The organism is Salinivibrio sp. MA351 (assembly GCF_001996065.1).
Lineage (GTDB): Bacteria > Pseudomonadota > Gammaproteobacteria > Enterobacterales > Vibrionaceae > Salinivibrio > Salinivibrio costicola.
Genome location: NZ_MUFG01000022.1, coordinates 1 through 55,885 on the forward strand (window position 1 = coordinate 1; position 55,885 = coordinate 55,885).

45 protein-coding genes are annotated in these 55,885 nt (G+C 47.9%); 19 read left to right on the top strand and 26 right to left on the bottom strand.

All coding sequences use genetic code 11. The annotated features are described in order from the left end of the window. Window positions 1–18: 18 nt before the first annotated feature. The 9 genes from BZG78_RS11670 to BZG78_RS15505 form a co-directional block, all read right to left on the bottom strand. A complete protein-coding gene (locus tag BZG78_RS11670; RefSeq protein ID WP_077460953.1) occupies window positions 19–186 on the bottom strand; it encodes a YoaH family protein in 168 nt (55 codons plus the stop codon). A 97-nt stretch (window positions 187–283) separates the two neighbouring features. Beyond that, on the bottom strand, window positions 284–1,414 hold the full coding sequence (traF, locus tag BZG78_RS11675) for a conjugal transfer protein TraF (protein WP_077661294.1): 1,131 nt from the start codon (window positions 1,412–1,414) through the stop codon (window positions 284–286). A gap of 124 nt (window positions 1,415–1,538) precedes the next feature. Then, a complete protein-coding gene (locus tag BZG78_RS11680; RefSeq protein WP_242413018.1) occupies window positions 1,539–2,453 on the bottom strand; it encodes a DUF2861 family protein in 915 nt (304 codons plus the stop codon). After that, window positions 2,453–3,118, bottom strand: a complete 666-nt coding sequence (locus BZG78_RS11685; RefSeq protein ID WP_077661296.1) for a response regulator transcription factor — start codon at window positions 3,116–3,118, stop codon at window positions 2,453–2,455. Before BZG78_RS11685 ends, BZG78_RS11680 begins: the two co-directional genes overlap by 1 nt. After that, window positions 3,090–4,529: a DUF3404 domain-containing protein gene (locus BZG78_RS11690; RefSeq protein WP_077661297.1), complete on the bottom strand. Its 1,440-nt coding sequence runs from the start codon at window positions 4,527–4,529 to the stop codon at window positions 3,090–3,092. Before BZG78_RS11690 ends, BZG78_RS11685 begins: the two co-directional genes overlap by 29 nt. Window positions 4,530–4,763: 234 nt before the next feature. Then, window positions 4,764–6,140: a Re/Si-specific NAD(P)(+) transhydrogenase subunit beta gene (pntB, locus tag BZG78_RS11695; RefSeq protein WP_077661298.1), complete on the bottom strand. Its 1,377-nt coding sequence runs from the start codon at window positions 6,138–6,140 to the stop codon at window positions 4,764–4,766. 9 nt (window positions 6,141–6,149) lie between these two features. Next, on the bottom strand, window positions 6,150–7,703 hold the full coding sequence (locus BZG78_RS11700) for a Re/Si-specific NAD(P)(+) transhydrogenase subunit alpha (RefSeq protein WP_077460771.1): 1,554 nt from the start codon (window positions 7,701–7,703) through the stop codon (window positions 6,150–6,152). Between the two features lie 294 nt (window positions 7,704–7,997). Beyond that, entirely contained in the window at window positions 7,998–8,291 is a 294-nt protein-coding gene (locus tag BZG78_RS11705) for an HlyU family transcriptional regulator (protein WP_077661299.1), read from the bottom strand. Between the two features lie 145 nt (window positions 8,292–8,436). Next, window positions 8,437–8,610, bottom strand: a complete 174-nt coding sequence (locus BZG78_RS15505; RefSeq protein ID WP_021023852.1) for a hypothetical protein — start codon at window positions 8,608–8,610, stop codon at window positions 8,437–8,439. 349 nt (window positions 8,611–8,959) lie between these two features. Here BZG78_RS15505 and BZG78_RS11710 point away from each other — a divergent pair, with 349 nt between their 5' ends. After that, complete coding sequence (locus BZG78_RS11710) at window positions 8,960–9,889, top strand: hypothetical protein (RefSeq protein WP_028569720.1); 930 nt, start codon at window positions 8,960–8,962, stop codon at window positions 9,887–9,889. A 237-nt stretch (window positions 9,890–10,126) separates the two neighbouring features. On the opposite strand, the gene BZG78_RS11715 is transcribed toward BZG78_RS11710, so the two are convergent. Further along, window positions 10,127–11,875: a bifunctional UDP-sugar hydrolase/5'-nucleotidase gene (locus BZG78_RS11715; RefSeq protein WP_077661300.1), complete on the bottom strand. Its 1,749-nt coding sequence runs from the start codon at window positions 11,873–11,875 to the stop codon at window positions 10,127–10,129. Between the two features lie 121 nt (window positions 11,876–11,996). Here BZG78_RS11715 and BZG78_RS11720 point away from each other — a divergent pair, with 121 nt between their 5' ends. Together BZG78_RS11720 and dgt are read left to right on the top strand one after the other, a co-directional pair. Beyond that, complete coding sequence (locus BZG78_RS11720) at window positions 11,997–12,893, top strand: NAD(P)-dependent oxidoreductase (RefSeq protein ID WP_077661324.1); 897 nt, start codon at window positions 11,997–11,999, stop codon at window positions 12,891–12,893. A gap of 606 nt (window positions 12,894–13,499) precedes the next feature. Then, window positions 13,500–15,029, top strand: a complete 1,530-nt coding sequence (gene dgt / locus BZG78_RS11725; RefSeq protein ID WP_077661301.1) for a dGTPase — start codon at window positions 13,500–13,502, stop codon at window positions 15,027–15,029. Window positions 15,030–15,180: 151 nt separating this feature from the next. On the opposite strand, the gene BZG78_RS11730 is transcribed toward dgt, so the two are convergent. The 4 genes from BZG78_RS11730 to BZG78_RS11745 are packed head-to-tail and all read right to left on the bottom strand — an operon-like array spanning window position 15,181 to window position 20,684. Further along, complete coding sequence (locus BZG78_RS11730) at window positions 15,181–16,059, bottom strand: Wadjet anti-phage system protein JetD domain-containing protein (protein WP_077661302.1); 879 nt, start codon at window positions 16,057–16,059, stop codon at window positions 15,181–15,183. After that, entirely contained in the window at window positions 16,056–18,848 is a 2,793-nt protein-coding gene (locus BZG78_RS11735; protein ID WP_077661303.1) for a hypothetical protein, read from the bottom strand. The genes BZG78_RS11730 and BZG78_RS11735 overlap by 4 nt, the downstream gene beginning before the upstream one ends. Next, entirely contained in the window at window positions 18,842–19,417 is a 576-nt protein-coding gene (locus BZG78_RS11740; RefSeq protein WP_077661304.1) for a hypothetical protein, read from the bottom strand. Before BZG78_RS11740 ends, BZG78_RS11735 begins: the two co-directional genes overlap by 7 nt. Beyond that, a complete protein-coding gene (locus tag BZG78_RS11745; RefSeq protein WP_077661305.1) occupies window positions 19,407–20,684 on the bottom strand; it encodes a hypothetical protein in 1,278 nt (425 codons plus the stop codon). Before BZG78_RS11745 ends, BZG78_RS11740 begins: the two co-directional genes overlap by 11 nt. Before the next feature lie 317 nt (window positions 20,685–21,001). On the opposite strand from BZG78_RS11745, the gene ylqF reads away from it, so the two are divergent. Further along, the gene (ylqF, locus tag BZG78_RS11750) at window positions 21,002–21,946 is read left to right on the top strand and encodes a ribosome biogenesis GTPase YlqF (protein WP_025744796.1); all 945 of its coding nucleotides are present in this window, start codon (window positions 21,002–21,004) and stop codon (window positions 21,944–21,946) included. Between the two features lie 67 nt (window positions 21,947–22,013). Here ylqF and BZG78_RS11755 read toward each other — a convergent pair whose 3' ends face one another. The 4 genes from BZG78_RS11755 to nrdD form a co-directional block, all read right to left on the bottom strand. Then, window positions 22,014–24,005: a methyl-accepting chemotaxis protein gene (locus BZG78_RS11755; protein WP_021023861.1), complete on the bottom strand. Its 1,992-nt coding sequence runs from the start codon at window positions 24,003–24,005 to the stop codon at window positions 22,014–22,016. Window positions 24,006–24,170: 165 nt separating this feature from the next. After that, window positions 24,171–25,355 (bottom strand): amino acid aminotransferase, encoded by a 1,185-nt coding sequence (locus BZG78_RS11760; protein ID WP_077661306.1) that lies wholly within the window; start codon window positions 25,353–25,355, stop codon window positions 24,171–24,173. Between the two features lie 74 nt (window positions 25,356–25,429). Further along, on the bottom strand, window positions 25,430–25,927 hold the full coding sequence (gene nrdG / locus BZG78_RS11765) for an anaerobic ribonucleoside-triphosphate reductase-activating protein (protein WP_077661307.1): 498 nt from the start codon (window positions 25,925–25,927) through the stop codon (window positions 25,430–25,432). Window positions 25,928–25,937: 10 nt separating this feature from the next. Continuing rightward, a complete protein-coding gene (gene nrdD, locus BZG78_RS11770; RefSeq protein ID WP_077661308.1) occupies window positions 25,938–28,079 on the bottom strand; it encodes an anaerobic ribonucleoside-triphosphate reductase in 2,142 nt (713 codons plus the stop codon). Window positions 28,080–28,363: 284 nt separating this feature from the next. Here nrdD and BZG78_RS11775 point away from each other — a divergent pair, with 284 nt between their 5' ends. The 4 genes from BZG78_RS11775 (at window position 28,364) to BZG78_RS11785 (ending at window position 30,891) form a co-directional block, all read left to right on the top strand. After that, window positions 28,364–29,287: an endonuclease/exonuclease/phosphatase family protein gene (locus tag BZG78_RS11775; protein ID WP_158011800.1), complete on the top strand. Its 924-nt coding sequence runs from the start codon at window positions 28,364–28,366 to the stop codon at window positions 29,285–29,287. A 120-nt stretch (window positions 29,288–29,407) separates the two neighbouring features. After that, window positions 29,408–29,551 (top strand): hypothetical protein, encoded by a 144-nt coding sequence (locus BZG78_RS15425; protein WP_158011801.1) that lies wholly within the window; start codon window positions 29,408–29,410, stop codon window positions 29,549–29,551. Between the two features lie 95 nt (window positions 29,552–29,646). Then, window positions 29,647–29,964: a hypothetical protein gene (locus tag BZG78_RS11780; RefSeq protein ID WP_077661310.1), complete on the top strand. Its 318-nt coding sequence runs from the start codon at window positions 29,647–29,649 to the stop codon at window positions 29,962–29,964. A 132-nt stretch (window positions 29,965–30,096) separates the two neighbouring features. After that, entirely contained in the window at window positions 30,097–30,891 is a 795-nt protein-coding gene (locus tag BZG78_RS11785) for a DUF2797 domain-containing protein (protein ID WP_033379290.1), read from the top strand. Between the two features lie 63 nt (window positions 30,892–30,954). Here the strand turns inward: BZG78_RS11785 and BZG78_RS11790 are convergent, their stop codons facing one another. Together BZG78_RS11790 and BZG78_RS11795 are read right to left on the bottom strand one after the other, a co-directional pair. Next, window positions 30,955–31,386: a hotdog fold thioesterase gene (locus BZG78_RS11790; RefSeq protein ID WP_025744795.1), complete on the bottom strand. Its 432-nt coding sequence runs from the start codon at window positions 31,384–31,386 to the stop codon at window positions 30,955–30,957. Between the two features lie 141 nt (window positions 31,387–31,527). Beyond that, window positions 31,528–32,742 (bottom strand): RNA-guided endonuclease TnpB family protein, encoded by a 1,215-nt coding sequence (locus BZG78_RS11795; RefSeq protein WP_077661311.1) that lies wholly within the window; start codon window positions 32,740–32,742, stop codon window positions 31,528–31,530. A gap of 634 nt (window positions 32,743–33,376) precedes the next feature. Here BZG78_RS11795 and BZG78_RS11805 point away from each other — a divergent pair. Next, window positions 33,377–34,177, top strand: coding sequence for a M48 family metallopeptidase (locus BZG78_RS11805; RefSeq protein WP_077661313.1), 801 nt, complete (start codon window positions 33,377–33,379; stop codon window positions 34,175–34,177). A gap of 158 nt (window positions 34,178–34,335) precedes the next feature. Next, the gene (locus BZG78_RS11810) at window positions 34,336–35,859 is read left to right on the top strand and encodes a sensor domain-containing diguanylate cyclase (protein ID WP_077661314.1); all 1,524 of its coding nucleotides are present in this window, start codon (window positions 34,336–34,338) and stop codon (window positions 35,857–35,859) included. Window positions 35,860–35,957: 98 nt separating this feature from the next. Here the strand turns inward: BZG78_RS11810 and BZG78_RS11815 are convergent, their stop codons facing one another. From BZG78_RS11815 to BZG78_RS11825, 3 genes are all read right to left on the bottom strand, one after another. Beyond that, on the bottom strand, window positions 35,958–36,407 hold the full coding sequence (locus BZG78_RS11815; RefSeq protein ID WP_021023812.1) for a PAS domain-containing protein: 450 nt from the start codon (window positions 36,405–36,407) through the stop codon (window positions 35,958–35,960). Between the two features lie 4 nt (window positions 36,408–36,411). Further along, window positions 36,412–37,413 carry a response regulator gene (locus tag BZG78_RS11820; RefSeq protein ID WP_108743383.1) on the bottom strand — a complete coding sequence of 334 codons (1,002 nt, stop codon included), beginning with the start codon at window positions 37,411–37,413 and terminating at the stop codon, window positions 36,412–36,414. Between the two features lie 119 nt (window positions 37,414–37,532). After that, window positions 37,533–39,119 carry a hypothetical protein gene (locus tag BZG78_RS11825; RefSeq protein ID WP_077661315.1) on the bottom strand — a complete coding sequence of 529 codons (1,587 nt, stop codon included), beginning with the start codon at window positions 39,117–39,119 and terminating at the stop codon, window positions 37,533–37,535. Window positions 39,120–39,406: 287 nt separating this feature from the next. Here BZG78_RS11825 and BZG78_RS11830 point away from each other — a divergent pair, with 287 nt between their 5' ends. Then, window positions 39,407–40,555, top strand: a complete 1,149-nt coding sequence (locus BZG78_RS11830; protein WP_077576955.1) for a fatty acid desaturase — start codon at window positions 39,407–39,409, stop codon at window positions 40,553–40,555. An 80-nt stretch (window positions 40,556–40,635) separates the two neighbouring features. Here BZG78_RS11830 and BZG78_RS11835 read toward each other — a convergent pair whose 3' ends face one another. Further along, entirely contained in the window at window positions 40,636–41,613 is a 978-nt protein-coding gene (locus BZG78_RS11835; protein WP_077661326.1) for a GTP-binding protein, read from the bottom strand. 214 nt (window positions 41,614–41,827) lie between these two features. Between BZG78_RS11835 and BZG78_RS11840 the strand changes: the two genes are divergently transcribed. Next, a complete protein-coding gene (locus BZG78_RS11840; protein WP_077661316.1) occupies window positions 41,828–43,216 on the top strand; it encodes a TldD/PmbA family protein in 1,389 nt (462 codons plus the stop codon). Beyond that, window positions 43,213–44,565, top strand: a complete 1,353-nt coding sequence (locus BZG78_RS11845; protein ID WP_077661317.1) for a TldD/PmbA family protein — start codon at window positions 43,213–43,215, stop codon at window positions 44,563–44,565. Before BZG78_RS11840 ends, BZG78_RS11845 begins: the two co-directional genes overlap by 4 nt. Before the next feature lie 97 nt (window positions 44,566–44,662). On the opposite strand, the gene BZG78_RS11850 is transcribed toward BZG78_RS11845, so the two are convergent. After that, on the bottom strand, window positions 44,663–45,619 hold the full coding sequence (locus tag BZG78_RS11850) for an alpha/beta hydrolase (protein ID WP_077661318.1): 957 nt from the start codon (window positions 45,617–45,619) through the stop codon (window positions 44,663–44,665). A gap of 370 nt (window positions 45,620–45,989) precedes the next feature. On the opposite strand from BZG78_RS11850, the gene BZG78_RS11855 reads away from it, so the two are divergent. From BZG78_RS11855 to BZG78_RS11880, 6 genes are all read left to right on the top strand, one after another. After that, window positions 45,990–47,381, top strand: a complete 1,392-nt coding sequence (locus BZG78_RS11855) for an L-cystine transporter (protein WP_021023917.1) — start codon at window positions 45,990–45,992, stop codon at window positions 47,379–47,381. 174 nt (window positions 47,382–47,555) lie between these two features. Continuing rightward, window positions 47,556–48,119 carry a PhnA domain-containing protein gene (locus BZG78_RS11860; RefSeq protein ID WP_077460788.1) on the top strand — a complete coding sequence of 188 codons (564 nt, stop codon included), beginning with the start codon at window positions 47,556–47,558 and terminating at the stop codon, window positions 48,117–48,119. A gap of 71 nt (window positions 48,120–48,190) precedes the next feature. Then, on the top strand, window positions 48,191–49,861 hold the full coding sequence (locus BZG78_RS11865) for a LytS/YhcK type 5TM receptor domain-containing protein (protein ID WP_077661319.1): 1,671 nt from the start codon (window positions 48,191–48,193) through the stop codon (window positions 49,859–49,861). Continuing rightward, window positions 49,825–50,538 carry a LytTR family DNA-binding domain-containing protein gene (locus BZG78_RS11870; protein WP_077661320.1) on the top strand — a complete coding sequence of 238 codons (714 nt, stop codon included), beginning with the start codon at window positions 49,825–49,827 and terminating at the stop codon, window positions 50,536–50,538. The genes BZG78_RS11865 and BZG78_RS11870 overlap by 37 nt, the downstream gene beginning before the upstream one ends. A gap of 131 nt (window positions 50,539–50,669) precedes the next feature. After that, entirely contained in the window at window positions 50,670–51,896 is a 1,227-nt protein-coding gene (locus tag BZG78_RS11875; protein WP_077661321.1) for an OFA family MFS transporter, read from the top strand. A 265-nt stretch (window positions 51,897–52,161) separates the two neighbouring features. Continuing rightward, on the top strand, window positions 52,162–54,840 hold the full coding sequence (locus tag BZG78_RS11880) for an EAL domain-containing protein (protein WP_077661322.1): 2,679 nt from the start codon (window positions 52,162–52,164) through the stop codon (window positions 54,838–54,840). A gap of 37 nt (window positions 54,841–54,877) precedes the next feature. Here BZG78_RS11880 and BZG78_RS11885 read toward each other — a convergent pair whose 3' ends face one another. Continuing rightward, a complete protein-coding gene (locus BZG78_RS11885) occupies window positions 54,878–55,612 on the bottom strand; it encodes a hypothetical protein (RefSeq protein ID WP_077661323.1) in 735 nt (244 codons plus the stop codon). Window positions 55,613–55,885: the final 273 nt, after the last annotated feature.

Here is a 55,885-nt window from a genome sequence, read left to right on the forward strand (position 1 = left end):
ATATGTTTGCAGTGTGTCTCACTCTTCAGACGAAGAGGCTTGAGCCGCTTGCGCTGCTTGCGAACGTATTTCATTGGCAACCTGCATAATCGCCTCACCGCTGCTCATGCCTTTTGCCATCAGCGCGTGAATGCGCTCTGCCGCTTCTTGTTGTTGCTCGTGGTTTAGCGTAACGCCGTCAAACATTCGGTTACTCTCTTGGTGATCAATGATTGGTAAGTGATGATTAAAAAAGGCAGGCCATTTTAGGGCCTGCCCAATCATTTGTCATGCAGTAACTGATTTAAAACGTAAAGGCCAGCTGAGCGGAACCACCATAGCTGTTGCTATCGATGATACTCGCGGCGATATCAAGATTGGCGACACCAAAGGGGGATAAACCAAGACCGAGGGTAAAGGCATTATCGACATTGTCTTCTAGATCCGCACGATAGCCGGTGCGTAGTTGCGCATGGCCAAAGGCGTCAAACTCTGCCCCGACTCGGAAAAACTGTGTGTCATCATCCACATTAAGCGTACCTTTAAAGCCGCTTTTCTTGTTGAGATCTAAATCGGCAGCAACGGTCACAAAGTCAGACACAAACGCCGAGCCCAAGGTAAATTGCGGCTCAAGCTCATAGGTGAAACGGTTACCCGTTCTTGGAATGTAAACCGTATCGACATCTTGGCTAATCAAATTCTTGCCGGCAAGGCCAACCCGGTAAGAGCCCGATTGCCACACGGCGCCCAAATCAAGATTGAAAGCATTTTCTTCTTCGCGGTAGCGGCTGTCATCCCAATCATCCGTATCGTAGTCGTCGACCGCGACGCCGTAATTATAGGTGGTAATTCTCTGTAGTTTCGGCGTCACGCCCACCGCAACGCGCTGGCCGGCAATATCAAGGTTGGTTGCCAGTGCGACCCCTAATTCACCGATACCGGCGGCAAGAATGGTTGCATTTGAATTGGGATCGGAGGTGACGTTAAAGTCATTGGTGTCGATATCAGGTAACACCGCGCCTTCAATCAATCCCGATGTATAAAGGGTGGCCGAGATAGAGCCTGTGGGAATCCCCACCGCAGCACCAACACCGGCATTGACGTAGGCTTTATCGCCTTGCACCGCTCTCAGTGAAGATTCAATTTTTGTTGCATCTTGTTGGTCAAACGCATCGGCGACATCATCGAGGCCGTCAATAAGCTCATCGGGATCTCGCGCTTCGGCACCAATATACGGGATAAGCACCCCAAAGGCGCTATCAGGATCAAGTGCAGCCAAAGCTGGGTTATGAAAGCCTGCGGAAAGATAATCCCCCGATGCCACGCCTACCCCACCCATCGCATTGGCACGGGCATCGGTTGGGTTAGTCGCCGCCAACGCACTGGTTGAGCATGCGGCCAGTGCCACCACAAGCGCTTTTGTTTTAAAGGTCATTGCGTTACCCCTATGTTTTGATTTGCTATTTAAAAGGCAAGCATAGAGGTAAAAGTGAAAAATTGGACCGATCTCACTAAAAAGGTGTGAACTTTATCAAATTGACCATAACGCAAATGTCTATTTATTCGTCACTTTGTTTGTCCGAGCGGCTCGGCGCTATCCTATTTAAAGCGTCAGGATCCAAATCCGGTAAATCAATCGCCCGGCCGATACGCTGAACTTCTTCAATTGACAGCGCGCCCTGCCAGCGCCGTTCAATCAGGGCAACACTAAACCAGTATTGACCATTAGGCACATCTAACATTGGCAGCTGGGTAGGAAGCCGCTTATGCTTTTCAGCAGACCAGATCGGGGCACCATCCGGTTGATTGTGCGGATACAGGTTGAGGCTCAGAAAGGGCCGTTGACAGGTTGAGTTAAAATCATCAAAAGGGGTAATGTGCCAGCTTCGGGTATCTTTCCAGCTCAATGTTTGACGTGGCTGAGGCTGGGTCAGAAGCAACCAACTCGACCACGTATGACCTGATACTGACTCTACAGTGAGTTGATAAAGACCTTGGGAAATAGGATCGGAAAGGCCATCTTTGATCAAACGCCAACCGTGTTGCTGCGCCGGAGAGAACTCACCACGCATCACCGTTTGATCCGGCCATTTTTTTAACGTGAGTGCATCCACCCCCGTTTGCGACTCCCCTGACACTTGGAGCCGATAATACACCCGACTCGTGGTTTGGACCGTTTCGCGACGCACAGATATATTGCTCAACCAATCAGGCAATGTCTTTTGGCTTAAACTGCGCCCACAGTCTTCCGTGATCGCGAGCGCAAGCAGCTGAGCGAGATGATCCTGCTTGGCAGCAGAAAGATTGGGTTGCTGCCAGGCTTCAATCATGGCCTCTACACTGGCTGCGGTTTGTCCATTTAATAGGCGCTGATGGGCACTGGTTAATGCGTCATTGCCGTTAAACCACGCGGCCTGCGCGCCACCAGCACCCAGCATAGTTGCTAATAGTCCAAAGAGAGCGCGCTTTTTCATCATGCCTTCATGCGATAGCCGACGCCACGTAGCGTCTCGATATTCACCGAGGGCAACTTCTGGCGTAGTTGTAATATATGGGTGTCAACCRTACGCGTGGTAGGATAATGGTTATACCCCCACACTTGATCGAGCAATTCATCACGCGTAAATACACGCCCTGCGTTTTTGGCGAGGAAATGCAACAAGTCAAACTCGGTACGTGTCAATGTCATCTCTTGGTCACCACAAAAGACTGCACGACTCGCGGTATCGATTCTCACCTCATTGATCACGAGATCGTCACTCGATATTTCCGCTTCTCCGACAGGGTGACGAAGATGGACACGCACGCGCGCGAGCAGCTCTGCTTCGGCAAAGGGTTTAGTGATATAATCGGTAGCGCCCGAGTCTAACCCGCCAACGCGATCACGCACGGACACCATGGCTGTCAACAAGATCACTGGCACGGTTTTGAGTTTATTCCAATCCGCGAGCCATTCGATTGAGTCGCCTTCAGGCAGTTGGCGGTCCAAGATGACAAGATCCGCATCACGCCATAACTCAGCAACTTTCGTCGCACTATCAGCATATAAACACTGGTAGCCCGCTTGCTCCAAACTTGCCAATAAGCCGTCTGCTAGATTGGCATCATCTTCAACCAGAAGTAACGTCGGTTGCGTCACAATGAATCTCCAAAGTAAATGTGGTGGGTGGACCAGAAAGGATTAACTTGCCCCCCATTCTCTCAATCATCGATTCTACGATCGTCAGCCCGAGCCCAAGACCGCTTTGGCTGACAAAGGGTTTACGTATGTGCTTCCAATCCTTGGCGGTCAGATCGCCTTGGTCGCATATTGCAATGGTGAAACGATCCGCTGATACCTTTGCATGCACTTCAACCGGGGCGACACCATATTTGACCGCATTGGCAATCAAATTGTTCAATGATGTCGTCAACCAATAGACATTGGCCCGCACCGCGCCATCTTGACTCACCTGAAGCGTCACTTGATGTTCTTCACAAATGTATCCTAACCATTCTTCGATAGACGGAATCGTTTCTTTGCCCAATGGCTTTTGATTCGACTGCAAGTAATCCTTACTCGCTTCCGCCAGCTGTTTTAGACGCCTTGAATCTTCACACAAACGACGAAACTCATCATAAAAGGGCTCTGGTAACGTATCGAATTTACGCCGAAACCCCTCAACCGTCATCGACAAGCTGGCAATGGGGGTACGTAACTCGTGCGTCAATATTTGTAATACCAGCATACGCTCTTGCATCAACCGACGCTGTACCGTCCATCGGTTAAATCCCCAACCACCGAGGGCAACCAGGTTGATGATAATCAGCGCGCCGACAAGATAAGGCCAATAGCTAGGCGCTTTTTCTTCATTCCAACAAATGTTCCCCACACGGGCCAAACAAAAATCTTGCTCCCCCCGAGGCGTAAGGTGTAAATCAAATTCAGCAACAAGAGGTTGCCATTGCTGCGCGGCATACAAATGGTAATAGCTGCCCACACGGATCCACATTTCATTTTGACTGACCAAGGTTTTGGCGCCGCTATTCAATGCCTCGACGGCTGATGAATCCATTCTTTGCAGTCGACCGAGTAAACTGTCAGGTTCGGCTTTGGGTCGCTCTTGGATATGAAAAAAGCGCACAAGCTCGCTGCGTCGCGCTGGATATTTCTCCGCGTATTTGGCCGCATAGCTCCCGCCACCTGGATGAATAAACCCAGAGCGAGAAAACCAAGCAACCGGAAGCTGGGTGTTATTACACATGGCACGAGTAAACACCAAAGGCTCTGTCACTTGCGGATTCACTGGCCAAGGTCCTTGACACTTTTGCGCAGCCTGATACAGCCGGCGAATATCTTTTAGTGGGTAGCGCGCCGTCTGTGGCAATAGGCTATCTGGACTGAGCAACACACGTGGAAAAGCACGGTTAATACCGATGAGGTTATAACGAGCAACAGGATCCGCCAACAGTAACTGAGCACGGAACGCAGTCATTTGCTCTGAAAATGTACTCGCCGCCATCGCTGGCCAAGCTGTCAACGTAAAAATAATTAGCAGCAGAATTCGCATAGTGACAGCTTACCACCAAACCTATAAATAATGTCAGTGCATTGTAAGTTCAGACTGTCAGGATGCAAGATAGCTTTTACGCAAGATAGCTATTAGGCAAGATAGCTTTTACTCACGTCCAGCGCCGGCGATCGTGCACAAAAAAAGAGCCAGCTGAATCACTGGCTCTTTTGAAGAACGGGCTCTTTAAAATAATAGCGTCCCAGAGTTCAACTATAGTGCCTTTGAATTTAACTATAGCGCTTTAGAAATAGCCTCGACACTTTGTTTCGCATCGCCAAAGAGCATGGTGCTGTTGTCTTTAAAGAACAATGGGTTTTGCACCCCAGCATAGCCGGTATTCATTGAGCGTTTAAAGACCACTACATTTTTAGCATTCCAGACTTCAAGTACGGGCATGCCCGCAATGGGACTAGACGGGTCATCCATTGCGGCGGGGTTAACCGTATCGTTGGCTCCGATCACCAGTACCGTATCCGTATCTGGGAAATCATCATTAATTTCATCCATCTCTAATACGATGTCATAGGGGACTTTCGCTTCTGCGAGCAACACATTCATATGCCCAGGCAAACGCCCTGCAACGGGGTGAATCGCGAATCGCACGTCAATGCCCATATTACGCAGTTTTTCTGTTACTTCGTAAACAGGATATTGCGCTTGCGCAACGGCCATACCATAGCCGGGTGCGATCACAACACTGTTGGAGTCTTTTAGCATTTCTGCGACTTCTTCAGCGGTACTCTCGCGGTATTCACCGACCTCTTCATCACCCGATGACGCGGTGCCATCTGAACCAAAGCCACCAGCAATCACACTAATGAATGAGCGGTTCATGGCCTTACACATGATGTAAGACAAAATGGCACCCGATGAGCCAACCAATGCCCCCGTGACGATCAGTAGATCGTTCGCCAGCATAAAGCCTGCCGCTGCCGCTGCCCAACCGGAATACGAGTTCAGCATAGACACCACAACCGGCATGTCTGCGCCGCCAATCGAGGCAACAAGGTGATAACCAAAGGCCAGCGCGATGAGCGTCACTACAATGAGTGCGAACGTGGAGCCTTCGGCATTGACGAAGTTAATCAACAGTAAAAAGGAAACCACGACGGCTGCAAGGTTAAGCTTATGACGATGCGGTAACGCCAGCGCTTTCGACGAGATCACGCCACGCAGTTTACCAAAGGCGACAATCGACCCGGTGAAAGTCACTGCACCGATAAACACGCCTAAGAAGATCTCAACTAAATGAATATTAAGCATCGCACCGGTCAGCGGTGGATGATCAATATAGGTGTTMAAACCGACTAATACCGCCGCCAGGCCGACAAAACTGTGCAGCATCGCCACCAGCTCCGGCATTTCGGTCATCTCAACCCGTTTGGCGTAGTAAATACCAATCGCGCCCCCAATGATCATCGCGAGTATAATCCAACCAACGCCTTGAACATCGGGACCCCAAATCGTCGCCACCAGCGCGATGGCCATCCCGGTCATCCCGTAGTAGTTGCCGGCACGCGCAGACTCTTGCTTTGAGAGCCCAGCCAAACTCAGAATGAAACAGAGTGCGGCAACAATATACGCAGCTTGTACCAATCCTTCAGACATTCTTTCTCCTTACCCTTTACGGAACATTTCAAGCATGCGCTTTGTAACAGTAAAGCCGCCAAAAATATTGATACTGGCGATCAACACGGCAATGAAGGAGAGGAAGGTAACAAAACCGATCCCTTGTCCTACTTGCAATAGCGCCCCGACGATAATGATGCCTGAAATCGCATTGGTGACGGACATCAGTGGCGTGTGTAGCGCATGGGTTACATTCCAGACCACGTAGTAGCCCACAACACAGGCAAGCACAAACACGGTCAAATGAGAAAGGAACTCACTTGGGGCGTAGTTGGCTACCCAGCCAAACGCCCCCAACCCGGCGGCCATTAAACCATACTTGGTTGCCCGTGACGTTTTTTTCGCCTCTGCTTTCGGTGCAGGTTCGGGTTTAGGTTCCGCTTTCGGTTGTGCCGACACTTGAATCGGCGGTGCAGGCCACGTCACTTCGCCTTCTTTAATAACGGTGACGCCACGTACGACTACATCGTCAAAATCAATGGCAATATTGCCGTCTTTTTCTTTGCAAAGCAGTTTGGTGAGGTTAACCAAGTTAGTGGCATACAGTTGTGATGACTGAGTCGGCAAGCGCCCTACCATATCGGTGTAGCCAATCACTTTGACCCCATTTGGCGTGGTGATAACTTGGTCTTTTTCGGTGTACTCACAGTTGCCACCATTGGCGGCTGCCAAATCAACAATCACACTCCCGGATTTCATGCTGTCTACCATCTCTTTGGTAATCAGCGTTGGCGCAGGTTTACCAGGGATCAGCGCCGTGGTGACGATAATATCGACATCTTCTGCTTGTTGCGCATAGAGCTTTTGCGCAGCCTGATTGAATTCATCCGACATCTCTTTGGCATAGCCATCACTGCTACCTGCACTGTCTTGTTTGAAGTCCACTTCAAGAAAGTCAGCGCCCATGCTTTCAACTTGTTCTTTCACCTCTGGGCGAACATCAAAGGCACGAACAATGGCACCTAGGCTCCCGGCAGCGCCAATCGCAGCCAGACCTGCCACCCCCGCACCGGCAACAAATACCTTGGCAGGCGGTACTTTACCGGCCGCGGTGATTTGCCCGGTAAAGAAACGGCCAAATTCGTGGGCCGCTTCGACAATAGCGCGATAGCCCGCAATGTTTGCCATCGAGCTTAGCGCGTCTAAAGATTGTGCACGAGAAATCCGCGGCACGGCATCCATCGCCATCACATTAACATTGCGCGCCGATAATCGCTCAAGCAGCTCTTCGTTTTGGGCAGGCCAGATAAAGCTGACAAGCGTGGTGCCTGCTTGTAGTCGTTCCACTTCATCTTGACCGGTTTGTTCAATCACACCCGGTGCGTTGACTTTAAAAATGACCTCAGACTGCCAAACGGCATCCGTATCAACAATGGTCGCCCCGGCAAGTTCGTACGCAGTATCTTCGAAGCTTGCTTTTTCGCCCGCTCCCTTTTCTACCACCACGTCAAAACCGAGTTTGATAAGCTGTTCCACCGACTTTGGCGTCGCAGCTACCCTCGTTTCATTAACGAGCCTCTCTTTTGGAACACCAATCTGCATAGCTATTCCCTGAATGTTGGCTTATAAGAAATTTTTTAATGGTCACAGGTGAGTACCACCTGAGAGACATTCACTGACTAAATTCGTATTGAAAACGGTTTTACCCATTATTCACTCAGTTGCGGGTGTCAGTAATTTTGTGCTTAGCAACGCAACAGCCTTAACTTAACGAGTTTATTCCTTAATCACCACAGGGCGAGGATCGCCATTAGGGTATAAATGTGATCCAATCGACACTTTATCTGTTTTTATTGTTCATAGTTATGCATTAATTTTGGTATCACTCAGCATCGCCTAACCGCCACGCGCAAAAATCTTGTCGCCATTCTGGTCAATCATCATTTTGGCCTTTGTGATCATCAAGCTATTTGCATCATCTTGATTTCCCAATAGATCAGAACGGATAAAGTGATGGGTCATCACCTGTTCATCGATTTCTTTGCAAATACGCCCGCATACACGGTACTGGCCGCTTTCTGCGGTCGCTTCGGGGTAAATCAAATAGCCTTTGTAATCTGTTGGGATCACAGATGCTTTATTAGCTTGTTTCGATTGACCACCAGAAAAAAGTGCGGAAAACCATCCCATCTTTCTTTACTCCTTTTTATCTTTCAGCTCGGACAAATCAGGCAATATATGATTGGTTAATGCCAAGAGTGATTAAACCACAAATAAAAAAACGCCACATCTCGATGATGTGGCGTTTCGCGTTCTGTCTACGTTTTTTGTCGTCTTATCGGTTTATGCCGATATCACGCTGCAAATGCGCCGGTAAACGGCTTGCATCATAAGCAGGTGCTTGCGTGCTGCGGGTAAACAACACATCCATGGCATGAGCGATCAGTCCTTTGATAGTTACCGCGTAAGATCGACGTGAACGTGTCATATTAACCGTTGCAGTCGTCATACGATCCTCGCTTTATTTTCTGAATCACTCGGCGCGTAGTATAGGTGGCTAACCCACAATGATAAATTGATGAAAATTAAAGCATAGGATTAGTTTTTATAATCCGAAAAGCAAGCAATCGCTAATCAGAAAACTATGTTAACTTACGGTTAAAAAAGCGCCTATTTGCTTTTATGTGCCCTTGAGCTGTCATTATATTTATTTTGTTTGAAAGCCGTCTCCACACCTATGCGATACCTTGTCACTTGCACATGGCCGTGTCTTACTTATTAAAAATGGCGATTTATCGCTCGATTATCGATTAAAACCTGATAACATCAATGTTACACATGTCACTAAGGTGTTGACCATGCTTGCGTTTCTAGCCCGACACTCTGCGATCTTTCTTTTTATTGCTGCGCTGATTGGCTTTGCATTTCCAGCGGTATCGCTAGCGTTGTTTCCTTTTCTTCCCTATGTTTTGTTTGCGCTGATGCTATTTACACTGCTTGGAATCCACCAAGGTTTACTGGTAAAAGCACTGGGCCAGTGGCAAGTGTGGGTATATGCATTTATTCATGCGGTGGTATTAACGCTGATAACCTGTTCGATCGCTTGGTTATTGGGTGCATCGACAGGGTTATTACTCGCGATTAGTGGGATCTGCGCAACCGGCTCCTTGTTTGCCACACCCGCCATTATCCGTTCGTTAGGCATGGACGCGCTGATCGCCATGGCCTACACCATCGCTTCAACGTTGCTGATGCCAGTTGTCTTATTCGTCAATTTAACAATATTCAGTGGTGATGCTTTTTCACTGGATTTACAAAGCTACGTGATTCGATTAGTGGTATTTATTTTCGGGCCCATGGCGTTCGCCGCGATTTTTCACGCGCTGGTCAAGCCCGAAAAACTCAAACGCATTCACGGCAAGCTCGCACAGTTTACTATTGTGCTGGTGTTTAGCTTTCCTTTGGGGCTGGTGGGGCCATTTGGAGAAACCTGGCAAAACGATCAAGCGTATGCCCTAGAACTGTTAGCAATTTCAGTCGCAATTTGCATGCTTTTTTTTACCATTGCCTTCGGTTTATACCGGCGACAAGGACAAGCAGCCAGTATGATCGCCGCGGTGACCGCCGTAAATCGCAATGTATTACTGACCTATACCGTTGCCGGCGTCGCACTTGGCCCGGTATTTTTACCCTTAATCGGTGCCATTCAGTTACCCATTTACCTACAGCCTCTTTTGGTTCGCTGGGCCATACGTCACGCGCATCGCGCTGACACGCAGGTACCCTAGCGCGGCTCGTTTATACAACCGGTACAAAATAAACCAAAGATGCCCAAGCTATCAGCCAAAAGCTAATCAACCCCACATCAAACCAATCACGTTTTTCCATCACCTTCACCTTTCGATAGTATGGCTACATTCAGAGCACCTATTACTGTTATCGACAATAACGATCCAAACTTAATCTAACGGCAACGTTATGCCGAACGTGCAACCTATCGATGAATAAGCAAAGGATGGGCCAAGTTATTGACCCCAACAGGTTTGTGTCTGATCGGGTGTACTCAAATAACACACTAAAGGCTGGCTCGGGAGCGCGAGTGCGTTTTGCTGCCGTGCATACCGAATAAAACACTCCGCCATTGATAAACCAATTGAGCGACGGCGACCTGTCTGCAGTGCGTCATAGCCCTCTTTACCTTGTGCCGTATAAGATGAGGACACACCGGTATATCGGTGCGCATCGTCCATCGCCACCCAATGCTCACCCCGTTTGATTTCTAATTGGGTGATGCGCTGCCCCATTGGGCGCCACGCTTCATAACGATAACGGATAGCGGCACAATACGGGAAACTGCCGGTCCCAAGGCCAGCAACGCCATTGTTGGTCGCGTTGTTGATTGCCCCTTCTAACGCGCTGCGGATTTGTTCGCCTGTCACTCGATACGCGATCACGTCGATCGCAAACGGCAGCAGTGTACCGGCAATTAATGCAGCAGAAAGCGGGCCAGCGTTCAATCCAACTCGAACCCCTCCCGCATTATGTATCGCAAACTCCGCATCAATCCCTTGCTCACGCGCCGCCCAAAGAAAACTCTCGGTGACCAAAGGGGCCACGTCGCTACTGCCTTCGCCGTCAGGGACGCGAACATGGCGTAAACGCTCAGGCACATGCGTGACAATATCACGCTCTAATTGTGCCACTTGTGGACGATACGTCTGTTGCAAGTGGTGTTTTAGATCTAAATCACTCGGCAAAATGAGTACATTCGACTGACTATTCAGATAGTCGCGCGCCGCTTGATAAGAGGTGTCGGTTAATTGCTGCTCGCGCGACGCATCCATCGCCAAACTGCGTCCAAGCAGCACGTAATTTTGACCATTAAAGGCTGTTGGCCGACCTTTTTCATCGATGGATAACGTAAAACGGCCAATAGATTGCGCATGGCACCCGGCTTGCACAATCCAAGTATCATTAACTTGATACCCGTATGGATCTTGGGCCTCGAGACCAATATTTTGAAAATCGCCTTGTAAGACATGTGTGTGCCCTCCCACAATCACATCAATGCCTTTGACTGCTGCTGCGAGTGCCTTGTCTTTGTCATAACCAAGGTGGCTTAACAAAATAATGGTGTTGACCCCTTGAGCACGCAAATACGCCACCGTATTTTTAGCTATCTGGGTGGCAGGCAAAAACGGCGTATCGTGATCGGGATGTGCCAGTGCCGCCATTTGCTCAACCGCCAAGCTAAACAGACCAACCTGATGGCCCGCGTAGGTTTTGATCAGGGTGCTCGCACGTGCGTGCTCTGGCAGGTATGGCATCAAGCTAGGCTTATCGCTTACCCGTTTTTGCTTGTCTTTTGCTTCATCATCCACATGCCAATTACCGGCAAGTAAAGGAAACTTAATATCATCGAGAAAATCGGCAACGGGCCCATTGCCTTGATCCAGTTCATGATTACCGATGGCCATCGCGTCGATCCCAAGGCGATTAAGCATGTCGGCATTTGCTTTTCCTTTAAACAAGGAATAATACAGCGTGCCCTGGAAGCAATCACCGGCGTGCAGAAACAGAAAGCCGTGCTGATTTTGTTCAGCCTGATGACGAAAGTGCTTCACCGCCGATGCAATGCGTGCGAATCCACCGCAATTGGCATATACCCGTGTGTCTTCGCTAWCTAAGCTGAGCGAGACAGGCGTAGACTCAAAGTGTGAGTGCGTATCGTTAATATGCGCGATGGTTAATGAGAATGGTTGTCGTGCTGTCATAATAATCCGTGCCACAACACAAAAGAAGATGATACAAGCTTAACATTGACATATACAAGAAAGGTTAAGTTTTTGATAGATTACTACCTAATCCACAACAGGGAAGCGTGACGATATGCAAGTGAACAAGACCAAAGTGGCTTTTATTGGCCTCGGCGTGATGGGATTTTCGATGGCCGGCCACCTGCAACGTAACGGCTACCCAACCCGGGTTTACAACCGAACCCCCGGCAAGGCCGAAAGCTGGTGTACAACCTATCAAGGACAGAGTGGATGTACCCCTGCTGAGGCAGTCACTGACGCTGACATTGTCTTTATGTGCGTAGGTAACGATGATGACGTACGCAGTGTGGTCTATGGCGACATTGGTGTGCTGGCCAATATGAAAAAAGGCAGTACCTTGGTGGATCACACTACCACCTCTGCAGAGCTGGCGACTGAACTTGCCGACGTGTGTAACCGACAAGGTATTCACTTTTTGGATGCGCCTGTCTCCGGTGGTCAAGCGGGCGCCGAAAACGGCAAACTTACTATTATGGCGGGTGGCGATCCTGCTGTATTTCGTCATGCTGAACCTGTGATGACTGTTTACGCCAGTGCGATTGAGCATATTGGCCCAAATGGTAGCGGCCAGCGCTGTAAAATGGCCAACCAAATATGTATTGCCGGCGTCTTACAAGGCTTATCCGAGGCACTCACCTTCGCGCAATCCGCTGATCTCGATATCGAAAAAATGATCAATGCCATTAAGCATGGCGCCGCAGGCTCTTGGCAAATGGAAAATCGTGCTTTGACCATGGCGGAAGACAGTTTTGACTTTGGCTTTGCGATTGATTGGATGCGTAAAGATCTGGGCTTTTGTTTAGAAGAAGCCGCCAAATTAGGCGTGAACCTTCCCTTAACCGAGCAAGTGGATCAACAGTACAGGCAGCTGCAACAGCGCGGATACGGCCGAAGTGATACCTCAGTCCTGATCAAGCAGTTTGATACGGATACTAAACCATCTTCATCAACCTAACCTAAAAATATGGCAATCCTCGGCACTTGAGGCTGAGGAAAGGCTAAACAAGGTGTGTACAAAAGTTAACCAATAAGGAGGGGTGTAATGACAGCTATCTATGTAATCTGCGCCATCGCCATGATCATTGGCCTGTTCACCTTATACGCACCCTCTATTGAAAAATGGTGTGATAAGCAGTTGAGCACGAGCAAGAAAGATAAGTAGTTATTCACACCTGCCCTCGCTTTTCTCATCCCTCTGATTAAGTGGTATGATGCGCGCCATTGTCGCGCCACTGACTTGTATGACGTTGGCGCATTCGCATCAGCAAGGTTGTACAAACATGGTTAACAACAAAATCCAGTTGTTCTCGAGCCAAGTATATTAAAACCCTATAACTTGCCAAAAAAGCACCCCCTTGCTTAATGTTAACAATAAAGTCAATAGATAAATACCGGAACATCTCACTAAATACAGCTAAAAACCAGCTTTTTGGTCATCCTCCCCAAGTCAATGTTCTTCACAATGACTAAATCCCTAATCACATTATTTATCCAATCTAATATGAGCCGACTAGAATCTTAGGTATAGTTTCTTCAGCGCGTTAAACAAAGAGGAACTATTATGGCTATCAACTTCAAAGAAAAAGTTCGAGGAACAAGGGTATATCATAGCGGAAAAGCCATTAAACCTCGTCCACTGACTGAATCCAGCAAAATTGCAGCACAAGAAAGCTTCGAAAGTGATCGAGGTAGGATCCTCAACTCAGCTGCAATCAGAAGGCTTCAACAAAAAACTCAAGTCTTTCCCCTCGAACGTAATGCTGCAGTTCGCAGTCGTCTCACTCATTCTCTCGAAGTTCAACAAGTTGGTCGATACATCACTCAATTAATCTTTAAAGAGCTCTCTGAAGAATCTAAACAAGAATACGAGCTAACCGGATTAGAACGTCAATTTGAGTCGATAGTCGAAATGTCATGTTTAATGCATGACATTGGCAATCCACCTTTCGGACATTTTGGAGAGCWAGCTATAAACGATTGGTTTTCTAGAAATTTACTATCTCTTGTAATGGATAAGAACGGTGAGCCCACAATCGACTTACCAAAGCCAATCCAACAAGATCTTACCAATTTCGAAGGTAACGCACAGGCTATCCGCCTAGTTCACACTCTACTCGAGCTCAATCTAACCTATTCGCAAGTATCTGGTGTGTTCAAGTATACTCGCCGTGGGGATCAACCATCGCCTAAAACAAAGAGCAACTCGGAATTACATGACTATGACTATTTGATGAAAAAAGTGGGTTATTACTTAAGTGAACACCGCTACATAGAGTCACTAAAAACGGTGCTGTCAATGGACTCTCATTGCCGCTCTCCATTTTCATACATAATGGAAGCTGCGGATGATATTTCCTACGGCATTGCAGACATTGAGGATGCTGTTGAAAAAGGCATTCTCACAGTAGATCAACTCAAAGAAGTTTTAAACGACGAATACCAATCTCTTGTAAAAGAGTACGATTTGCAAAACAGTGAAGAGATGAAAAAGATCGTTGATGTCGCCAGTGAAAGCGCTTCAAAATCCGATAACTGTGCGAACAGCCACTTCTTCATTACTCTTCGCGTGGAAATAAAAAAACGCCTACCAAAACATGCATGCAAACAGTTTATAGATAACATAGAGAAGGTATTTCACGGGAGCTTCAATAGAGCGCTAATTGAAGATCATAGTGATAATCATGCATTAGTAAAAGCTCTTAAGAATGTTGCTATGAACTATGCTTTCTGCGATCCAGAAGTAGAAAAAAGTGAGCTACAAGGATATAGAATCATTACGGGGTTACTTGAAGCGTATAAGCCATTATTACTATTAAGAAAAGAGACTTTTACCAACATTAAAGAAGCCCCTCTATACGAGAGAAGACTCTACAAAAAACTACCGAACAAGCACCTTCGAGCATACGAAATCGCTATGCAAAGGTTAGAGAAAGAAAAAAATAAACCGTCTGACCTTACGTACTTACCCTATGACTTTGATGACGATATTTGGGAGTTTTATTTTCGAGTCCGCCTCATCCAAGACTATATTAGCGGCATGACCGATCAGTACGCTTATGACGAATATCGTAATCTACATGTGTTGGACTAAGTAAAAGCAGACAATCTGAAATGTAATTACAATATAAGGGAAGTCATCTTCCCTTTTAATCACTCTTAATTTAACTATTCACGAGAATTCATTTTGAATTATCATCAATCCACTAATGTATACCTGTAAATATAAGATGAAATCACAGATATTAGTCATTCAACCAAATCACCTCTTGCTCCAAAGCTAAGCCATGCTTCTTCATTTTCGTCACCAACTCTCGTAACTCTGATGACTGTGCTAAAAGCTTTTGGCTATTGCGCTCGAAAGAGGCAAAATCCCGGGCCGTGTCAACCCAAAGCTGGTTTTGTCCATAACGCAACAAAAACGCCTTCCAATTCGGCATCATCCAAAACTCTGCTCTTTCTGTAAGCTTCTCTTTGAGGCGGCGGTAGTTATTCAGCCCTACTCCATCATAGTCAGCAAAAAAGTAGACTATCGGTGCCCTTTCAGGCACCGATAACCAATCAATTAGTTTGTTGTGTAGCTGCCCGCGGTACCAAATAACGGTAGTAGGTTCGTTATTAGGCAACCAATCTAGTCTGTCAAATAGCGCTTGATTCTCCACCAGCCAAATGGAATGTTCTGTGTGAAGATGTCTATTTCGCTCTCCGCCCACCTCAAGCGACAAGACACCAAACGCTTCTGTGGCTGCATTTAAGTGCTCGGTTGGCACGCCGGAAACCTCCCACAAAGGGTTAGCAACCGTTTTAGCCAGAGCGTAAGTGACATCGTGACCTGCGTATCCTTGTTTGCTGCTGCGTGTCGAGGCTATGTTTGCCGATCGTTGCGGTACACTGGAAGATACACGTTGGTCGGGGGCTAATCGTTCAAGTTCAACGGCGGCTACATCTATATCTTGAATTCGATAAACAACACCACGGCCTTTAGGCGTAATTTGCACACACCGCGTTTTGTGATTGAACGCTTCAAGCTGCTTCTTTTGAGACGGTGTCATTGTACTTCCGGCAACGGAATCAGGGTAAACCTCAACGAGTCGCGAGAGTGCTTTCACCAACGCCTGGCTCATAGCGATGACTCTGCATATGATTGGGGCAGCTCTTGACTCTCTAGTGGTTCGAAAATCTGCCAGCTATTTCGACTAATATGATTTTTGCCATTGGCTTGGTGAATTGGCACACAATAACGCGCGGTGGTTAAGGGGGCTGGTGAGGCAAATATCAAGGCAAAACCGAATTGATCCGCAATCTCTATCAAGCTCGTTTGGTTCTGGGTATCCAAAGCTGACGCTTCATCCAAATAACAGACTGCTTTCATTTGGTGGCGTTTATCTTGCATGAGGTACAACATCGCCAGACCCGTCACAAGCTTCGCCATCAATACGGTTCCGTTAGAGGCGGCACTATCAATTTCTTCAAATGACTCTTGCGGCTGGCCGTGCTTGGCAACGACAAATTCAAGCCGGAATAAGTCTGCTACTCTTAAACCTTGGCGAGCATTGCCCTCATCAATCAGCAGGCTCTTCGCGCGCTCTAAATCAGCATCATCGAGGATGCTGCCCTGATCAAATAGCTCAAAACTTTGACCACTTTCAGTTTGCTCTGCTTGTTGGATCAGCACATTCATCGCATCAACAAGCAGACTTTGTTCGACTGGCTCAATTTTGAAAATTTTAAGATCTGACAGCTGCCTTTGGCTGATCAGGCGGTTGAATTCCTTCATCTTACTTTGCAATGCATATAAACCACTGCGCAGCTCTCTTAAACTGGCAGTGACGTTGACGACGGCCGATCGGGCCCGCCTTTCCAGTGCTTTTTTCTCATCGTCCAAACAATGATTGAATTGAATAATACCCTCTAATTCTTCATCTTGTGTTTGCGCCATCTGAAACTTAGTCAGCCCTTTTTGACCCAATTCATTTTTCATTTGGCGCAGTTCTTTTGATAGCTGATCAAGGGCTTTACAATCTTCAATGTAGTCCTGAAGACGATCCGGAAGTGACGCCAAAGACCAATCATCCCCCGCTATCCAGGGCGAATGTGGCTGGTCAGAAAGCCCGCTAAATAGCGCTTGGTCATCTATTCTTTGTTTTTTTAGTTTTTCAACACTGCTCTCGTCTGAAGCCAGCTTATTAAGCTTATCCGCTACCTCACTTAATTGCCTTGAAAGATCGGCTTGCTTTTCTCCTGAGTTGTTAAGCGCATCGTTAATCGCTACTCGCTGTTTCTCAACAGCCTGTCTTTGCTCGATTCGCTGTGCTTGATTGTGTGTTAACTCTTGTAACTGTTGGAAGTCTTTTAGCTCTTGTTCACACTGCCTAACGGCACTATTTAATTCGGCCTTTTTCCTCTCAGCCGCCTCTTGCTCTCTACTCGCTTGAAGTAATTCTTTGAGCTCGTTTATTTGCTCATTAACGCTACCAATTTCCTCCAAAACCTCTGACTCTGTTTTTTGCACATGCTGAGGCAATAGCTCATGAAGCGACAATGTTAAGCCGGGGAGCAAGCATTGCTGTGAGGACTCGCGATTAAAAACGCTTCGCAACTGCTCAGCATTAAGCGAGTACTGCGAGGGTGGCAGTTGCAGAACTTGTTGGCTGAGCACTTTGTTTAGATTATCTAACTCGTGTGTATTGAGCGTCTTAGAAAGGTGAAGGTATAAATTGTCATTTAGGGTTCGCTGTTGATACTGCAACCGCTGGCGCTGCTGTTCTTTTTCTTGCAATTGTTTGCTAAGCATCTCGGAAGAGGAGCGCTGGGACTGAACAAATAATGTGGCCTGCGCTTCATACTCTTTCTCGGCGGATCGTAACTGACTCTCTAGGAACTCTTGATTCGGAATTAGGGCAAAGCGCGCTTTAAGCTCTTGATAATGCTGCTCCATACGATCTAGCTCTGCCAGTTTATTGGCTAAGTCCTGGCGTTCTCCAGCTAGAGCGATATCTTGGTCTCGAAGTTCACGTGAGGCTTGTTCAAGCTTAGCCTTTTGCTTAACTAGCTGTTCCCTCGTCGTTTGAACGTGACCATGCCAGTCTTTTAGCAACGTATCCACTTTCGGTTGGCATACCGCGATCTTTCCTCGTAAAGATAAGGTACGCTCAAACTTTTGCTCGAGTTGTTGAATCGTCTCTCGATTATTGCAAGCGACTAGGTACTGCTCGCGCTCTAGATTAATGTCTTGAAACGCTTTTTCCCATTCCTGCTTAAAATCAATGCTGGCGTTGGGTAACTCTCGACTAAATATCGCTAACAAATATTCTTTCACATCACTAGAATTTAGTTTGTCGAGCCGCAGCGTCTTGGTGAGTACCTGCTGAAAGGAACGGGCATCGCTAATGTGCTCAAGCTTGAATACGGTAAAATCAATATCGCTCGTCTTCTTGCTTTGTGCACCGCCATAAATCAAGTGACGGAAGTCCCTCTCGTTATATCGATGGACGCTATATTTCTTTTTTGCTAAGTGACTGACAAGCTTTGGTTGGCTGACGATATTACCATCATCTAAACGATAATCGTCTAAATTCAACTCTCCCTTGTAGGCAAAGTACTCATAGTCATGGCCCACCCCTTTACCGACACACCCAAACACTACTGTGCCCGTTTGCGGTAGAATTACTTCTAGTAAGATGTAGGCGCTATTATTTGGGAAGTAAAAGCGACGCGTTTGATCTCGCGTGTGCGAGCCAAAATCCATTTTTCTCTGATCGATGATAAGCAGAAATTGAAGCGCATTGATAAGGCTTGTTTTGCCATGGTTATTGGGTGCGATTAATGACACAGAATCATCGAGAGGAAGTTCAGCGCGCTGGTATCCCGCACTGCCGATTAACGCTACACGTTGAAAGCCATAACTTAACATGATTCATCTTCCTCATAAGCCGTAGCCGCTATATCACTCTCAGATGCGTGCTCTGTAATTGCTTGGAAGTGATCAAGGTAGCGATATACCGACGGCAACAAACGCCAGTGATTGTTCTCTTGAACAGCGAAACCTTTTCGCACAGCATTGTCGAGTATCTTTGCGAGTGCATCTCGGTCTAGCTCTTCTGCATCCAAAAGTCCTTGATGCTTTTCGTAAATGTCATCGAGTAAGGTGTTATCAATTGTCCATTGGTAAAACTGACCAAGGGAGCGACCGCTATCCGCTTGATGATCAAATAGCACCATTAGCAATAACGCTAAATGACGCGATTGTTTATTGATGTTCTGATTACCTTCTTCATCATGAAACCAAGCAAAGCCGCGTCCATCAATGCGCAAATCAAAACCTAGGTTTGCAAATAGATACTGATACTGTTCTGCTTGCAGCTCAAGCTCATGCCATAGCGCGGCATCCGCCGAGCGGTTAAGGTGTCGTCCAGAGCTAAAAAGGTGAAATAACTCGGTCAAATATGCCAGTTCATTTAAATCGATTTTACTATTTCGCATGATCTATACCCTTTGCAGGAGTTGGATCAGTTAATGCCCTGATTTTATGGGGGTAATAAGTAACGGCGACGGTGTTTAACGCTGTAGTATTCGAGTGTGGCCCTAACGTGCTTTCCCATTGAGGCTCTTGCACAAGTTCATGGTAAAGTCTTAATAACGCTGCGTCCGATAAATGCGGATAGTGTTCCCTCAGCCATATCATAAGATTGTCAACCGGCAACGAATCGCTCAGCTTTTCTCTCAACCGCGCTTCATCCACCCAGCTGACCGTTGAACTCGTCGGTCCATCTCCTTCATCAGGGAAAACGACAGCAATAGGCTCAAAATTCATGAATTCAGCCATTAATTCGCGCACCTCATTGCCCAATTGAATTTTGGTGACACGGCTACTTGTCCACAAAGGTAGCCCCTTGGCGTTGAGCCCTCGCGCTAATCCCTTTTTACGAACTTGACTGAGCTGCTTACTAATCACCGCTGAAAGCTGGTTATGCTGTCTTGCTTCCTCACGTAATGGCAGCAAAGTATCAGCACATTGTTGAGCAATGACGCGTCCTTGATAACGAAGCTCTTTCACTTGATAAGCAATCTGGCGCATCGCCAGCCTTTGTTGATACAAAGCTCCACGTATCGAGAGTCGATCGACCGCATCATCCAGTGCTTCTTCTGCTTTTTCTAATAACGGGTAGAAGCTACCACCAAGGCCGCTGTCCATCATTTCGTTCATCGGCTCAACGTATTGATCGTACACTTCTAGGACTTCACGGTAACGACGCTCAATCGGCATACTGGTATCCGCCGATTTCGCTAATTCTGCTATTTCAAAAATTGCTTGTTTGTCTTGGATTAGCTGTTGGGTGATCTTTCTGACAAGCTCTGAGAGTCTGTTCGCGCCGGCACGCAGCAAATCATTGTCCGACCCATCTAGCCCTTCTAACACCTGGCTGGTGGCGTCTTTAATCGCGTCGACTCGCGCTCTAAGTACCGCTGATAAGCCAAGCTCATGCTCTTGCGTCAAGCCTCTCACAAAATCCACGACTAATGTATTTAGCTGATAGTCACTACTTCGGTTAATAGGTTGCAATATATCTGCATTAACAAGGCTAGTGAGTACAGTATTACTGTCTGTTTGCTTATTTTTGAATTGATTGATCACCTGCTCAAGTACTCTCAGCTCAAACGCTGGAAACTCTCGCGAAAGCCGCGTTAGCTGCTCAATAACCTCCCAATGTTGATGTAACTGAAAAATGAGACTTTTAGGTGCGACCATTTCACTCCCTTATTCAACGACTTGCCGGCTTTCATTCCGCCGAGACTATCTGCAGGTTTAACTATTTTTATGATGTCTCCTTAATAGCAGTAGGTAAACACTAAACGCATAAACATGTCGAATAACTAGACTAGGATCTAAATTGCGCACGTAGTCTATTAGGTGAGAGTAGCTATTTCGATACCGCGCGTTGTCATCGATAATCCAGAACACCTCAGCTTTTCTCATCGATACCGTTAAGTGGTATGATGCGCGCCATTGTCGCGCCACTGACTTGTATGACGTTGGCGCATTCGCATCAGCAAGGTTGTACAAACATGGTTAACAACAAGATCCAGTGGTTTCCGGGCCATATGCACAAGGCTCGAAAGGAAATCGAAGAAGTCGTCCCTAAGATCGATGTGATCATCGAAGTGCTCGACGCACGCATCCCCTTTAGTAGCGAAAACCCTCTGATCCGCACACTGCGTGGCGACAAGCCAGTGATCAAAGTACTGAACAAACGCGATCTTGCCGATCCGGCTATGACAGATATTTGGATGGCCCACTTGGAGCAAGAGCAAGGCGTTTCAGCAATGGCGATCACCACGCAGCAGCAAAGTGAAGTCAATCGAATCATGGAGCGGTGCCGCGCACTGGCCCCTCATCGCGAAGCCATGGGTAAAAATATTCGCTCAATGATCATGGGGATCCCTAACGTAGGCAAGTCCACCATCATTAACAGCCTTGCCGGCCGAGTGATTGCAAAAACAGGCAACCAGCCCGCCGTGACGCGCCAGCAGCAACGGATTAACTTGCAAAACGGCGTAGTGCTCTCTGATACACCGGGAATTTTATGGCCAAAGGTTGAGAACCCACATAGCGGTTTTCGTCTCGCAGCAACCGGCGCTGTGAAAGATACAGCAATGGACTACGACGAAGTGGCTTTTTATACCGTGGAGTACTTGGCGAGTGCCTACCCCGAGCGGCTACAAGAACGCTATCAGCTTGATGTATTACCCGACACAGACATTGAGTTGATGGAAGCGATTGGTGCCAAGCGCGGTTGTCTGCGCGCGGGAGGGCGGGTTGACTTGCACAAAGCCTCAGAAGTGCTGTTGCATGATTTACGCGCCGGTGCGCTAGGTGGCCTCACGTTAGAGAAACCGGACATGATTGAAACCGAGCTGGTGCAGGTTGAAGAAGACAACGCCCGTCGAGAGGAAGAAAAAGCCGCTAAAAAAGAGGCCCGTCGTAAGCGTTACCTCAAAAACAAGCGTTAATACAGCCAGTGACATGACAACCAGTCTCATGCCAAAGGGGCATTCGGCTCCTTTGGCAAGGATGCAGCTAGACTTTAAATTGCCCCACTAATTGTTGCAACGCCGTATTTGCCGCTTGTAAATCATGTGCACGCTGCTCGGTAGTTTGCCCATGTTGATGCAGCTTAGCGACGATATCACGGATAGACGTCATGGTTTGACTAATATCTTCAGTGACCTGGCTTTGCTCGGTGGCAGCCGTGGCGATTTGCGTGCTTAGCTCGTCAACCTGCGTCACTGATTGGGTCATGGTTTCAATCCGCTGCTCAACCTGTTGGCTACTCTCTGAAGATGAAACACACTGCTCTCTCGTCTCCTGCATAGATTGACTGGCCTGTGTCACAGCGTCACTGACCTGTGCCAACATCTTATCGACTTCACCGGTGCTCTGTTGCGTCCGCGAGGCGAGGTTTCTCACTTCATCCGCGACAACCGCAAAACCGCGTCCCTGGTCGCCCGCCCGAGCCGCTTCAATCGCCGCATTCAAGGCCAGTAAGTTAGTCTGTTCTGCAATATCACCAATCACGCCGAGAATCGATTCAATTGCTTTAGTATGCTCTCGCATTTGCGCGACTTTTTGCTCACTGGTTTCCACGTTATCGACAAGGGCTAAGACACTGCGTGTCGATGCCTGCGTCTCTTCACGCGCTTGCTGGGCTTCTGATTGCATCTGACGCGTGACATCATGGCTTTGATTAACGTTTTCCGCGACATCAGAAGCAGAGGCACTTAGTTGATTAATCGCGGTAGCAACGCCTTCTGTTTCTCTTACATGGGCATCTAATGTCGATAAGGTTTGGCTAGCATCATGACTGATTTGCTCAACATAGTTCGAACAGGTTTGATTTGCGCTCATCACTTTCTGCACTAAGTCTTGCAAGTACGCGATGAAGTCATTCACTGAATGAGAGATGCTATCCAGCTCATCATTACCTTTTGTCGGCAATCGTAGTGTGAGATCCGCATCGCCTGAGGATAAGCTATCCACATTTTGCTTAAATGTCGCAAATCGGCCATGAAGTCGTTTAAACGCAATGAGCATGACCACGAGCAATAAGCCGATCAGAGGTAACTGGATCCAAGCAAGGGTGGTGAGAATTTTATCGCTCAACGCCGTGAGTGCCGAGGTTGGCTTGGCAACGACCAGCGTCCATGGCGTACCAGAGACTGGCGACAGCAATAAAGTTTGCTCCTGGTCTTTACCTTCAAAGATCAAACGCTGCGTCTGTTGATTTAGAGCCGTATCAATAGCCTTGGCGAAAGGCGTGTTGAAACGTGAGACCGATTTAAGTACATCGTCACGCGTGAAACCACCACGGCTTTGGCTAAGGATCTTGCCATCGGATTCCACAATGGCAATGTTGGCATCTAAGGCTTTTTGCTTTTCCGCGACCAATTGATTAAAAAAACCAAGCGTGACATCAATGGTTGCTACACCATATAAATTGCCTTGCTGATAAATCCCCATGGCACAATTGGTACGAGGCTGAGCGCTGGCACCATCTTTATAAGCATTGGCCCAAACGCATGCTCCCCGAGGCGCATTTTGACCCGCACGATGCCAAGGTTGGGTGTAATAATTTGGGGCCTCGTCGCTATTCCAGTAAGTATTCTCAACTAATTGTCCGCTGTCATCACGGTGATAAAAGGTAGAGGCGCGATCAACGCCCGCGAGGCGTTTATTAGGTAGTGGCCATATACCGCCTCCAAATACCAGAGGGTTGCCGTACTGATCAATAAGGTGCGGTAGTTGGGTATCGATTTGGGCGCTGGTTAAGGTTGGGATAAGTTGCGTAATGGCGCGCTGCTGCGCTTTTACTTCACGAAGAGCGAAGGTAATATCGCGACCCACTTCATTCAGGTTAAGCTTAAGTCTTTCTTCTCCCTCTTTTTTTAGCGTCGGTGCAATCCATGTCTGTATGCTAAAAACAGTCAGGATCGTCGCGATCAGTAAAAAGACGATCAATCCGATACTGTATCGACCTTGTATGGTGGCAAACGGTGATCGAGTCGGTTGCATGAAAATATTCCCTATTTACGAACAGCTCAGCTACTCACATCACCATACTTTTGTGTACCAAGAAAAGCGTGGGGGAGCATCACATTATGTGTGCACGATTATAAAAAACCCGTCGTACCGAAGTACAACGGGCGTATGCTAATGCCTTTATGTAATTATCATTGTTTATGACGTCACATCCACCAGCGCATCGGCCAACCTATCGATATGTCGCTCTGCCAGGCCAGCAATGTTTATCCGGCTATCTCCTACCGCATAGACGCCGTGTTTGTCTCGCAACTGATGGATCTGCTCACCAGTCAAACCAAGTACGGAAAACATGCCACGATGGTGTTGGATAAAATCAAAATAACCGTCACCTGTGCGATCGCGAAGGGCTAACGTCAGGCCTTCTCGTAAGGCATTAATGCGGGTGTTCATGGCTTTAATTTCATTGCGCCATTGCTGCGTAAGCGCATCATCCGTCAAAATGGTTTCGACAATTGCGGCACCGTGATCCGGTGGCATGGTATAGGTGCTGCGCGCCAGTTGCATGATGCGCCCTTTCGCATTCTGCGCTTCTTGGGCAGATTTACCCACCACAATCGCCGCGCCTGTACGTTCTCGATACAAGCCAAAACTCTTAGAGCAAGATGTCGCAATTAATAGCTCTTCAACATTATCGGCTAAAAGACGCAAACCCCGAGCATCTTCTTCTACCCCATCACCAAAGCCTTGATAGGCAATATCAACAAAGGGGGTAAATCCGTTGCGATTTGCAAGCTCTGTGATCGCTTCCCATTCCTTCAGGCTTATATCAGCACCTGTGGGGTTATGACAACAACCGTGTAACAATACCACATCGTCGGCGCCCGCCTGTGATAAGGCATTCAGCATGGCATCGGCATCCACCATTTTGGTCTCACGATTAAAATACGGATAGAATTTCACCGTCAGGCCTGCCGCTTCCATCACCGGCTTGTGATTCACATAGCTGGGGTCTGTCAACCATACGGTGGTCACCGGCTTCGCGAGATTCATCAGATCGGCCAGCATACGCAGCGCCCCACTTGCGCCTGGTGTTTGCACGGCGGCACAACGGTCATATGCGTCCGTCCCTTTGAGTAAGAGATCGACCATAGCTTGGTTGAAGTTTTCATTGCCGGCCAGGCCAACATAGGCTTTCGTTTGCTGAGTTTGCGCTAGGGATTGTTGTGCCGCTTTAACGGCTTGCATAATTGGCGTTTGACCATGACTATCACGGTAAACGCCAATGCCTAAGTCCATTTTATGCTCACGCGGATCGTCACGATAAGCCAGTGACAAAGAGAGAATGGGATCCTGCTGGGCAGGCGAGAGCAGATCTAACATAGTAATACGTCCTTTTAAGCCTGGATGCTCAAGATACGCTATACCCTACCCCATGCGGGAAAATTGGCAACCTCTTACCCGCGATTCTCTTGTCGATGTTGCGCACGCTCGGACAGAAAGTGTACGCATTGGTTGGCACTCCCCCGCCATACGAGGTTTGGATCGGCCTCTGCTTGGATAAATTTGCCGTCGATCAACACATCAATCAACGCCACCACCTCTTGCTGCTCAGAGGATAATTGTTCCAGCGTGTAGCCTGTCCACAACCAAATGTCTTTATCCGGGGCACTTAACACCACCTCTTGTAACAATTTTTTTACACTGTCGAGGTTAGCAGGATGCAAAGGATCGCCACCACTTAACGATAAACCGCGCCGCGGGATCCGTGTATCGAGAAGATCACGAATGATCTGATCTTTAATCACATCAGTGAAAAGGTGGCCACTTTTCAGCGGCCATGTGGCTTTGTTATAACAGCCTCGACATTGATGCTCACAACCTGAGACAAACAAAGTGCAGCGCGTGCCAGGCCCATTGACAATATCGACCGGGATATACTGGTGATAATGCACGATATACTCCCTACATATGTTTAACGCGGCGGATCACTTCTTGCTGCTTACCTGGGTTAAATGGACGTGTATCCGGGCTACCCAAATAGCCACAGACGCGACGAGTCACCGACACGCGCGCTGGGTCGTGATTACCACATGCCGGACAGGTAAAGCCTTTGCTGGTGCAATCAAATTCGCCGGTAAACCCACATTCATAGCATTCATCGATCGGCGTATTGGTGCCATAGTACGGCACGCGATCGTAGCTATAATCCCAGACGTTCTCCAACGCTTCTAAATTATGCTGGATGTTGGGATACTCGCCATAGCAAATAAAGCCACCATTGGCTAAGCGTGGATAGTCCATTTCGAAATCGATTTTATCGTAAGGTGTGACTTGTTTTTCCACGTCGAGGTGGAAGCTGTTGGTGTAATAGCCCTTATCCGTCACCCCTTCAAGCACACCAAAGGCTTGCGTATCAAGCTGGCAAAAACGACTACAGAGGTTCTCACTCGGGGTGCTATACAAACTAAAGCCATAGCCTGTTTCTTCTTTCCAGCGCTCGGTCGCATCATGCAAGTAGGCGACAATCGCTTTCGCTTTCTTTTGCTTAACCACGCTGTCGTAAAGATGCGGCGTGCTGCCATAAAGGGCATTAATCGTTTCGTGTAGGCCAATATACCCTAGCGAAATCGATGCTCGGCCATGTTTGAAAATCTCACTGACTTCATCATCTGGGTTAAGGCGGATCCCACATGCACCTTCCATATATAAAATGGGCGCCACGCGGGCTTTTACCCCTTTAAAACGCGCAATTCGAGTATCGAGTGCCTGACGAGCAATATTTAACGTTGCATCGAGGCGCGCATAAAAGGCGTCTTCATCCCCTTCTGCTTCAATCGCCAATCTGGGTAAATTGACACTGACCACGCCCAAGTTATTCCGCCCTTCATGGATCAATTCGCCGTTTTCTTCATAGTCACTTAAGAAGCTTCGGCAGCCCATCGGAGTTTTAAACGAACCGGTGACCGATACAACTTGGTCATAATTGAGAATATCGGGATACATTCGTTTTGAGGCGCATTCAAGCGCAAGTTGCTTGATGTCATAGTTCGGATCGTCAGGCTGTCGGTTTAAGCCCTCGCGAATGCAAAAGACCAATTTAGGGAACACAGCGGTTTTGCGATTTTCGCCCAAACCGGCAATACGGTTGGCTAAAATAGCACGTTGTACTGCACGCGCAGACCATGATTCACCGAGCCCTAACCCAAACGTAACAAACGGGGTTTGCCCATTGGCCGTATGTAAGGTGTTTACCTCATACTCCAGCGATTGAAACGCATCAAAGCACTCTTTATCGGTTCTTGCTCGCGCATATGCCTCGGGCTCAGCAATGGCCCACTCTCGCGCCACAAGTAAATGTTTTTGGTAGCTTGCTTCAACGTAAGGCGCTAACACCTCATCAATACGATTGATGGTGGTGCCACCGTATATATGACTCGCCACTTGCGCGATAATTTGTGCCGTCACCGCTGTGGCGGTCGAAATCGACTTAGGCGGGGCAATTTCTGCGTTCCCCATTTTAAATCCTTTTTGCAACATGCCGGCTAAGTCAATCAACATGCAATTAAACATGGGGAAGAAAGGCGCATAGTCTAAATCGTGGTAATGAATTTCGCCGGATTCATGGGCGCGGACAACGGCGCTCGGTAGCATGTGCTGTTTGGCGTAATGCTTCGCCACGATGCCCGCGAGTAGATCGCGTTGCGTCGGAATAACTTTGCTGTCTTTGTTGGCGTTTTCATGCAGCAACTCGGTGTTCGTTTGACCGACCAACCCTTGTACCTCATGATTCAATCGCCCTCGGCGCTCTCGTGCAATGTCTCTATCGTGGCGGTATTCAATGTACGCGCGCGCGACCGCTTTATGCGGGCCAGCCATAAGCACATCTTCTACCGCATATTGGATGTGATCGATGTCTACTTCGGCATCGCCAGCAAATTGCGTCGCAATGGTATCCGCTAAACGACGAATCGCCTCATCAGTCAATGGGCATGATTCAACGTCACGCAGCGACTGCGCTGATTCTCGCGCACACGTCACCGCCTGAACGATACGATCTGCATCAAATGGGACGCGTGTTCCGTCGCGCTTAATTACCGCTGGCATATGCCCTCCACACCATATATAGGATTATAAAAACATCATAAACACAAGATGTGGCATTAGATAGCAAATGCGGGATCGATTGTGTTGACTCAGATCATCGAACTTTCGAATAACCAAAGTCGGCCGTTCAAACGCCTATCTGTTCTCCAATTTGCTGATCTGTCTTGTTGCAATTGTTAGCGAAAATCAAACCTTGTCCGCAATTTGATCGCGAACTCACCTACACGTTGAATATTTGCAGTAGGATCACGGTGAAAAGCAAATGATTAAGGTAAGGGGCAATCGTGCTTCGACGCGTCGGACTGTTGGTGCTGCTAGGGCTATATGTTGCCCCAAGCTATGCACTCACGGTAGCAACATGGAATTTTGAATGGCTAACCTTAAAGACCGATCAACGGGCTGGTATTCGCCATGAAGAGGATTACCTACAACTCGCGGCCATATTGGCGCAGATCTCTCCAGACGTGTTGGCATTTCAGGAGGTCGATAGCCCTGAGGCGTTAGCCCGTGTGATACCAAAAGAAAAATATAACTATTACTTTTCCGACCGTTACGCCGCACTCAAATCCTCTTCTCACAGTCAGCAGCTGACTGGCATCGCCGTGCGCAAAGGTTGGCAGGTGGACGATCGGAAGGATTTTCGTGAGATTGCCTTACCCGGACTGTTTGGACCCCCTTCTTTGCGTTATGGCGCCTATGTGGTGATCACGCCTCCTGGCCATGCACCTATTCACTTATTATCCGTTCATCTCAAGTCGGGATGTTTTCACCAACGCCAAGGCACAAGCAGCTGTAAAAAACTGAGTCAACAATTCAGAGCGCTCGCGGAATGGCTCGCGGATCGTGATGATAAAAACGTTATCATTGCCGGCGACTTTAATCGCTACATCGGGGAAAATAATGATCCATTTTGGCATACATTTAACGCTCATCGCCTTGAAATCGATGCCAATCCCCCCAACATCGTCAACGTCACCAAAAACGTGCGAGCACGCTGTAAAGCACGTCGTTACAACTGGCGTACTCAAACCTGGAACCAGGTGATGTACAGCCGCTTAGTGGATCATGTTTTGGTCTCTGAGCCTCTTGCAGCCCAATGGCAGTACAGTTTTCAGTATCAGTTTGACTACCACAAGGTAATGACATACCGGCTCAGCGACCACTGCCCGATTGTTGCGCACTTCGACATTGAGTCGGCGTCGAAATAGATTGACCCAATCGCAAAAGGTTGAGAAGGTCTTAATGCCGCTAGGAATGTCATGGTATTGACACAGTGAGCCGTTAGCCTTGCTATATGTGATGGGTTAACGATCACTCAAGGAGAAAAAATGAACAGTTTACAGCATCAGGTTATCCCAACAGATGATGACCTGTTAGCCGATTATCTTGATGATACATCGGCGTATCATCGCCCCAACATAGCGGGCCACAATGATGTCTTTAGTGATGATATTGAAGACGCCACACGCTAGCCTGATTGCCTCAGCGTTAATTTAACTTCACGCTGACAACGCGTCATCCTACCCTTGTTACGTTGTCAGCAAATCCACCGACGTGTCGATATATTATGAAAAAAGCTCTCTCTGCGGTGCTGTTATGCGCCTCTTTTCTGTCTTTTCAAGCCCTTGCGGCCCCCGAACTGATAGCCAAATCAACCCTTGATTTTGGTGACTTCGAAAAAACAGCGAATATCGAGATCGAGGGCAATATTCAAGACGATGTACTTCGTCTTGTTGAGCGTGGAGTCAAAGAAGAAGAAGCTGACTACTTTGTGATTAACCAAGTCAGTGAAGATACCCACAAAGAGGTATTGATCGTGTCGGTGACCCTCTACCGTGAGTTCACTACTGACAATCAAAAACGCTTTGAGAATCGGCTCGGATAAGCATGAAATGATAAGAGAGGTAGGTACGAGTGCGTCCCAGCGTCGACCTACCTAACGCTTTAGGCTTTCCTTTGTTACACTTCTGCACTTTATAACGATAAGAGCAATGTTGTGATTGGAACCTTAAATAAAATGCGCACCGAAGCAGGCGCATCCGTGCAGTATTTTCTCCGTGTCGGTGAGCAAGAACTACACCTTAACCCGCTACTGGGCCACACGCTCACCCTGACACACACTGGCAATATCTTTTGTGATGCGTGTGGTCGAAAAACCAAAAAAAGCTATTCACAAGGTCACTGTTATCCCTGCATGAAGAAGCTAGCGCGCTGTGACATGTGTATTATGAAGCCTGAAACCTGTCATTATGCACAAGGGACATGCCGGGAGCCTGAATGGGGCGAGCAGTTTTGCATGACCGACCACATCGTGTATCTCGCCAACACGTCTGGGCTAAAAGTCGGGATCACACGCGCGAACCAAATGCCAACCCGCTGGCATGATCAAGGCGCAACGCAGGCTCTGCCAATCTTCCGTGTGAAAACCCGCCATGTATCTGGCCTCGTTGAGGTGGCAATCGCTAAACACGTTGCCGACAAGACGAACTGGCGTGCGATTCTCAAGGGGGACAACGACGTACTTGATTTACCAACAGAAGCGGAACGCCTCACCCAGGCCATTGCATCCGATCTTGCTGATATCCGTTTACAATTTGGTCAAGATGCCATTGTGCCGGCTGAGCAAGATGCTCTGACATTTAGTTACCCTGTCACTGAGCATCCAACCAAGATAAGCTCCCACAACTTTGATAAAAATCCGCACGTAAGCGGTATATTGAAAGGAATAAAGGGCCAATATTTGATTTTCGATACTGGCGTGATCAATGTGCGTAAATTTACCAGCTATGAAGTCACGGCTTCGCACGAGTAACTGACACTTGGGGTTCCCCTAAAACCGTGTAAGGCTACCCACAGACTTGCACGGTGTCTGCTTTTATCGGTGTGCTTTATCAGTCAGCACCGCCATCGTAAGACGGCTCACGCATATATCGCGGCCGCGTTCATCTTGGAGGGTAATACTCCAAACTTGCGTGGTTGCCCCAAGATGAATCGGGCGTGCGACCCCGGTCACTGTGCCTTGTCGCATCGCGCGTAAATGATTGGCGTTAATATCGAGGCCGACGCAGTATTTCCCTTCAGGCACACACATATTAGCGGCGAGTGATCCCAAAGTTTCAGCCAACACCACCGACGCACCGCCGTGCAACATGCCCAGCGGTTGATGCGTATGCGCGGCAACCGGCATGGTGCCTGTTAAGCTGTTGTCATCAAACGCCGTATAAATAATCCCTAAATGCTCAACCAAGGTATTCGCCGATGAGGCATTTAGCCCCGCGAGCGACATGTCTTTTTTCCAAATGCTCACCATGTCTCACCTATTATTCATTCAATAACCGCTAACGGTTGCCCTGATGATCAACGTCGACTAGCGCAACACGAAGAAAGCAGCACCATGAACAACTCCCACTAAACGCTGCGCGTTTTGAAGGAGTTTCAAAAAGAAAGCCTAAGCCGCCTTTTTAGGCTGGTTCCCAGCCTGAATACCTAACGCCCAGTTTAAATTAACTTGCGCACTGGCTACATCACGGGGCTTCTCACAGCCACATTCGCATGAGTGCCACCGTTCAGCTAAGGTCTTTTTCTTCTTAGCTCCGCAGTCTGGACAGGTTTGACTTGGCTTAACTTGCTTTGTTGGTACTTCAACAAATTCGCTACCAGCTTCTGCCGCTTTGTATTGCAGCAAATTAAGAGTCATGGCTGGCGCTGTGTTCAGGATTTCCCGATTTAGTCCAGCTTTTTGTTTTACCATTTTCCCGTTTTTCTCGGCTGTGCCTTTGGCACTGCGAGTCATGTTCTTAACGGTAAGTTTTTCAGTGGCGATCAATGCCGCCACTTCAACTAATTTTGCAGTTTCTTTGTGAGTAAAATCGAGCCTTTGACGGGCGATTTTTTGGTGCAGTTTGGCAATTTGATGCTTTAGTTTGCGGTGGGCGCGAGTTCCTTTTTTAGCCAAAGCCAAATCACGTTGCAAAGACGCTAGTTGCTCTTTGCTATTCCTGAGATAGCGCGCATTCTCGACTTGCTCAAAATGACCATCTTGATCAATAGTCGAAAAATAGTGAGAAACACCCCAATCTAAACCAATGGCTTTAGTGCCACATTGTCTTTCAATGGAATCGTATTCCATAGAAACCGAGATAAACCACTCATCATTCTTGCGAATGATCTCGGCAGTTTTTGGCTTACCGCCAGCGTTTCTGGCTTTGCCTCGGATCTTAACGATGCCGACATTAGCCAGATAAACTGCGCCATGTTTTTTCTCTTTTAGGTGAAGTTTCCAACCGTCACCATGTGCCTTATAGCCCCAACCTTTAAAGCGCTGGAACGGTTTAAAACGTGGAAACCCAGCTTTCTTATCACCTTTCTTCAATCGACGAAAAAATCCGTCAAAAGCCAGTGCAACACGCTTTAAAGTGACCTGCTCGCTCTGAGCGTTGGCATTGAAAATGCCATGCGCTTTGCGATTGTTGCGCCACAGTGTGTTGATTTTGCATTGCTCTGAAAAGTTAAGTCCGTAATTAGAATCACGGTATGTTTCGATGCGATCACGTAAAGCCCAGTTGTACAACTGGTGATGATGTACAAACAAATCCATCAGCGATTCTTCTTGAGAAGCAGATGGTTTTAATTTGAATGTGACTTTACGGATTGCTTTTTTCATACAACCGATTATATTTAGTTGTTATGAAAAAACAAGTCTTGAACACTCTATATCACAGCGTATATAACATTCACTACCATTTAGTTCTTGTAACTAAATGCCGTCGTCGCTGTATTACGCCAGAGGTTACCGCGTACTTAGAGCTTCAGTATAGAAGGTTGTTGGAAACTTGGGATTGTGAGCTTTTGGAGTGCAACGGTGAACCAGACCACCTACACCTTTTAATTTCTGCGAACCCCAAAATACAACCAAGTAAAATGGTGAACAGTTTAAAAACTGCCACATCAAGACTTGTGAGAAAGGAGTTTTCTGAACACTTGGGTAAGTTTTACTGGAAGCCAGTTTTTTACAGCAGAAGTTATTGTCTGGTTAGTTGCGGAGGTGCGCCATTAGAAATCGTTAAACAATATTTGGAACAGCAGGAAGGGTTTGATTAAAGCCACTACTTCGTGGTGGTGCGCCTTTCACCACCACCTAAATTAACTCGCTTTGGCTCATTAGATTTAGATGGAGCACTAGGCGCTATTGGGTAGACGCCGGGGCGATAAGACAGTACATTACCTGTACTAACTGAGCGCCGTTCACGGCATGCTTTGGTCACGCCATGTTAGGTAAAACGATACAGGAAACAATCATGCGACGCACGGCCCACACAGTCATTCTGTCTATCTGCTTCATTCTCGCACTTACAGCCTGCTCAAATTCACCCACAGGCCGGAATCAGCTTTTGCTCTTTTCTGGCAATCAAATGGCTGACCTAGGCCAGCGTTCATTTGAGGAAATGAAGCAATTCCAGCCAATCAGTCAGGACAAAGCCGTGAATGCGTACGTACAGTGCGTGACTCAAGCGATTTTAAAAGTGGTTCCGCCTCAATCAAATTTTTCCGAATGGGAAGTGGTGGTGTTCGACAGTGCGCAAGTGAATGCGTTTGCTTTACCAGGCGGTAAAGTAGGCGTCTATACTGGCCTACTCAATGTCGCAGAGACGCCCGATCAATTAGCGGCGGTCATTGGTCATGAAATTGGTCATGTGTTAGCCGATCATAGTAATGAACGTCTTTCTCGCTCTCAACTTGCCGCACTGGGCCTAACAGTTACCGGTATGTCTCTATCAGATAGCCCTCATGCCGCCATGGCAATGGCCGGTTTAGGACTTGGCGTGCAAGTCGGTATTTTGCTGCCCTATAACCGCGCGCAAGAATCAGAATCGGATAAAATTGGCCTACAGCTGATGCATCAAGCCGGTTTCAATCCAAGTGCCAGTGTCGACCTATGGCGCAATATGGCCAAAGCGTCTGATGGCGCGCCACCCGAACTGCTCTCGACGCATCCGTCTCCCAACACTCGCATAAAAGCACTCGAGTCAGGTGTGTCTCGCTTGCCTAACGTCCCTCACCGTATGACAGCCCAGTGCCAACGCCCGCGTACAAACTAATCATATGCAAACATTGTGTTAACAAAGTGAATTCACTCACAAAGGCACTATCTATCGTGACTGATAATCGATGAAGCACAGTAACCCCTACCCTTGTCACACAAATCATTAACCTTTGTGTTACGCTTAGCCTAGGTTTTAGTGGGTAGTGATTCTGTGTGATTAAGCAGTCTTTCATCTTTTTGATTTGCATGCTATGGGCGCCGTTTACGTTAGCAACGTCACAACCCCATGCAGATTTATTTGATCAGATGTTTGAAAAACATGCACTGGTCATGATGCTAATCGATCCTGATAAAGGCGATATTCTTGCTGCTAACACAGCTGCCAGCGAATTTTATGGGTATTCGCGTGATACGCTGGCGCAAATGAACATCACAGAGATTAACGATTTATCCCCTCAATCGGTTGCAGAAGAACGAAAGCTGGCAGCATTAGAAAAACGTCGTTATTTTGTGTTCCGTCACCAGTTAGCCGATGGCTCAACCCGTACCGTTAAAGTCTCATCGGTTCCGGTTTCTTATCGCGGCAGTCCAGTGCTTTTTTCTATCGTCACCGACATCAGTGAATTTCGCGCCACACAAGAATCCTTGTGGCATTACCAAAATCGTCTAGAGCACATGGTTGATGAACAAACTCAACAGCTTGAAAAACGCACAGACCACCAACTGATTGCGACTTCACTGGTTATTATCTTTCTCGGTGTGATATTGACCACGATGTGGCTGGTGTTACGCAAAAAACGCCGCACCGAATATGAGTTACAACTTGAACGTGGTCGTCTCGATGAAATTATCCGTGGTACACATGTAGGCACGTGGGAGTGGCACGTCCCGAGTGGTCAGCTGGTAGTGAATGATCGCTGGGCCGAAATCATCGGATACAGCCAAAAAGCGCTTTCTCCGATCACGATAGAAACATGGAAGTCACTCTGTCACAGCGAAGACTATGTCCATGCTCAAGAGAAAATACATTCAGCCTTTGGTGACTTAACGCCAAACTATGAATGTGAGTTCAGAATGCTGCATAAAGAGGGTTTCTGGGTCTGGATATTATCGAAAGGCAAGGTGATGGAGTGGGATCGGAGCCATAATCCAGTCCGGATGGTTGGTACACACCAGGATATTAACGAAACCAAGCGTTTGTACCTGCAGTTTGAACACATGGCCCATACAGATACCTTAACAGGTGCCCTCAATCGAATGGCATTCAAACAACGCGCCGACCAAGCACTGGTCCAAGCTCGGCAGCAAGGTGCGCACTTTTCTTTACTTTTTATTGATTTAGACGGCTTTAAAGCAATTAACGATACCTACGGCCATGACGCAGGTGACAGCGTACTCGTGGAAACCACAAAACGCATGAGTAGTAGTATTCGCAATTCTGATACGCTTGCTCGCCTTGGTGGCGATGAATTTGCCGTATTGCTCGAATACACCAGCCATCCAGATGACGCGGGGCGCGTGGCTGAAAAAATAATTGCCGGTTTAAGCCAGCCCTTTCATGTCAATAACAATCAAGAAGTCACACTCTCAGCGAGCATAGGTATTGCCTGTTACCCTGAACATGGTGAATCGTTTGAGTCGTTATTAAGTTGCTCGGACGCCGCCATGTATTATGCAAAAAGGACATTAAACGGCGGCATTTTTGCGTACTGTGATCCCAAACGAGACACGATTTGACCTTAAAAGCTCGCTCCACCTCAAAAACAAAAATAAGCCTTATCTAAAAAATCGAGTCGCAACCAGTAATTTCGCTATGATGACGCGCAGTACTTACTCTATGATGACGCTATAGCTTTAGGGCTTTGACTCGCTAATGCCTCATTGGTCACATCTTGAATCGAAATAAACATATGATTCACTTCACCACGCGTATTGGCCATCGGATGCATGGTGATATTTTGGTACATAAACGGTAATTGTCCGGTAATCGGGCGCACATGACGGCAGCGAAACAAATAAGGTCGCTGTTGCCAAACAATGAAACTGCGACACCGTAATTCGAAAACCGGCTGAGACTTGGCGCGAAACCAGGACGCATTGATCTCGGGAAACACGTCGAACAGCGAACGACCTTGTACATCTTTCGCATGTTTGCCGCTATGGTGGATCATAAATCCGTTCCACATTTGGATGTGAAAATCGCGATCGAGTACGATTAATCCCATATCGATATGCTGCACCATATCTAGCATCCAATGGAATTGATCAAAATCTTGTGTGCTCATTCCATTACTCCTCATCCATCAGGTACGCTAACTTGGCATCCAGTAGCGGTAGTGATTCGTCCAACAACAGCAATAGAAGATCGCATTTTATTTGAGTACCATCAATCTGATAACTGACCTCGATGGTCACTGTTCGCTTCCATGAACCCTTCATCGCCGAGATCAATTGGTCAACGTCAGCATGTTGTCCAAGTAAGGCCGGATAGCTTTGCGAAAACTCTAACGCCGCCTGATCGCCCAGTCCGCGGAGAAAAGCGCTGATTAAAATGTTGCTCACATCCACAAGGAGCTCTAATTCATTATCCACCGATCCGTCGTCTGGGTAGTCGAGCAGTTGGATCATTTCAGTAATACTCGAGTCACTGATCAACATCAGCGCTTCACCAGCGATCCCTTCACCACTAAAGCCTTGGCACACCCCATTCATGGTGTTGGACTGGGCCAGATGGCGAATCGTCATGGTTAATTCAGTCACCTCAAACACATTCACTTGCGGCAAAGGCATATGGACAAACACACCGCAGTGCCGGGCGAGTTTATCCGCCGCCTGGCCCATGGCAATGTTCACGACTTCCATATAAATATCACGACGGCTCAGTTTTTCGTGCGACGTTTGCGCACGCTGAGTATCTAAAGTGGATGTATTAGGCAAATAGGCTTTGATTAACGCATCGACCCGCTCGCGACTAATCGGCTTTTTAACAAAGTCTTTCGCGCCTCGCTCCAACACTTGCTGCTGTGCTAATGGCTGGATATCACCCGACACCACCACAACCGGAGTGGTCATGCCCGCTTTTTGCATAGCCTCTAACGTTTGATAACCGTCTAATTCTGGCATGGTCAAGTCTAGAAACATGATGTCAATCGGCTGACTGTTGAGCACCTCGAGTGCCACTTTACCGTTTTCAGCAAAGTGCACGTCAGCATCGAGGTCTTGAGGCAAGGTTCGAGATAGCTGTTTGCGCGCCAGGGCAGAATCATCGGTGATCAATATTTGTTTGGTCAAAAGCCTCTCCTTTTCGACTTCTTAGCTGAGAGTATGGCAGCGTGATCACTGTAAGCATAAACCAAGTTCGCCAGGTATGAGGTCGAACCCGTAAAAATCACTGAGATTATTTGAGGTCGCTAAGGATTCACGTTTGATTGCGTGACATCGTGTTCGCACAGATAGCTCAGCCGGTCGGGGCGAGTCATCAGCATCGGGGCATGCACGTAGAAATGACGTAAACAGGTTAAACACAGCTGGACGCATTGATAGACTTTTTCACGGATGGTCTCAGGATCGTCATCAAACTCCCCAGTTAACAAGGCACGCCAATCCTCGGCAAGCTGATCAATCATAGCAAGGTCCGTCTCTTGCTCGATAATATGCGTCAGCGCCGCTTTTATCGGGACAATGTCTTCACTGGCAGCAAATATATTGCGTAACGCAATAATCACATCCATCAAGGCATCTTGTGTGACCGGTTTTTTTGCTGCCGCATAGAGGCGAGACATGGCCAATCGAATCCCGCTGGAATCGGTATCATCCACCAGCATGCTCCAACGCTCAATATCCACTAAGTCTTCATCACCAATTGCCACAGGATCGCTGGTTTCCGCTACGGTGCTAAAATCTTGTCGTCGGTTGTCCAATGAAAAGAGATCAATACGCCACACCCACTCTGGCGCGACAAATGCCTTATGTTGGCCAAGATAACAAAGCGCCATGCATAAAATGATATTCAGCTCGGTAGTTTGCTGCTCGCCCTCAGCATCCAGAACCTCCTCGGGCCAATCATCGTCTTCAAGAAAGTCGCCAAAGTTGATCGCAAATGCGTAGCCAGACTCTAACATAAAGCCATTATTCCGGCGCTTCGCCATTAGCCCCGCCGCTTGTAAGACATATTCAGCAATACCCGGGGTGTAGCGCCGTACACTGCCCCATTTGGTATCGAGTTCGGCCAAATTCGTGAGCGCCGCATTACGAAATCCTACAAACATGGGAATATGCGCGACCTCACCATCGGCAAGGCTGCGTGCCATGTCTAACATCTCTTGGACGGTAGTCACGAAACGGTCAGCACTGACCACGCCACGTATCCGCATTAAGTCATAACTATTGACCAAAATGGAGACAGGGAGACTGGCTAAACTCACCATGCCGCGATGTCCGGTGGCATCTTTATAGTCACCACACGTTTGTTGTGGCTCTTTGCCAGTGGTGGTGAATAATCTTGATAAGGCAGGATCGGCCGCCATCCGCTTTTGCACCAACTTACTAATAGGGAATTGCTCAATAGCTGCGGTCAGGTAACCTGCTCCCCGATAAAAAAGGTGCGGGCGTTGTCCCGCCTTAATCAGAAACAAGGGATACAACTCACCGGCCAGTTGGCAAAATGCACTGGTCAAGGGGTCGGCGGTGGTGATCCGCGTGGCGAGCTCTCCCCCTTGTTGTGCCCGCCACACATTAAAGACATGACGACCATTTTGCATCACATGGGGGAGGCGATAAAAAAAAGATTGTTCACTTTCTCCCTGGTCAACCGCGGATACCCGTAGCTGACGGCACAGCTCGATATACTGGTTCAGCGTGTCTCGCTGGATCCGGCTTAGTCCGAGTTTCTGCATTAAAATTAAGCGGCCTTCGGCCTCTGTGACATTCAAGATGTAACTCACCACACGGTGGCCCATCGCCTTCACAAAGTGCGGTATGGCCGGATAGGACATCATACTTCCTAACCTTTCGTGAATAAGGAACACGTATACATATCGGCACACATCCTCAAAACTATAAAAATCAAAAAGGCGTCAAACCAACAACGCCAACGAGCGAATAGGCTATGGCATCCTCCCAACGCTTTCCCATGTTTACCTAAGTATAGCCATTTCAATCATTAATCTTTCGATGACAAACCCAGAAACAATTTTGCGCACAAAGGGGATGACGAGGCCTTGACCAATTGATGACCCCCATCTATTCTGGCGTACAAGTGTACGCTTAAATAAAGATAAGAGTTATGGAAACCAAAACGACAACCTCACCGCCACAAAAACCACGTTTGATTTGGCTAAATATCAGCGTATTTACGCTCACGTTTTTCATCGCAGTCATTGGCACCCCGCTTTGGGCTTGGCACCATGGTTTCGATTGGATGCAGATCACCGCACTGATTGTCGCCTTTAGTTTTTGTGGGCTGTCGATAACGGCAGGCTATCACCGCTTATGGGCCCACAAAACTTATCAAGCCCATCCGGTCCTGCGGTTTATTTTTGCCATTGGGGGCGCGTTTGCACTCCAAAACAGTGCCCTTCATTGGTCATCCGATCACCGTATTCACCATCGTCACGTAGATGACAACGATGTCGACCCTTACTCGGCGAAACGCGGCTTTTGGTTCTCGCACCTAGGCTGGATGTTACGTGAATATCATCCCGACCGTTATGGTGATTACAGCAATTGTCGTGACTTGCAAAAAGACAAGATCGTGATGTGGCAGCACAAGCACTACTTGGCCCTGACACTGGCAACCAACTTTGGTTTTCCTATCGCGTTTGGCGTGATTCACGGCGATGTGTGGGGGGCCATTTTACTGGTCGGCTTCACACGATTAGTGCTCAGCCACCATACAACGTTTTTCATTAACTCCTTGGCCCACGTATGGGGAAGTCAACCGTACACCGAGAAGAATACAGCCCGCGATAATGGTGTTTTAGCCTTTATGACCTTTGGTGAGGGGTACCATAATTTCCATCACATCTTTGAGAATGATTACCGCAACGGCATTCGCTGGTGGCAATTTGATCCAACGAAGTGGTTAATTAAAACGGCCTCTTGGCTTGGGTTGGCTGAAAAGCTGCGTGTTACGCCGGAAGAAAAGATAGAAAAAGCACGGGCGACAATGCAGCTTCAGCGTGCAACGCAAAAGCTAAGCAATAAGCCCAATGCCGCGCATCGCTTGCAAATTCTACAACAAGAATACGATACCTTGGTGGCGAAGATGGCTGATTACTACACGCTCAAAAAACAATTACTGGCACTTGAACGCGATAAATTCCGCGAAAAAGTAGAAAAGGCCGAGTTAAGTCAGCAATATCAAGATTTGAAACTGCGTTTTCATCAACAAAAACGCAGCTGGCAAGTACTCACAGCGAAATACGCCAGCTAACCCAACGCCATCGTCAACGTCGATAAAAATCGGTCAGTGATACTGACCGGTTTTATTGTCATTTTCTATAACGGCGTGATTTATTCGGCCGGCGGCTCGAGAAACGAAAGCAAGATGGTTTCTAACTCACCCCACGGTAAGGGTTGGATATCAATCACCTCAATCCGTGACTCTGCCGTTTCAATCGACATGGGTGTGACGGTGACAACCTGATTGGCAACGTTAAACGCAAAAAATCCCTCTTCGGTGTTCACCACCGCCTTGATTCGCTGAGCATTGAGATTGCTAAATAACCCATACAAGGCATCAAAGGGAAAACAACAGTGCGCGGCAAATAACCAACCACAACTGACATAGCCCTGCCCCTGATTTTCTTTGCGGGTAAAAATGTCATCTGGACCCAACGCAAGCGTGGTCATCGGCTCAGCATTGCTGTGATGATGGTGATAATGCGCTTTGCGATCTTGCCGAGGTAGCGAAAGCCATGCCGTCTCGAGCGCGCCGTGTTCAACGCCAGTCACCAAGCTTTTCTTGCCATCAAACGCCGCGACATAATCATAAAACGTTGCGATTTGCCCTTCAGTACACTGATCGAGCTTGTTGGCGACCACCACATCCGCTAACGCGATTTGATCGTGAAAATTCTGATTTTCACGATAACGCACATCGTCAATGCAACGCGGGTCCACCAAGGTCATCGTCGCGTGTAGCGACAAATGGGTATCGAAAGGCGGCTGGGTAAGCTTACCGATAATATCCTTAGGATGACCCAGCCCTGTCGGCTCAATTAAAATTCGATCCGGCTTTTGCGCTAATAGCGTATTCAAGCCTACCGTCATAGGCAACCCAGCGACACAGCACATGCACCCCCCCGGCACCTCCTTCACCAGGGCACCTTGCTCAGAGAGGATCGCACCATCGACACCCACTTCACCAAACTCATTGACCAATACCGCCCAGCGCGCTTGCTCAGGTTTATTCGCCAGCAAATGACGAATGGCAGTCGTTTTGCCCACTCCAAGAAAGCCAGTGATGATGTTGGCTGCTACGTGACTCATTGCTTTATCCTGCTCGTTATCTGCATCGACGTAGTGTAACGGATCACGAAAAAGTCGTCGCCTATTGGTAATCATGCACTGAAAAGCCCCATTTCCCATCCAGTCAATTACACAGAAAGTGATGAAATATCATGCACTCACTGAACGTGGTGATCATTGCTGATAAAAGCTTGGTAGAATAAAAGATTCGCTAACACACTTCTTAGGAGGAAGTATGCTGAATCCATCAACGGCAAAATCGGTGATTGATCACGCCATGTTTATGGGCGCAGATTTCGCCGAGCTCTTTGTCGAGCACCACCACTCGGGCAACGTCGAGTTATTGTCTGGTGAGGTGGATAGAGTCAGTTCAGGGATTGATTTTGGAATTGGTATCCGTTTGTTTTTCGGTCATAAGGTCCTTTATGGCTATACCAATAGTCGCGATGAAGAACAGCTTAAAAAAGTGACCAGTTTACTTTGCGCGCGTGATAAGCGTGACCAAATTGCCGCTGCTGGCCCCCTTAATTTGTCGCATTTAAATGACAAACATCCTGTGTCTGAACCTCTATCTCGTGACCAGCATGTGGCAGATAAAGTCGATTTTTTACGCCACGTAGACCAACGTATACGCGCCGAAAGTGAAAAAATCACACAAATTATTGGTCGCGTCGGCCAACGTGAACAACAGATTGAGATCTTTAACTCTCGCGGGTTGCACGTTAGCGATACACGTCATTACACTCGGATTGCTGCAACCGCGGTTGCCACCGATGGAAAAGAGCAATCGACCGGCTTTGATGCCCCTGGCGCACTCACTGGCTGGGAATTTCATCACGATATTGATCCCGTGGCGATGGGCGAACGCGTTGCGCGTCAAGCATTAACCAAACTCGGCGCCCAAACCTGTCCTTCTGGTGAAATGCCCGTGGTCATTGGAAATGGATTCGGTGGGGTCATTTTCCACGAAGCCTGTGGCCATTTACTAGAAACCACCTCGGTAGCCAAACAAGCCTCGGTGTTTCATGATCAAATGGGTGAGATGATTGCTAGCCCAGTGGTTAGCGCCGTCGATGATGGCACCTTAGCCAACGCATGGGGCTCAATTAACATCGATGATGAAGGTATGGAGACTCAGCATACCCAGCTTATCAAAGACGGTAAGCTCACCTCGTTTATGGTCGATCATATGGGCAGCCTGAAAACCGGTTATGCACGCACCGGCTCAGGCCGTCGTGAGTCTTACAAGTTCGCGCCGACCTCGCGGATGCGGAACACCTTTATCGAGCCGGGTAATGATGATCTTGAGAAGATGATTGGCTCCATGGAGCGCGGCATTTATGCTAAAAAAATGGGTGGTGGTTCAGTACAGCCCGGCACCGGCGAGTTTAACTTCGCGGTGCAAGAAGCCTATTTGGTAGAAGATGGCCAAATCACCGCACCACTCAAGTCCGCAACGTTAATCAGCACCGGTCCGAAAGTACTTAAAGAAATTAGCATGGTTGGTAAGGATCTCGCCCTCGCCGCGGGTATGTGTGGCTCTGTGAGTGGTGCCGTACCGACGACTGTGGGTCAGCCCGCACTTAAAGTCGACAACATCCTAGTAGGAGGCGGTAACGCATGAGTGAGCAAAACGTGAAAACAACCCTAAGCGATGCCGTCGATCAGGTATTAACACTCGTTCAGGCAAAAGGGGCCCACGCAGACGTCATTGCCAACGCCAGTGAAAGTTTGTCATTGAAGGCGGATCAAGGCGATCTGTCCGAGCACAAAGTCACCGCGGGCCAAGTGATCGGCGTACGTGTGATCAAAGGTGACCAAGTTGCCACCAGTTATTCCGAATCGCTAGATAGCGACAGCCTTGCCAGCATGGTCAACGCCGCGCTAACGAATGCGAGCTTTACCAAAGCCGACCCTGACCAGAAAATTCGCGCCGAAGGGCAGCAGATCGATAGCCAAGATCCCACTTTGTTTCAAGCAGATAATACGCCGATTGAAGATAAGATTGCATTGGCACTCGCGATGGAGCAAGACGTGGTCAATCAACCACGGGCAACGGGTGCGCCCTACAATGGCTACGGTGAGCAAACCCAGTATCAGCTGCTGGCTAATACCCTGGGCACACGCTGCTATCATCGCGAACGGAGTTTTAGCTGCTACACGGCAGCACTGCTCAATCACGACGGCAAGCAATCGATGCATTTGGGGGCGTCAGTGTCACGCCGCTTTGCCGATCTCGACCAAGCATATGCAACCCGCTTAGCCTATGACACGGCTGATGCATTGTTAGAGGGTGGGCCAGTCAAAACCGGTCAATATGCGGTAGTGTTTGAACATAATTGTTTAAGCGAATTGCTGGGCGCATTTGGCAGTTGTTTTTCGGGGGATGCGGCCAAACGGGGTACCAATCCATGGCGCGAAAAAATCGGAAAACCGATTGCCGATCCAGCCCTGACCATTACCGATATCGCACGTATCGATGGCGGGATGCGCAGCAAAGCCTTTGACAGCGAGGGCTTTGCTACAACCGACACGCCGCTGATTGAAAATGGCATATTGGTTGGGTTGTTACATAATAGCGCTACGGCCCATCATTTTGGCGTCCGTCACACTACCAACGCCGGCCGCAGCCCGAAAGGCGGCTTAGATGTCACTTCACGTCACGACCTCATTGGCGCCGGCAAACAAAGTGGTGCCGAAGTGCATGGAGGCGAGTATCTCGAACTAGTTTCGCTGCAAGGGGTGCATTCTGGCGCGAATGCTATCAGTGGCGACTTCTCGTTTGGAGCCAGTGGCTTCTTGTGCCGTGACGGTAAACGTGTTCGCCCCGTGCGTGGTATCACAGTGGCAGGTAATTTCTATACCATGCTCAATGAGATTGATGCGATTGGCAACACAGTCACGCCTAATTACGATGGCGCCTTCTTCGCCCCTCGGATACGGTTTGCCCGTTTGTCGATAGCTGGCGAATAGATAGCTGGCGAGTAATACGTTTTTTTATAAGCCACATATTATAGACCCATATGGCACCGCAGACCTCGGTGCCTTTTTTAGATTACTTGCCGGAGGCTTACACATCCATGGCTGACGCGCTGGTTTCAGTTGTCTGCCAGTTTTTTTTCCGCGCTGCGATATCGCTACTTGACGTTGCGCTCTCAACACTGTGTACCGCTGGATCCGTCTTAGCCGCAAGATCAGTAAACGCTTGTAAAGTCACGTCGCTTTTTAAAATCCGCCCATGCCCTAGCCCATCAGTAGGCAGCAAGCAGACATGTTGATAGTCGTTTGCTTTTTCAGTCACGCTGAACGAGGCAAAACGATCGCTTCTGTCATGCGCAATGACCACCTGATGACGACGCGCGCCGAGTTTAGTCAAGGGGTCGATGGTTTCGATCGGATAACCATGCTGCTCCCCCACTTCTTGTACAATTTCATCAAACAGCTTGAGTGAATATCCGGACTGACGCACCGTTGCATACAGATTCTCACGATAATTCAACACAGGCGCGACCAAGAGTAATGGTAAGTCATCTAATTGCGGATGTTGGCTCTCGAGGACGGCCGCCGCACCCATACTGTGGGCGACGACACCAGAAACGTTGTCTACTTGATCCAAAACATCGTTGATTGCCTGCACAAACCCTGGAATATGGCTTTCGTGCCCCCCACTTTCACCATGGGCCGGATGATCAAACGCCACAGCGCGAAAACCCAACGAGGCAATATGCGCCATTAAAGGAAAAAATTGGCTCGCCGAACCAGACCATCCATGTGTCAGTAACCAGGTCGGGCCCGCGCCAACGCTGTACATCTGTAGCTCGCCTTGTTGACTCTGCGCAGTAAACCGCTCTAAGCCATTCGGGGCCGCGTTCACCGCTGGACTGCGCGTGGGGGTAAGAAAGAGCTTGCGGGCAATCTTCCTTGCATGACTGGGGGCAAGTCGATGATGACAACGGCTAACCGCGCCTATCAACGTACGTTTTGCACTAAACCGGCCTGGGGTCGAGAAGTAGATTTTTCTGCTCATTGTGAATCCTTCAAATCAATAACACATCACTCCTGGTATGCGTCCAAAAATAAACACGGTGAGGGTGAGTCAACACGCGCGGCCTTACCTTACCGGAACCTTAGGTGTATTCCTAGAACGAACGCTTGTTTTAAAACAGCCGGAATAACTTGTCGTCGCCATTGCGCGATATACCACCGCAAATTGTGCAATAACTGTTCCATATTCTTTTTAGTTTTAATAAGTGCTTTTTTTATCTAGCCGTAATGTGACATATGTCTTCATTATGTGCACCCGTCGGCATAAGATGCGAACCAATATCGATCCCTTAACGACATCCACGGGATCTAACGCTGAAATTATTATAATTCTCTAGGTGGGAACGCCAACTATGACAGTTATCCTTTTAAATCTGATCGCTTTTGCGCTGTTACTGGCAGTGCTTGTGAAGTTGCACAAGCAACAAAAATCCCTATCAACGCGAGTCTTTACTGGCTTAGGCTTAGGGGTGGCATTCGGTGCTGCGCTGCAAGCGTTATATGGTGCTGACGGCACGGTTACACGCGAAACCATTGACTATATCAATATCGTCGGCTCAGGCTACGTGAGCTTGTTAAAAATGATCATCATGCCGTTGATTACCGTGTCAATTATTGGTGCCATCTTAAAGGTGAAAGACTCGGGTTCACTGGGTAAAGTCTCTAGCTTAAATATTGGGATTTTGCTGGCAACGACCGCAGCATCGGCACTCATTGGCGTGTTCGTCAGCAGTCTATTTGGATTGTCTGCGCAAGATATCGTGCAAGGTGCGCAAGAAATGGCTCGCGGGGCTGCACTTGAAGAACGCCTAGGTACCGTTGAAAACCTGTCACTGGCTGATATGGTGATCTCTTTCTTCCCACAAAATCCGTTCGCAGATTTAGCAGGAAGCCGTCCAACGTCTACGATTGCTGTGGTGATTTTCTCTGCGCTTGTAGGAATTGCCGGAGTAACGCTTTCACGCACACAGCCTGAACTGGGTGAGCGCTTTGAACGCTTTATGGATGTTGCTCAGGCGCTTGTACGTACTCTGGTGCGCATGATTATCGGTTTAACGCCATACGGTGTCTTGGCACTCATGACAAAAGTCATTGCCGGATCAAATGTCAGTGAAATCCTGCAACTGGCAAACTTCGTTGTCGCTTCATACGTTGGCCTAGGCGCGATTTTGGTGATGCATTTGATCTTAATCGGCCTAGTAGGAATGAGCCCAGCTCAATACTTGAAAAAGATACTCCCGGTACTGACGTTTGCCTTCACATCGCGCTCTAGTGCCGCGACTATTCCGCTAAACATTGATTCTCAAATGAAGAACTTGGGGAACGATCCGGCCAGTGCCAATTTCTCTGCCTCTTTCGGTGCGACCATGGGGCAAAACGGCTGTGCAGGGCTATACCCTGCCATGTTGGCGGTGATGATTGCACCAACCATTGGCATTAATCCGCTCGATCCTGGCTTTATCGCGACCTTGGTTGCCATCGTAACGGTGAGCTCTTTCGGTATTGCTGGCGTCGGTGGCGGGGCAACGTTTGCCGCGCTGATTGTACTCTCGGCACTGGATATGCCGGTCGCACTTGCGGGTCTGTTAATCTCAATTGAACCGTTAATCGATATGGGCCGCACCGCGATTAACGTTAGCGGCTCAATGACTGCTGGCACGCTCACCTCACGCTTAACCGGTGGACAAGATAAGACTATCTTCGAGCACCACGAAGTGGTGAAACAGGACACTGCAAACGCTTAATGCCGCGGTGCCATCGTTTATAAAATGCTACGCCGCATTGGCGTGGCATTTTTGTGTCTATAATCATCCATCAATTCGCTGACTTAATCCCTTATAACTTGTAAGAATTTATGTCAGCGATTACACTCTGCCGCATTGTTAACGCAGGCTCGATCTGCCCTACACGAGACATTTATGAGTATTGAACAAACACTTCAGGCACGCAGCGGCGGCCAATGTGAACTTTGTACCCGCCAAGACAACTTATCTGTGTATGACGTCCCGTACTCACCAGATACTACCGCGAACAGCTGCGTATTGGTTTGCGGCACCTGTCATGACCAGCTAAGTAATCCTGACAATATGGATGTGAACCACTGGCGTTGCCTGAGTGACAGCATGTGGAGCCAAGAGCCGGCCGTGCAAGTCGTCGCTTATCGCCAGCTTTCTCGCCTTTCGAGTGAAAGCTGGGCGCAAGATAATCTCGACATGATGTATATGGAAGATGATGTGCGTAAATGGGCGGAAACCGGTCAAGATATCGAAGAAGTTAAAGTGCTGGATGCAAATGGTGTGGCGCTGCAAAAAGGCGACGACGTGACCGTGATTAAAGATTTGCCAGTGAAAGGCTCAAGCCAGGTAATCAAACAAGGTACCGTGATCCGTGGCATTAACCTGACCGATGACCCCACCCATGTGCAGGGTAAAGTTAACGGCCAAACGTTGTTTGTGATCGCTGAGTTCTGCCGCCGCAAGTAATTGGCAGCATACAGTCGCCCTTTATTTAAACACGGTCTTTTCTTTTGTTAGCGTATAACGACCAGTTATTGATGCTGTTGGCGGTATTTGAACGTGCCGCCTTATTACTCATGGCCTTATTTTGGCTCACTCGCACCCATCTGATCCAAACCATCGTACAGAAGACCCAGCGCCATCCAATGGAAACAGCGCTCATTGCCGCTTTGTTTGTATTGTTTGCCTTGTTCAGTACCTACACGGGAGTGAATGTCGATGGGTCGCTGGTAAATGTACGCATCATCGCCATTATCGCCGGCGGTATTTTGTTTGGTCCTTGGGTTGGCGTGACTGCCGGCGTCGTCTCGGGCGTTCACCGCTATCTTATCGATATTGATGGGCCAACCTCACAAGCCTGTTTGATCGCCAGTATTATTGCTGGGTGCCTGTCGGCACTGATTCATTATCGCGCAGATAAACAGCATTATGCACGCTACGGCATTTTGGCGGGTATGCTCTGCGAATCGCTGACCATGCTACTTATCCTTTTGCTTGCCCGCGATCAAACGCTCGCCCAACACATTGTTGCCACCATTAGCTTCCCGATGATTGCAGGTACCGTCTGTATTGGCCTGATCATCCAACTGGTGCAGTACATCGATGATGAAAAAGAACATTTAGCCGCCCAGCAGGCTAAGCAAGCGTTAGATATTGCCAACCGCACTCTACCGTATTTTCGACGCGGAGAGGCGCGAGGTTTGACCAAAGCGTGCAGTATTATTCGTAAAGACACCGGTGCCGATGCCGTGGCTATTACCGATACCGCCGATGTTTTGGCGTATGTTGGCATTGGTGAGGAGCAATACATTGATGCCCATCACCAAATTAGCCGCCTTACTCAGCAAGCGGTAAGAACCGGTGAACAAATTATCAGCAATGATCTCAATGTGCATGATTTTCGCTCTTTGTTGATCATTCCGCTATGGGAAAATGGCGTGGTCACGGGAACCTTAAAGGTTTTTTATCGCCAGCCCCATCGTATTCGTCGCCCCATGCAGGAAATGGCGATTGGTTTATCACAATTGATTTCGACCCAAATGGAAGTTGCGCGGATACAAAACCTCAAAGAAATGGCGAGTAAGGCTGAATTTTCTGCCTTACAAAGTAAAATTAACCCTCATTTTTTGTTTAACGCCCTCAATGCGATCTCCAGCTTGATCCGCTTACGTCCGGATGACGCCCGTGGCTTGATTGCCAATTTGGCCGACTTTATGCGTTACAATTTAGAGCGCACGCAGGATCTGATCCCCATTAGTGATGCCATTAAGCAAGTCAAAGATTATGTCGCTATTGAGCAAGCACGTTTTGGTGACAAACTTACGATCCGCTTTGATATTGAAACGACCGACACCAATATTGCGCCCTTGCTGATACAGCCGCTGGTTGAAAATGCGATTCGCCATGGTTTTCAACCTTCTCGTCGTCCTTGTGATGTCATCATTGCGGTGCGCGAAATTGCGCAAGGAACGGAGATTAGCATCACAGATACCGGGATCGGCATCGATCCTAATATTGTCGAGCAACTTTATCATGGCACCATCGACAGTCATCATATTGGATTGATGAATGTGCATCAGCGTTTAATCATGCTCTATGGACAAGGCTTAACTGTTGAGCCACGCAATCCCGGCACACGTGTATCATTTGTGATTAACCATAAGGAGCCTTCATGCTTCGCGCTGTCATTGTCGAAGACGAATACTTAGCGCAAGAAGAGCTACGCTACTTAGTTGAAAAGCATAGTGATCTTGAGATCATCGAAAGCTTTGATGATGGGCTTGCGGCGCTAAAATACCTGCAGACCCATCCAGTGGACGTGCTGTTCTTAGATATCAATATCCCCTCGATTGAGGGCATGTTACTCGCGCGGAGTTTACATGCCGATGCGCGCCCGCCCTTTGTGATTTTTACCACCGCTTACAAAGAGCATGCCGCAGATGCTTTTGAGCTTGAAGCGTTCGACTACCTGCTTAAGCCGCTTAACGAAACACGGGTGAAAGGCGTACTCAATAAGCTTGCTCTCGCGGCTGCACCTACCGATACCCTGACAGAGCAACGCCATACCTTGCATTTGATGCGTGATAATCGGATCCGCATTACCGATACCGCCGACATTCTTTATGCCGCTGCCAACGAAAAGACCACCTTGGTGTACACACCCGACGGTGAGTTCTATGTGCCTTACACTATCAGTGAATTGATGACGCAATTGCCGGCTAATTTTTTTCGTTGCCATCGCTCTTATTGCATCAACTTAGATAAAATCACCGAAATTGAACCAGGCTTAAACAGCACCTATCACGTTTTCCTCCCCGGCATTTCTGATCCTGTGTTGGTCAGTCGCGGTAATCTGAAAGCGTTTCGCGAACGGATGCAATTGTAATTCATGCCATCTCGCTGCAGTTCATGCCCGCTAACTGCAGCTCATTTTATCTTTTTCACCTACTCTTGATGTGGGGATTCAGGGTCGTATCTTGGGGGTGTTCTCAATAGATAAAATCCTGGAGCGTTACCATGAACGCACGTTTATCCCCCGGCATCAAAACCCTTATCGGCACCGTATTGGCCCAGTTTGCACTTGGCTCTGTATATACGTGGAGCCTGTTTAATGCTCCCCTTGCAGCCCAGCTTGACGAGCCGGTCAGTCAAGTGGCCTTCACCTTTGGCATTATGACACTGGCATTGGCTCTGGCTTCTTCCGTGTCGGGCCATCTACAAGCACGATTCGGTGTCCGCAGCGTGACAATTGGCGCAGGCATACTGCTTGGCGCCAGTCTCGCGCTAACCTCGGTGGTCAGCCAACTATGGCTACTTTACCTTACCGCCGGCCTTCTGATTGGTTTAGCAGATGGTACTGGCTACCTCATGACGCTCTCCAATTGCGTACGCTTTTTTCCCAAAAACAAAGGGCTTGCCTCAGCCTGTGCCATTGGCGCTTATGGGTTAGGCAGCTTAGGTTTTAAATACATCAATCTATACTTTTTAGCCGCAGGCGGCGCAGCACTAAGTTTTCAAATGTGGGCGGTTCTGGCCTGTGTGATGGTCGTGATTGGCGGCGCACTGATGCACGATGCGCCACAGCAAAAAGCCACCACAAACGCATCTGAGGCCGATGCGCCTGCTGATTACACCCTTTCTCAATGTTTTAAAACCCCGCAATTTTGGTTACTTGCCACGGTATTTGTCACGATTTGTATGAGTGGGCTTTATGTCATTGGCGTCGCTAAAGATGTGGGTGAACTTTATGTCTACCTTGATGCTGCCACCGCTGCGGAAGCGGTTGCCATTATCGCACTGGCAAATCTAGGCGGCCGTCTGGTACTGGGGGTGTTGTCTGATCGCATGGCGCGCAGCAAAGTGGTTGGCTTGGCACTCCTCGTCTGCGCGGCAGGCGTGGGTATGCTCCGCTTTATGCCACTGGACCAATACAGCTTCTATTTATCGGTTGCTTGTGTCGCGTTCAGTTTTGGCGGAGCAATTACCGTATTCCCCACCTTGATGAGCGACTATTTTGGCATGAACCACCTCAGCCAAAACTATGGTTTTATGTACCTGGGCTTTGGTGTCGGTAGCTTTATGGGCTCTGTCATTGCGGCGCTATTTGGCGGTTTTGTTGCCGCGTTTAGTGTGATGCTGGTAATGATCACTATATCCTTGTGTATTGCATTCACTATTCACTCGCCCAAGCACAATCAAGAGAAGATTAAGCATCATTGGCAGTTGGAGTCATCGACCAGCTAAGCATTGTTATACACTTTCCCCTCGTCTTAGCAATAATACGAGGGGCTCTTGTTTGTAATCGACACACCAAAATAAAATGTGACAGCGTCACATAAAGTGGTCCAGTTTACACTGTAAACCCCGTAATATCGGCGCTTGTTGATAAGTCTATCCCTAAATACTGAATAACATCTCAATACATTAACAATACTATTGATTGTTGTGATGTACTCGCCTAATTTAAAGCCTCGGCGTCGGGCCTTCCTCTTTTCTTGCTAGGTGTTACATGACACGGACGCGATTTGTTACGCTTCACAGCAAAGCAGCACTTATTTTTATCCTAGGGTTACTTGCCATTATTTTCAGTAGCCTTTTATTGACTCGCTATTTTTTCCTCTTCGGTATTGACCACTTAGAAGACATAGAAATCACGCGCGCAAATCAGCAAGCCAAAGCGGTGATTCAGCGTGTCATCGATAATCAAGTTGAATATGCAATTGATTGGGCCTATTGGGATGATACTTACACGCTACTCACAACAGGTAATAATCGCTATGCGCAGAGGAATCTAAGCGACGAGACATTACTCGCACTCAGTTTAGATATGATGGGGTTTGCCGACTTAAGTGGTGAGGTAGTCGAAGCAAAAGTACTGGAAGATGCAGGCAACAAGTCGATGATTGATGCAATATATCGCTCCCCTGCCGTCACAGCACATATTCATCAACCCATTCCTGATAAAGAGCTGGCTCCTTTCGCTGGTTTACTCCAGCTTAGAGGCCGCATATGGGTGATCAGTGTCAACCCAGTCCGAGACAGTGCGGGCACTGCACCGGTCGTCGGCTGGATGGTTTGGGGGCAAACGCTGACGGGTCGCTTTCCCTCCGCTTACGATAACATATTAGCGGGCAACAACCGTCTCGTTAACAAGGGGGATACAACAGGAGAAGGGAGCGTTGAACGCATTGTTCGTACTGACAATAAGATAACCCGCTATACCCCCTTATATGATTTGAGCAACCGCCCCATTGCGGCCTTAGAAACCACCGAATCTCGCCACTACTATCAAAAGGGAAAGCAAGTATTTCAATATCTTATCTTAGCTTTACTGGCGATGACCTCATTTATCGCTTTCGTGGTTTATCTGCTTTATCGACACAATATTGCTAGACAATTTATCTCTTTTGAGAAAAATGTGAACGCTCTGCTCGGTGACACAGCTCCTATCACAGCGCCCAAAGATATGTTTACCCGCATTACTGAACAAATCGAGGCAATGGCGAGCACGTCTTCTTACGCCGAACAACAACTTAAAGAAACACTGTCTAAATTTGAAGCGCTGTACCATAGCCAGCACCTAGGCATGATACTTTTAGAAAATAACCAGATTGTCGACGTGAATCAGGCACTACTTAATTTGCTTGGTCATCAACGCACACAGCTTATCGATGCCCCACTCGATATCCTATTAAATAACAAAGATGGCACACTGTCTGATCTGAATGCCTTCCAACAACAAGACGAGCAGGATGTTACTCACTTTGAAACTAACCTACGCAGTGTCACTGGGCAAACTATCTCTTGCAATGTAGAAGCGATGCGGCTAGACAATCAGACGTCTCAAACTGTGATGCTGGCGGTGAAAGATATTAGCCAGCAAAAACGACAAGCCGCTTTAATAGAAACACTATCACACCATGACACCCTGTCTGGTTTACTTAATCGGCCCTCGACAACTAAAGCCTTAAATCAAGCGCTTACGGACAAAAAGGCCATTATCACCCTCTACATAATTGCCACACGTCTTCGTGAAATTTACGAGATATATGGGCATCAAGCCTATGACAATGCGGTAAAGCACATCGCTGATGCTTTGAAGCAACAGTTCCCGCAAGCGGAAATCGGTAGGCTAAGCGAAAATGAGTTTATCGTTTTTACTGATCAAATAGAGGAGGAGCAATTTATTCCTCGCGCGAATACCGTGCTAAAAGTCAGTGCGAGTCATCTAGCTGAGACGACTGCAGACTTTGATATCGGCCTTAACGCCGCAATGATAGGGCCTGAGTTCGCGTTTACCCATTTTGAACCCCTCGTCCACTGTGGTTTCTACGCGATAGAGCAACAGTTGGTACCCAAGCACAATGTGACGATTGTTGATGAAGAGATTGTGCAAGTTGCCAATGAGACATTAACAATTAATCGAAACCTGATCACTGCACTGAAAAACGAAGAGTTTACCGCTTTCTTCCAGCCCATCGTTAACGCGACATCGAATCAAGTGATCGGTTTTGAAGCATTGGCGCGTTGGCATCACCCCGATTTGGGGATGATATCGCCAGGGGTTTTTATTCCGTTGGCCGAAAAACACAAATTAATTATTGAGCTCGACGAACTGGTGTTAGAAAAAGCCTGCGCATTTTTACAAACCATACAAAGGTATTGGAGTAAAAAATCGCAGCACCGTCTCACCATTCATGTCAACCTCTCTAGTCCTCACTTTGGCGCAAGTGCGCTGATTAATAACTTGCAGCGACTCATTAAGCAGTATCAACTTTCGCCAGGACAGCTGGTGCTGGAAGTTACCGAAAGTATTCTACTCGGTGCCGACCAGGAGACAATTGAACGGATGCATGCCCTCAAAGCGTTAGGCGTCCAGCTAGCCTTAGATGACTTCGGTACCGGCTATTCATCGTTTAGCTCGCTATGTAATTTCCCGCTCGATATCGTCAAATTGGATAAATCGTATATGAGCGAAATTGAAACCAATGAAAAGGCCAAAACCTTAGTCCGCAGCATCATCAACATGGCTCAAGAGCTGGGCATGACCACCGTTGCCGAAGGCGTCGAAACCGCGTCTCAATTGCGCATTCTCAACGTCTGGCGTGTCGATGAAATTCAAGGGTTCTACCACTTTAAACCAATGAGTGCAGAGCAGGCATTAAACACCTTTGGTGAAAATGGTTAATTGTAAGAGCGAGAGTAAACCCTATATAAAAGCTATACTACTCGGCCGCTTTCTCTTCTTCTTGCTGATAAACAGGGTGTTTATACTGATCTTTCAGCCTTTTTATCTTTACGAACTCGATACTAGGGAAGAGTGAACGTAATGTAGCAAGTAGTTCTTGCTTTTGGTCGAGAGTATTGGTGAATATATCACCATAGTAAGCATACGCACCTTTCTCGGGGATGGCGAATGAAAATACACCATCATTCTCTAAATCAAACACAACCGTACGCTCAGAAATCAATATATAGTGGTTATCAATAGAAGGACGAAAGTTTGTCATCCCAAACGACATCAGCGCAAAACCACCTGCTCCAATAAACGCAAGAGGACCGAGCACAAACACGGCAATAATACAGACCACGATGCCCACCCACGCAAAACCACGCACTACCTGATAAGCAACATCAGGGATCATATCTTTTTCTGTGTAATGAATACCGAGACTGGTTAATTGATAACAGCGATGTTTATCGGGTAGAAACAAGTATCTTGATGCAAAAACCATCAGTGTTAAAAAACCACTTAATACCCAAAAAGCAAATGAGTCGACAGTCAACTTCTCGAGCACTGACCAAAGAAACAAAAGAAATGATGTTCCAGCAAATATCGACAGTCCCCATTTAACCATATTTTCGTGTTTCAGACCCGCACCCATAGACTCCCAAGAATAAATCACCTGAGCAGCGTAAAGCTGCTCCTCAAGGAGCTCTGTGTTTTCTCCATTACTCATTTTTCAGCTCTTACTTCAACCGCTCGCCCCAGCAATTTCAAGATACATTGATATGAATAGAGCATCACCCATAGATAACATGACATTATAAAAACAATGTTTCTCTTTGGTATCCAAATATACTAGTCCTGAATGAAGATTGGATGTTTAAACATGTCATTCATTTTAGTCATTTCCACATACTCGATATCTTTCCTAATTTTTTTAATCAAGGATACAACCGCGTCTTTTTCTCCCAAAGAAGAAAAGTAAAAGTTTCGACTGCTGGAGTAC

Bases quoted from the DNA above. Each gene is read 5' to 3' on its own strand.
- BZG78_RS11825 (WP_077661315.1), bottom strand. From the start codon at position 39,119: ATGATGTCCTATCCGGCCATACCGCACTTTGTGAAGGCGATGGGCCAC.
- BZG78_RS11865 (WP_077661319.1), top strand. From the start codon at position 48,191: ATGCTGTTGGCGGTATTTGAACGTGCCGCCTTATTACTCATGGCCTTA.
- BZG78_RS11845 (WP_077661317.1), top strand. From the start codon at position 43,213: ATGAGTGAGCAAAACGTGAAAACAACCCTAAGCGATGCCGTCGATCAG.
- BZG78_RS11740 (WP_077661304.1), bottom strand. From the start codon at position 19,417: ATGCGAAATAGTAAAATCGATTTAAATGAACTGGCATATTTGACCGAG.
- BZG78_RS11690 (WP_077661297.1), bottom strand. From the start codon at position 4,529: ATGCGAATTCTGCTGCTAATTATTTTTACGTTGACAGCTTGGCCAGCG.
- ylqF (WP_025744796.1), top strand. From the start codon at position 21,002: ATGGTTAACAACAAGATCCAGTGGTTTCCGGGCCATATGCACAAGGCT.
- BZG78_RS11805 (WP_077661313.1), top strand. From the start codon at position 33,377: ATGCGACGCACGGCCCACACAGTCATTCTGTCTATCTGCTTCATTCTC.
- BZG78_RS11870 (WP_077661320.1), top strand. From the start codon at position 49,825: ATGCTTCGCGCTGTCATTGTCGAAGACGAATACTTAGCGCAAGAAGAG.
- BZG78_RS11885 (WP_077661323.1), bottom strand. From the start codon at position 55,612: ATGAGTAATGGAGAAAACACAGAGCTCCTTGAGGAGCAGCTTTACGCT.
- BZG78_RS11745 (WP_077661305.1), bottom strand. From the start codon at position 20,684: ATGGTCGCACCTAAAAGTCTCATTTTTCAGTTACATCAACATTGGGAG.
- BZG78_RS11705 (WP_077661299.1), bottom strand. From the start codon at position 8,291: ATGGGATGGTTTTCCGCACTTTTTTCTGGTGGTCAATCGAAACAAGCT.
- BZG78_RS11700 (WP_077460771.1), bottom strand. From the start codon at position 7,703: ATGCAGATTGGTGTTCCAAAAGAGAGGCTCGTTAATGAAACGAGGGTA.
- traF (WP_077661294.1), bottom strand. From the start codon at position 1,414: ATGACCTTTAAAACAAAAGCGCTTGTGGTGGCACTGGCCGCATGCTCA.
- BZG78_RS11860 (WP_077460788.1), top strand. From the start codon at position 47,556: ATGAGTATTGAACAAACACTTCAGGCACGCAGCGGCGGCCAATGTGAA.
- BZG78_RS11730 (WP_077661302.1), bottom strand. From the start codon at position 16,059: ATGAGCCAGGCGTTGGTGAAAGCACTCTCGCGACTCGTTGAGGTTTAC.
- BZG78_RS11795 (WP_077661311.1), bottom strand. From the start codon at position 32,742: ATGAAAAAAGCAATCCGTAAAGTCACATTCAAATTAAAACCATCTGCT.
- BZG78_RS11830 (WP_077576955.1), top strand. From the start codon at position 39,407: ATGGAAACCAAAACGACAACCTCACCGCCACAAAAACCACGTTTGATT.
- BZG78_RS11710 (WP_028569720.1), top strand. From the start codon at position 8,960: ATGCTTGCGTTTCTAGCCCGACACTCTGCGATCTTTCTTTTTATTGCT.
- BZG78_RS15425 (WP_158011801.1), top strand. From the start codon at position 29,408: ATGAACAGTTTACAGCATCAGGTTATCCCAACAGATGATGACCTGTTA.
- BZG78_RS11760 (WP_077661306.1), bottom strand. From the start codon at position 25,355: ATGTTAGATCTGCTCTCGCCTGCCCAGCAGGATCCCATTCTCTCTTTG.
- BZG78_RS11840 (WP_077661316.1), top strand. From the start codon at position 41,828: ATGCTGAATCCATCAACGGCAAAATCGGTGATTGATCACGCCATGTTT.
- BZG78_RS11670 (WP_077460953.1), bottom strand. From the start codon at position 186: ATGTTTGACGGCGTTACGCTAAACCACGAGCAACAACAAGAAGCGGCA.
- BZG78_RS11855 (WP_021023917.1), top strand. From the start codon at position 45,990: ATGACAGTTATCCTTTTAAATCTGATCGCTTTTGCGCTGTTACTGGCA.
- BZG78_RS11735 (WP_077661303.1), bottom strand. From the start codon at position 18,848: ATGTTAAGTTATGGCTTTCAACGTGTAGCGTTAATCGGCAGTGCGGGA.
- BZG78_RS11780 (WP_077661310.1), top strand. From the start codon at position 29,647: ATGAAAAAAGCTCTCTCTGCGGTGCTGTTATGCGCCTCTTTTCTGTCT.
- BZG78_RS11850 (WP_077661318.1), bottom strand. From the start codon at position 45,619: ATGAGCAGAAAAATCTACTTCTCGACCCCAGGCCGGTTTAGTGCAAAA.
- BZG78_RS11680 (WP_242413018.1), bottom strand. From the start codon at position 2,453: ATGAAAAAGCGCGCTCTCTTTGGACTATTAGCAACTATGCTGGGTGCT.
- nrdD (WP_077661308.1), bottom strand. From the start codon at position 28,079: ATGCCAGCGGTAATTAAGCGCGACGGAACACGCGTCCCATTTGATGCA.
- BZG78_RS11880 (WP_077661322.1), top strand. From the start codon at position 52,162: ATGACACGGACGCGATTTGTTACGCTTCACAGCAAAGCAGCACTTATT.
- BZG78_RS11785 (WP_033379290.1), top strand. From the start codon at position 30,097: ATGCGCACCGAAGCAGGCGCATCCGTGCAGTATTTTCTCCGTGTCGGT.
- BZG78_RS11755 (WP_021023861.1), bottom strand. From the start codon at position 24,005: ATGCAACCGACTCGATCACCGTTTGCCACCATACAAGGTCGATACAGT.
- BZG78_RS15505 (WP_021023852.1), bottom strand. From the start codon at position 8,610: ATGACGACTGCAACGGTTAATATGACACGTTCACGTCGATCTTACGCG.
- BZG78_RS11815 (WP_021023812.1), bottom strand. From the start codon at position 36,407: ATGAGCACACAAGATTTTGATCAATTCCATTGGATGCTAGATATGGTG.
- BZG78_RS11875 (WP_077661321.1), top strand. From the start codon at position 50,670: ATGAACGCACGTTTATCCCCCGGCATCAAAACCCTTATCGGCACCGTA.
- BZG78_RS11835 (WP_077661326.1), bottom strand. From the start codon at position 41,613: ATGAGTCACGTAGCAGCCAACATCATCACTGGCTTTCTTGGAGTGGGC.